The organism is Bradyrhizobium sp. (assembly GCF_027451485.1).
Taxonomy (GTDB): domain Bacteria; phylum Pseudomonadota; class Alphaproteobacteria; order Rhizobiales; family Xanthobacteraceae; genus Bradyrhizobium.
Map to the genome: position 1 here is coordinate 1 of NZ_DAIDJE010000097.1, position 56,444 is coordinate 56,444.

55 protein-coding genes and 1 tRNA gene (1 of these 56 running past the window's edge) are annotated in these 56,444 nt (G+C 61.9%); 28 read left to right on the forward strand and 28 right to left on the reverse strand.

The window, feature by feature from the left end; all coding sequences use genetic code 11:
- Together NEZ08_RS12770 and NEZ08_RS12775 are read right to left on the reverse strand one after the other, a co-directional pair.
- Positions 1-90, reverse strand: a tRNA-Ser gene (locus tag NEZ08_RS12770).
- Positions 91-471: 381 nt separating this feature from the next.
- On the reverse strand, positions 472-1,557 hold the full coding sequence (locus tag NEZ08_RS12775) for an ROK family protein (protein WP_298107320.1): 1,086 nt from the start codon (positions 1,555-1,557) through the stop codon (positions 472-474).
- 358 nt (positions 1,558-1,915) lie between these two features.
- Between NEZ08_RS12775 and rplU the strand changes: the two genes are divergently transcribed.
- The 3 genes from rplU to NEZ08_RS12790 all read left to right on the forward strand — a co-directional run bounded on the left by rplU (position 1,916) and on the right by NEZ08_RS12790 (position 3,494).
- Complete coding sequence (rplU, locus tag NEZ08_RS12780; protein ID WP_298107322.1) at positions 1,916-2,395, forward strand: 50S ribosomal protein L21; 480 nt, start codon at positions 1,916-1,918, stop codon at positions 2,393-2,395.
- Between the two features lie 84 nt (positions 2,396-2,479).
- Positions 2,480-2,749, forward strand: a complete 270-nt coding sequence (gene rpmA, locus NEZ08_RS12785) for a 50S ribosomal protein L27 (protein ID WP_298107324.1) — start codon at positions 2,480-2,482, stop codon at positions 2,747-2,749.
- Positions 2,750-2,903: 154 nt separating this feature from the next.
- Positions 2,904-3,494, forward strand: a complete 591-nt coding sequence (locus NEZ08_RS12790) for a GNAT family N-acetyltransferase (RefSeq protein ID WP_298107326.1) — start codon at positions 2,904-2,906, stop codon at positions 3,492-3,494.
- Between the two features lie 5 nt (positions 3,495-3,499).
- Here the strand turns inward: NEZ08_RS12790 and NEZ08_RS12795 are convergent, their stop codons facing one another.
- Entirely contained in the window at positions 3,500-4,417 is a 918-nt protein-coding gene (locus NEZ08_RS12795) for a DMT family transporter (protein WP_298107328.1), read from the reverse strand.
- A gap of 197 nt (positions 4,418-4,614) precedes the next feature.
- On the opposite strand from NEZ08_RS12795, the gene NEZ08_RS12800 reads away from it, so the two are divergent.
- From NEZ08_RS12800 to NEZ08_RS12855, 12 genes are all read left to right on the forward strand, one after another.
- On the forward strand, positions 4,615-5,094 hold the full coding sequence (locus NEZ08_RS12800; RefSeq protein WP_298107330.1) for a MaoC family dehydratase: 480 nt from the start codon (positions 4,615-4,617) through the stop codon (positions 5,092-5,094).
- A gap of 76 nt (positions 5,095-5,170) precedes the next feature.
- The gene (obgE, locus tag NEZ08_RS12805; RefSeq protein ID WP_298107332.1) at positions 5,171-6,235 is read left to right on the forward strand and encodes a GTPase ObgE; all 1,065 of its coding nucleotides are present in this window, start codon (positions 5,171-5,173) and stop codon (positions 6,233-6,235) included.
- A gap of 77 nt (positions 6,236-6,312) precedes the next feature.
- Positions 6,313-7,455 (forward strand): glutamate 5-kinase, encoded by a 1,143-nt coding sequence (gene proB / locus NEZ08_RS12810; RefSeq protein ID WP_298107335.1) that lies wholly within the window; start codon positions 6,313-6,315, stop codon positions 7,453-7,455.
- 131 nt (positions 7,456-7,586) lie between these two features.
- Positions 7,587-8,879, forward strand: coding sequence for a glutamate-5-semialdehyde dehydrogenase (locus NEZ08_RS12815; protein WP_298107473.1), 1,293 nt, complete (start codon positions 7,587-7,589; stop codon positions 8,877-8,879).
- A 52-nt stretch (positions 8,880-8,931) separates the two neighbouring features.
- On the forward strand, positions 8,932-9,552 hold the full coding sequence (locus NEZ08_RS12820; RefSeq protein WP_298107337.1) for a nicotinate-nucleotide adenylyltransferase: 621 nt from the start codon (positions 8,932-8,934) through the stop codon (positions 9,550-9,552).
- A 236-nt stretch (positions 9,553-9,788) separates the two neighbouring features.
- Entirely contained in the window at positions 9,789-10,145 is a 357-nt protein-coding gene (gene rsfS, locus NEZ08_RS12825) for a ribosome silencing factor (protein ID WP_298107339.1), read from the forward strand.
- A 140-nt stretch (positions 10,146-10,285) separates the two neighbouring features.
- Positions 10,286-10,768: a 23S rRNA (pseudouridine(1915)-N(3))-methyltransferase RlmH gene (gene rlmH / locus NEZ08_RS12830; RefSeq protein WP_298107340.1), complete on the forward strand. Its 483-nt coding sequence runs from the start codon at positions 10,286-10,288 to the stop codon at positions 10,766-10,768.
- Positions 10,769-10,864: 96 nt separating this feature from the next.
- Positions 10,865-12,181 (forward strand): peptidoglycan DD-metalloendopeptidase family protein, encoded by a 1,317-nt coding sequence (locus NEZ08_RS12835; RefSeq protein WP_298107474.1) that lies wholly within the window; start codon positions 10,865-10,867, stop codon positions 12,179-12,181.
- Positions 12,178-13,548 carry a S41 family peptidase gene (locus NEZ08_RS12840; protein ID WP_298107342.1) on the forward strand — a complete coding sequence of 457 codons (1,371 nt, stop codon included), beginning with the start codon at positions 12,178-12,180 and terminating at the stop codon, positions 13,546-13,548. The genes NEZ08_RS12835 and NEZ08_RS12840 overlap by 4 nt, the downstream gene beginning before the upstream one ends.
- Before the next feature lie 176 nt (positions 13,549-13,724).
- Positions 13,725-14,948, forward strand: a complete 1,224-nt coding sequence (locus NEZ08_RS12845) for a divergent polysaccharide deacetylase family protein (RefSeq protein ID WP_298107344.1) — start codon at positions 13,725-13,727, stop codon at positions 14,946-14,948.
- Between the two features lie 44 nt (positions 14,949-14,992).
- Positions 14,993-15,499: an RNA pyrophosphohydrolase gene (locus tag NEZ08_RS12850; protein ID WP_298107345.1), complete on the forward strand. Its 507-nt coding sequence runs from the start codon at positions 14,993-14,995 to the stop codon at positions 15,497-15,499.
- Positions 15,500-15,571: 72 nt separating this feature from the next.
- Positions 15,572-16,078 (forward strand): RNA pyrophosphohydrolase, encoded by a 507-nt coding sequence (locus NEZ08_RS12855; protein ID WP_298107347.1) that lies wholly within the window; start codon positions 15,572-15,574, stop codon positions 16,076-16,078.
- 9 nt (positions 16,079-16,087) lie between these two features.
- On the opposite strand, the gene NEZ08_RS12860 is transcribed toward NEZ08_RS12855, so the two are convergent.
- The 5 genes from NEZ08_RS12860 to NEZ08_RS12880 form a co-directional block, all read right to left on the reverse strand.
- The gene (locus tag NEZ08_RS12860; RefSeq protein ID WP_298107349.1) at positions 16,088-16,495 is read right to left on the reverse strand and encodes a F0F1 ATP synthase subunit epsilon; all 408 of its coding nucleotides are present in this window, start codon (positions 16,493-16,495) and stop codon (positions 16,088-16,090) included.
- Positions 16,496-16,611: 116 nt separating this feature from the next.
- Positions 16,612-18,054, reverse strand: a complete 1,443-nt coding sequence (atpD, locus tag NEZ08_RS12865; protein WP_298107351.1) for a F0F1 ATP synthase subunit beta — start codon at positions 18,052-18,054, stop codon at positions 16,612-16,614.
- Positions 18,055-18,104: 50 nt separating this feature from the next.
- On the reverse strand, positions 18,105-18,983 hold the full coding sequence (locus NEZ08_RS12870; RefSeq protein WP_298107353.1) for a F0F1 ATP synthase subunit gamma: 879 nt from the start codon (positions 18,981-18,983) through the stop codon (positions 18,105-18,107).
- Between the two features lie 98 nt (positions 18,984-19,081).
- Positions 19,082-20,611 carry a F0F1 ATP synthase subunit alpha gene (gene atpA / locus NEZ08_RS12875; protein ID WP_298107355.1) on the reverse strand — a complete coding sequence of 510 codons (1,530 nt, stop codon included), beginning with the start codon at positions 20,609-20,611 and terminating at the stop codon, positions 19,082-19,084.
- Entirely contained in the window at positions 20,611-21,168 is a 558-nt protein-coding gene (locus tag NEZ08_RS12880) for a F0F1 ATP synthase subunit delta (protein ID WP_298107357.1), read from the reverse strand. Before NEZ08_RS12880 ends, atpA begins: the two co-directional genes overlap by 1 nt.
- A gap of 655 nt (positions 21,169-21,823) precedes the next feature.
- Between NEZ08_RS12880 and NEZ08_RS12885 the strand changes: the two genes are divergently transcribed.
- The gene (locus tag NEZ08_RS12885; RefSeq protein WP_298107359.1) at positions 21,824-22,330 is read left to right on the forward strand and encodes a septal ring lytic transglycosylase RlpA family protein; all 507 of its coding nucleotides are present in this window, start codon (positions 21,824-21,826) and stop codon (positions 22,328-22,330) included.
- 203 nt (positions 22,331-22,533) lie between these two features.
- On the opposite strand, the gene NEZ08_RS12890 is transcribed toward NEZ08_RS12885, so the two are convergent.
- A complete protein-coding gene (locus NEZ08_RS12890) occupies positions 22,534-24,744 on the reverse strand; it encodes a primosomal protein N' (protein WP_298107360.1) in 2,211 nt (736 codons plus the stop codon).
- Positions 24,745-24,836: 92 nt separating this feature from the next.
- Between NEZ08_RS12890 and NEZ08_RS12895 the strand changes: the two genes are divergently transcribed.
- On the forward strand, positions 24,837-25,808 hold the full coding sequence (locus NEZ08_RS12895) for a tyrosine recombinase XerC (protein ID WP_298107361.1): 972 nt from the start codon (positions 24,837-24,839) through the stop codon (positions 25,806-25,808).
- A 75-nt stretch (positions 25,809-25,883) separates the two neighbouring features.
- Positions 25,884-26,471 carry a DUF4337 domain-containing protein gene (locus NEZ08_RS12900; protein ID WP_298107363.1) on the forward strand — a complete coding sequence of 196 codons (588 nt, stop codon included), beginning with the start codon at positions 25,884-25,886 and terminating at the stop codon, positions 26,469-26,471.
- A 17-nt stretch (positions 26,472-26,488) separates the two neighbouring features.
- On the opposite strand, the gene NEZ08_RS12905 is transcribed toward NEZ08_RS12900, so the two are convergent.
- From NEZ08_RS12905 to NEZ08_RS12960, 12 genes are all read right to left on the reverse strand, one after another.
- Positions 26,489-27,019 carry a hypothetical protein gene (locus NEZ08_RS12905; protein ID WP_298107364.1) on the reverse strand — a complete coding sequence of 177 codons (531 nt, stop codon included), beginning with the start codon at positions 27,017-27,019 and terminating at the stop codon, positions 26,489-26,491.
- 36 nt (positions 27,020-27,055) lie between these two features.
- The gene (gene lpdA / locus NEZ08_RS12910) at positions 27,056-28,459 is read right to left on the reverse strand and encodes a dihydrolipoyl dehydrogenase (RefSeq protein ID WP_298107365.1); all 1,404 of its coding nucleotides are present in this window, start codon (positions 28,457-28,459) and stop codon (positions 27,056-27,058) included.
- Between the two features lie 35 nt (positions 28,460-28,494).
- Positions 28,495-29,241, reverse strand: a complete 747-nt coding sequence (locus tag NEZ08_RS12915) for an SDR family oxidoreductase (RefSeq protein WP_298107366.1) — start codon at positions 29,239-29,241, stop codon at positions 28,495-28,497.
- Between the two features lie 52 nt (positions 29,242-29,293).
- Entirely contained in the window at positions 29,294-30,538 is a 1,245-nt protein-coding gene (gene odhB, locus NEZ08_RS12920; RefSeq protein WP_298107367.1) for a 2-oxoglutarate dehydrogenase complex dihydrolipoyllysine-residue succinyltransferase, read from the reverse strand.
- A gap of 132 nt (positions 30,539-30,670) precedes the next feature.
- Positions 30,671-33,628: a 2-oxoglutarate dehydrogenase E1 component gene (locus tag NEZ08_RS12925; RefSeq protein ID WP_298107368.1), complete on the reverse strand. Its 2,958-nt coding sequence runs from the start codon at positions 33,626-33,628 to the stop codon at positions 30,671-30,673.
- Between the two features lie 295 nt (positions 33,629-33,923).
- Positions 33,924-34,808, reverse strand: a complete 885-nt coding sequence (gene sucD, locus NEZ08_RS12930; protein WP_298107369.1) for a succinate--CoA ligase subunit alpha — start codon at positions 34,806-34,808, stop codon at positions 33,924-33,926.
- A 37-nt stretch (positions 34,809-34,845) separates the two neighbouring features.
- Positions 34,846-35,025, reverse strand: coding sequence for a hypothetical protein (locus NEZ08_RS12935; RefSeq protein WP_298107370.1), 180 nt, complete (start codon positions 35,023-35,025; stop codon positions 34,846-34,848).
- Between the two features lie 2 nt (positions 35,026-35,027).
- Entirely contained in the window at positions 35,028-36,224 is a 1,197-nt protein-coding gene (gene sucC, locus NEZ08_RS12940) for an ADP-forming succinate--CoA ligase subunit beta (RefSeq protein ID WP_298107371.1), read from the reverse strand.
- Between the two features lie 159 nt (positions 36,225-36,383).
- A complete protein-coding gene (gene mdh / locus NEZ08_RS12945; protein WP_298107372.1) occupies positions 36,384-37,352 on the reverse strand; it encodes a malate dehydrogenase in 969 nt (322 codons plus the stop codon).
- Between the two features lie 157 nt (positions 37,353-37,509).
- Positions 37,510-38,694: a cell division protein ZapE gene (gene zapE, locus NEZ08_RS12950; RefSeq protein WP_298107475.1), complete on the reverse strand. Its 1,185-nt coding sequence runs from the start codon at positions 38,692-38,694 to the stop codon at positions 37,510-37,512.
- 131 nt (positions 38,695-38,825) lie between these two features.
- On the reverse strand, positions 38,826-39,362 hold the full coding sequence (gene thpR / locus NEZ08_RS12955; RefSeq protein WP_298107373.1) for an RNA 2',3'-cyclic phosphodiesterase: 537 nt from the start codon (positions 39,360-39,362) through the stop codon (positions 38,826-38,828).
- A gap of 179 nt (positions 39,363-39,541) precedes the next feature.
- A complete protein-coding gene (locus NEZ08_RS12960) occupies positions 39,542-40,246 on the reverse strand; it encodes an arylesterase (protein ID WP_298107374.1) in 705 nt (234 codons plus the stop codon).
- On the opposite strand from NEZ08_RS12960, the gene NEZ08_RS12965 reads away from it, so the two are divergent.
- From NEZ08_RS12965 to NEZ08_RS12980, 4 genes are all read left to right on the forward strand, one after another.
- Complete coding sequence (locus tag NEZ08_RS12965; protein ID WP_298107375.1) at positions 40,245-40,976, forward strand: ABC transporter ATP-binding protein; 732 nt, start codon at positions 40,245-40,247, stop codon at positions 40,974-40,976. The two genes, NEZ08_RS12960 and NEZ08_RS12965, sit on opposite strands and share 2 nt — an antisense overlap.
- Positions 40,973-43,543 (forward strand): FtsX-like permease family protein, encoded by a 2,571-nt coding sequence (locus tag NEZ08_RS12970; RefSeq protein WP_298107376.1) that lies wholly within the window; start codon positions 40,973-40,975, stop codon positions 43,541-43,543. The genes NEZ08_RS12965 and NEZ08_RS12970 overlap by 4 nt, the downstream gene beginning before the upstream one ends.
- Before the next feature lie 238 nt (positions 43,544-43,781).
- Positions 43,782-44,573 carry a Bax inhibitor-1/YccA family protein gene (locus NEZ08_RS12975; RefSeq protein WP_298107377.1) on the forward strand — a complete coding sequence of 264 codons (792 nt, stop codon included), beginning with the start codon at positions 43,782-43,784 and terminating at the stop codon, positions 44,571-44,573.
- 83 nt (positions 44,574-44,656) lie between these two features.
- The gene (locus tag NEZ08_RS12980; RefSeq protein ID WP_298107378.1) at positions 44,657-45,190 is read left to right on the forward strand and encodes a GNAT family N-acetyltransferase; all 534 of its coding nucleotides are present in this window, start codon (positions 44,657-44,659) and stop codon (positions 45,188-45,190) included.
- Between the two features lie 15 nt (positions 45,191-45,205).
- Here NEZ08_RS12980 and NEZ08_RS12985 read toward each other — a convergent pair whose 3' ends face one another.
- The 3 genes from NEZ08_RS12985 to acnA all read right to left on the reverse strand — a co-directional run bounded on the left by NEZ08_RS12985 (position 45,206) and on the right by acnA (position 49,652).
- The gene (locus NEZ08_RS12985; RefSeq protein WP_298107379.1) at positions 45,206-45,577 is read right to left on the reverse strand and encodes a DUF2794 domain-containing protein; all 372 of its coding nucleotides are present in this window, start codon (positions 45,575-45,577) and stop codon (positions 45,206-45,208) included.
- 431 nt (positions 45,578-46,008) lie between these two features.
- Positions 46,009-46,776 (reverse strand): thioredoxin family protein, encoded by a 768-nt coding sequence (locus NEZ08_RS12990; RefSeq protein WP_298107380.1) that lies wholly within the window; start codon positions 46,774-46,776, stop codon positions 46,009-46,011.
- A gap of 155 nt (positions 46,777-46,931) precedes the next feature.
- Positions 46,932-49,652 (reverse strand): aconitate hydratase AcnA, encoded by a 2,721-nt coding sequence (acnA, locus tag NEZ08_RS12995; protein WP_298107381.1) that lies wholly within the window; start codon positions 49,650-49,652, stop codon positions 46,932-46,934.
- Positions 49,653-49,881: 229 nt separating this feature from the next.
- Between acnA and ccmA the strand changes: the two genes are divergently transcribed.
- The 5 genes from ccmA (at position 49,882) to NEZ08_RS13020 (ending at position 52,734) form a co-directional block, all read left to right on the forward strand.
- A complete protein-coding gene (ccmA, locus tag NEZ08_RS13000) occupies positions 49,882-50,484 on the forward strand; it encodes a heme ABC exporter ATP-binding protein CcmA (protein ID WP_298107382.1) in 603 nt (200 codons plus the stop codon).
- Complete coding sequence (gene ccmB, locus NEZ08_RS13005) at positions 50,481-51,149, forward strand: heme exporter protein CcmB (RefSeq protein ID WP_298107383.1); 669 nt, start codon at positions 50,481-50,483, stop codon at positions 51,147-51,149. Before ccmA ends, ccmB begins: the two co-directional genes overlap by 4 nt.
- A 70-nt stretch (positions 51,150-51,219) precedes the next feature.
- A complete protein-coding gene (locus NEZ08_RS13010) occupies positions 51,220-51,957 on the forward strand; it encodes a heme ABC transporter permease (protein ID WP_298107385.1) in 738 nt (245 codons plus the stop codon).
- Between the two features lie 4 nt (positions 51,958-51,961).
- On the forward strand, positions 51,962-52,126 hold the full coding sequence (gene ccmD / locus NEZ08_RS13015; protein ID WP_298107386.1) for a heme exporter protein CcmD: 165 nt from the start codon (positions 51,962-51,964) through the stop codon (positions 52,124-52,126).
- 11 nt (positions 52,127-52,137) lie between these two features.
- Positions 52,138-52,734: a DsbE family thiol:disulfide interchange protein gene (locus NEZ08_RS13020; RefSeq protein WP_298107388.1), complete on the forward strand. Its 597-nt coding sequence runs from the start codon at positions 52,138-52,140 to the stop codon at positions 52,732-52,734.
- A gap of 11 nt (positions 52,735-52,745) precedes the next feature.
- Here the strand turns inward: NEZ08_RS13020 and NEZ08_RS13025 are convergent, their stop codons facing one another.
- The 3 genes from NEZ08_RS13025 to ftsY form a co-directional block, all read right to left on the reverse strand.
- Positions 52,746-53,360: a Crp/Fnr family transcriptional regulator gene (locus tag NEZ08_RS13025; protein ID WP_298107389.1), complete on the reverse strand. Its 615-nt coding sequence runs from the start codon at positions 53,358-53,360 to the stop codon at positions 52,746-52,748.
- 165 nt (positions 53,361-53,525) lie between these two features.
- Entirely contained in the window at positions 53,526-54,134 is a 609-nt protein-coding gene (locus NEZ08_RS13030) for a septation protein A (protein ID WP_298107390.1), read from the reverse strand.
- Between the two features lie 9 nt (positions 54,135-54,143).
- Positions 54,144-55,082 carry a signal recognition particle-docking protein FtsY gene (ftsY, locus tag NEZ08_RS13035; protein WP_298107391.1) on the reverse strand — a complete coding sequence of 313 codons (939 nt, stop codon included), beginning with the start codon at positions 55,080-55,082 and terminating at the stop codon, positions 54,144-54,146.
- Between the two features lie 27 nt (positions 55,083-55,109).
- On the opposite strand from ftsY, the gene NEZ08_RS13040 reads away from it, so the two are divergent.
- Positions 55,110-55,829 (forward strand): RluA family pseudouridine synthase, encoded by a 720-nt coding sequence (locus NEZ08_RS13040; protein ID WP_298107392.1) that lies wholly within the window; start codon positions 55,110-55,112, stop codon positions 55,827-55,829.
- Between the two features lie 78 nt (positions 55,830-55,907).
- Here the strand turns inward: NEZ08_RS13040 and mtaB are convergent, their stop codons facing one another.
- Positions 55,908-56,444, reverse strand: the 3' end of a protein-coding gene (mtaB, locus tag NEZ08_RS13045) for a tRNA (N(6)-L-threonylcarbamoyladenosine(37)-C(2))-methylthiotransferase MtaB (protein ID WP_298107393.1). 735 nt of this gene lie beyond the right edge of the window; only the last 537 of its 1,272 coding nucleotides appear in the window; the start codon falls outside the window, past its right edge; the stop codon is at positions 55,908-55,910.

Genomic DNA, 56,444 nt, shown 5'->3' on the forward strand with positions numbered 1-56,444 from the left:
TGGCGGAGAGGGAGGGATTCGAACCCCCGATAGGCTTGCACCTATGCCGCATTTCGAGTGCGGTGCATTCAACCACTCTGCCACCTCTCCAGGCGCAAATCAGGGCAAGGAGCCCCGGCGGTCGGGGGCGAGTTCTAGAAGGTTTTCAAGCGAAGTGGAAGCCGGTTCGGGTGAAGAAAACGCGTCGAACAAAAGAGACGAGGAAGTCCGCTGAGACAAGGCAGGGAGGCTTAAAGTTTCCACCCGCATCGGGGCGGCTTCGCGACAAACGCGGAGCGCGTTGACGCAATAAGGGTGGGACCGCCAGACGCGGAAAACACCGGCGGTCCCGTGTCGTCTCATTGAAATTGCGGCCTGGAAGTGCGGCTTCGCGGGCCAGCTTGAGCGACGCGTTCGAGCCTACCGATCGCTCGGCTGCCGGCAACATGAACCCGGTTTTAACCTAACCGCTCAAGGTTACCGCGCGCACCGTCAGTCCTTCTTCTTGTCCTTCTTGTCTTCCTTGCGTCGGTTGGTGAACCGGGCGTTGCCGAGGCCCGTCCCAATGGTCAGAACGCCCCAGTGCTCGACGTCCTGCATGAAGGGAACTTCCGAGAGGCCCTGCACGACGCCGTCGTTATGCATCACGACGGCGGTGTCGTGATCGCCAATCTGCGGGATCGCCTCTACCAGGCTCGCCGGGAGGTTGAACTTGCTGCTTTCCCAGTTGCCCGGCAGGTTCTGCGCGCCCTTGGCAATCGAGCCGTCCTCGTTGATTACCCCCGGACAGGCGATGCCAATAAAGGGCGCAAGCTTCAACCCCTCCTTATCGGCTTCGGCAATCAGTTCCTTCAGCATCTTGACCATGCGCTTGACGGCGCCCTCGCGCGTCGGCTCATCATCGGCGTGCCGCCATAACTCCGCATGCCAGACCGCGGCCTTGGAGAGGTCCTGCGCCTTCTTCCAGCGGGTTTCGACCAGGCCGCAGCGAATGTTGGTGCCGCCAATATCCACCGCGAGAATGCTGTCATGGCCCTCGAAAATCCACGACGGCGCCAGGTGCAAGCAACCGATCAGGCCGGCCTCGTCGGGATCGAAACGGATCGGCAACAGATCGACCTCGAAGCCTTGCGCTTTGAGCAGAATGTCGGTACGCGCAATGGCAAGCTCGCCGACGCGGCTCTGGCGAAAGCCGCCGCCGACCACGATGCGCTGGGTATCGGTCCAGGACTTCAGCTTCAGTATCCGCGAGGTCACATAGGCAAGTTCGCTGGCAAACTCCTCGATCGCGCCATGAACTACCGCGGCTGCACCGATGTCCTCGCCCGACAGGGCTGCATCGAGTTCGCTCTTGCTGATCTTCTTGGCGGCCCTGTCGCCCAGCGGGTCGTCGCCGTTTTTCTTCAGCGGCTTGCGTAGATCGTCCAGGATCTTGCGGAAGGCGCCCTTGCAGGCGCGGTCGCCGAGAAAACCGCCGTCGTCGTCCTTTAATTCGACATTGAAGCTGTCTACGTCCACCGACGGCAGGCGGGCGGCGCCGTGCCGGGCGATTCCGGTCGTCAGAACATCGTCGGCCATTTCACCCCGGTCAGTGCTTGAGACGGAGGCTAACTGCCCGGGAACTTATTGGTTTCACGGGCCTGGTGAATATGACGGACAGCGGCTGGATCTTCCCATCGCCATCGCGATTTCGGCCAAAAATCCGCAAACCGAGGCATTTTAGGGCCCTTTTGCCTTGACTCGCGGTCTCGGGGGGCTATAACTCGGCCACCCGGCGCGGGAAGCTTCTCGCGCTGTTTATTTTTGCGCGGGACATGCTTTTTTAGTTTGGGGTCTTTGGACCCGGTCGCGCGGAAATTGAACCCATAACGACTGTAGAAAAAGCCGACCCGGGCCTTTGGCTCGAGGCCGGGATCGAACACGAAGGAATAAAACGATGTTCGCAGTCATCAAAACCGGCGGCCGGCAGTACCGCGTCGTTCCGGATGATGTGCTCGAGATTGGCAAGATCGCCGGCGACGTCGGCACGATCGTGCAACTTGGTGAAGTGCTGGTGGTCGGCGGCGATGCTCCCGTGCTCGGGACTCCGACCGTTGCCGGCGCCTCGGTTGCGGCCGAAGTGCTGGACCACAAGCGCGGGCCGAAGGTCATCGCATTCAAGAAGCGCCGGCGCAAGAACTCGCGCCGCAAGCGCGGCTATCGCGACGAGATCACGGTGCTTCGCATCACCGAGATCCTGACCGACGGAAACAAGCCGACGCTCGGACCGCGCCCGAAGCGCGAGAAGGTCGAAGCGAAGGTCGCCGGTGACTCAGACGAGGCGCCGAAGGCCGCCAAGAAGCCCGCGGCGAAACCAGCAGCGAAGAAGGCCGCTACGAAGACGCCGGCGAAGAAGGCCAAGAGCGACGCGAAGTGACACGCTTCAGAAGAGCGTGACACAAAGTGAAATGATTTCGTCAAGGATTTGATCTAGAGATCAAATAGAAATTGGAGACGAGCCATGGCTCACAAAAAAGCAGGCGGTTCATCGCGTAACGGACGCGATTCAGCGGGCAAGCGCCTTGGTATCAAGGCCTATGGCGGCGAACATGTAATTCCCGGCAACATCATTGCGCGTCAACGCGGCACCACTTGGCATCCCGGCCTTAATGTCGGCATGGGCACTGACCATACTCTCTTTGCGAAGGCAGAGGGCCGTGTCGAGTTTCAAGCCAAAGCCAACGGCCGCACTTTCGTGTCGGTGATCCCGGTAACGGAAGCGGCCGAATAAGCGGTGGAACATCCAGATTCCGCCGGTCCTGTTGAACCGGCGGAGCGGTAGAAGGCTCCCAGGGGAGGCGGGAAACCGGCCTCCCCTTTTCGTTGCGCGTCGCCATATGCGCGGAGCGCGCCGATCCAAGAGTGGTCACTCAAGGAGCCTTGACATGCTGCGAGATATCCCGCCCCGGACACTGCGCGGAGCAGGACGTTGCATCCTTCAGACCGAACGGCTGACGCTGCGCAGACCGACGCTCGCGGACGTCAACGCAATAGCGCGTCTGGCCGACGAGCGCCGCATTGCGGAGAATACCCGCCGCCTGCCGCATCCCTATTCGCACGGCGATGCCGTCGAATTCGTTCGCGGCATCCCGCGCAGCCGGGAAACGGCCTTCCTGATAGAGAAGGACTACGCGCCGGTCGGCATGGTCGGCGTCGACTGGCGCGAGATCGATGCACCCGAGCTCGGCTACTGGCTCGGCGTCGACTACTGGGGACAGGGACTTGCGACCGAAGCTGCGCGCGCGGTGATCGATTTCACTTTTGAGGAATTCGACACCGGCCAGATGCGCGCCGGCGCGCGCGTCGCGAACCCGGCCTCACGCAATGTGCTGGAGAAATGCGGCTTCCAATGGTGCGGTGTCGAACTGCACCGTTTCGAATCGCTGGGCTCGTCGACCCCCGTCGATTGCTTTCGTTTGACGCGTAGCGTCTGGGCATCGCTGAAGAACTGGGGCAATTCGACGCGGCGGCCATAATGTTCCTACGCGGGCGGATTCAGGTCGGGCTCCCTCCGTCCGAGTTTGCGCTCGCGCAGGAAAATATAAAGCCCGGCGCCGATGATGATGACGGCGCCGAGCGCCATCGGAAATGATGGCACATCCCCGAACACTATATAGCCGAAGGTCACCGCCCAGAGGATCATCGTATATTGATACGGCACGACCAGGCTCGCCGGCGCAAGCTTCAGCGAGCGGTTGACGCAGAGAAGTGCGCAAACCGAAATAGCGCCGGCGGCAAAGAACAGGCCAAAGCTGCTCCAGCTCGGTGTGACCCAGCCGACCGCCGCGATCAAAAGGCCGAACAGCAGACCACTGACGAACTGCAATGAGGCCAGCACGATGTCAGGGGTTGCGCGCAACAGGCGTGTCGTGAGGAGCGAACAGGAAAAGGAAAGGCTGCCGGCAAGCGCGATCATCGCCGGCCAGCTGATCGATTGCGTCGACGGCCGTAGGGCGACTAACACGCCAGCAAACCCGACCAGGATGGCGCTCCAGCGCCGCCAGCCGACCTGCTCGCGCAAAAAGATTGCCGACAATGCAGTCACGAAAATCGGCGTAGCCAGATAATAAGTCACGACGTCGGCAAGCGGCAGATAGACGGTTGCGAGAAAGAATGCCGCGATCTCCAACGTCGAAAAGACAACGCGAACCAATTGCAGCCACGGCCGCTCCATGCGCCGGAATTCACGGCGCTGCCGCCACATCGAGGGCGCGAGCAGCGCCAACGCCGCGCAGGCGCGCAAGAACATCAATTGTCCGACCGAATAGGTCGCCACGATATACTTGCCGAGCGTATCACCAAACGAGAACATGCAGACCGAGACCAGCATCAGAACGATGCCGGCAAGCCGCGCGGAACGATCATCAAGCGTCGTGGAGATTCTAGAAAGTATGCTCATAAGATCCAGCGCAGTTCGGTGTCGTGGCCGGGCATAGCCGTTCGAGAACAGCGTCGCTTCCGCTCGCCTATGCCCGGCCATCCACGCCTTACATTATGCTGTATGAAAGACGCGGATGCCCGGCACAAGGCCGGACGACTTGCGACAACTCATTTGCGGCACACACCGCGATCAGCAGGCCTAGCTGGGAAACATGTATGACCGATTTTGATCCCGCCGAACATCGCATGGTGCAAGAGCAGCGCTGGTTCGAGGACTTTTCAGTTGGCGAAAGGTTCGTCATTCCCAGCCGCACCATGACATCGGCCGTCTTTGCGGCTTTCCAGACTGCGAGCGGCGACACCCACCCCGTCCATTACGATCTTGAATATTGTCGTGCGCGCGGCATGCCGAACCTGCTTGCGCACGGCTTTCAAACCCTGATCCACACCGCGCCGGGTGCAGGCATGTTCCCTTTTTTGGTCGAGGAAACGTTGATCGGCTTCCTCGAGCAATCGAGCCGGTTTTTGAAGCCGGTCTATGCCGGCGACACCATCTATCCGGCGCTCGAGGTGACGGAACTGTCGCCGGGCCGAACCACCGGCGTGGTGACACTGCGCAGCACCATCTTTAACCAGCGGCGCGAACTTGTGCTGGAGGGAATTCAGAAATTTCTCATTCGCCGCCGGGCCGCGTAACAGCAACACGGTTTTCGGGCGCATTTACCAAGCTTTGTGGTTGCCGCGGCACGCCCCCTGCCCTACCTGTAGCCTTATGAAATTCCTCGACGAAGCCAAGGTCTACATCCGCTCCGGCGATGGTGGTAACGGCTGTGTGGCCTTCCGCCGCGAAAAGTACGTCGAATTCGGCGGTCCTTCCGGCGGCAATGGCGGCCGTGGCGGCGACGTCGTCGTCGAGGCGGTCGATGGGCTGAACACGCTGATCGACTATCGCTATCAGCAGCATTTCAAGGCGCAAAAGGGCACAAATGGTATGGGCAAGGACCGCCATGGCGCCAACGGCAAGTCGGTCGTGCTCAAGGTGCCGGTCGGCACTCAGATCTTCGACGAAGACAAGACGACGCTGATCCACGACTTCACTACGCTTGGCGAACGTTTCGTGCTGGCGGAAGGCGGCAATGGCGGCTTCGGCAATGCGCATTTCAAGTCCTCCACTAACCGCGCCCCGCGCAACGCCAATCCCGGCGAGGTTGGCGAAGAGCGCTGGATCTGGCTGCGGCTGAAGCTGATCGCGGATGCCGGCCTTGTCGGGCTGCCCAATGCCGGCAAGTCGACATTCCTTGCAAAGGTCAGCGCGGCAAAGCCGAAGATCGCGGACTATCCATTCACCACGCTGCATCCGCAGCTCGGGGTAGTAAATGCAGACGGCCGCGAGTTCGTGCTGGCCGACATTCCCGGCTTGATCGAAGGCGCCCATGAGGGCGTAGGCCTCGGGGACCGCTTCCTCGGCCATGTCGAGCGCTGCCGCGTTCTCCTGCACCTGGTCGATGCCACCACCGAACACGCAGGCAAGGCCTACAAGACGGTCCGTGCCGAGCTTGAGGCCTATGAAGGGCACCTCGCGGAAAAAACCGAGATCGTCGCCCTGAACAAGGTCGACGCGGTGGCGCCGGAGGAGTTGAAGAAGCAGAAGGATAGGCTGAAACGCGCCGCCAGGAAAACGCCCCTGCTGATCTCGGGCGTCACCGGCGAAGGCGTCCCCGAGGCGCTGCGGGCGCTCGCTGACGTGATCGGGGAAGCACCGGTCTCGGCCAAGGCCAAGGCTGGCGCGGACGCCGAACCCGCAAACGCCGAACCTTGGGCGCCGCAGCCCGGGTAGAGCTAATCACTTGTACTGCTGCGCAGTCTCGCTGTAACTCCCTTGTGCTCGAAGCACGCCGCAAAATCCACGATCCCATGGCCCGCCCCGCGCTGAAAAACTTCCGCCGCATCGTCGTCAAGGTCGGTTCATCGCTCTTGATCGATTCCAGCGCGGGCGAGGTGCGCGCGAACTGGCTTTCGGCGCTCGCAGGCGATCTTGCCAGGATGCATGGGGAGGGACGCGACGTGCTGGTGGTCTCATCCGGCTCGATTGCGCTCGGGCGCAGCCGCTTGAAGCTGCCGCGCGGCCCGCTGAAGCTTGAGGAAAGCCAGGCCGCGGCTGCCGTCGGGCAAATCGCGCTGGCGCGCATCTGGTCGGAGATGCTCGGCGCGCACGGCATCGGATCAGGCCAGATTCTCGTCACCCTTCAGGATACGGAGGAGCGCCGCCGTTATCTCAATGCGCGCTCGACTATCGCCAAGCTTCTGGAATGGCGTGCCGTGCCGATCATCAACGAGAATGACACGGTCGCAACCAACGAAATCCGTTATGGCGACAATGATCGCCTCGCCGCGCGCGTCGCCACCATGGCGAGCGCCGATCTTCTGGTCCTGCTCTCCGATATCGACGGTCTTTATACCGCCCCGCCCGCCGCCAATCCGAACGCCAGACTAATTCCGGTGGTGGAGTCCGTCACCTCGGAAATCGAGGCGATGGCGGGCGCTGCCGAATCCGAGCTGTCGCGCGGCGGCATGTACACCAAGATCGAGGCAGCCAAGATCGCCACTACTGCCGGCACGCATATGCTGATCGCCTCCGGCAAGATCGAGCATCCGTTGCAAGCGATCGCGGACGGTGGACGCTGCACCTGGTTCCTGACGCCGGCCAATCCGGTCACCGCGCGAAAACGGTGGATTGCGGGCTCCCTTGAACCGAAGGGCACGTTGACTATCGATGCCGGCGCAGTGAACGCGCTGCGCGCCGGCAAGAGCCTGTTGCCGGCTGGTGTGATCCGGGTCGACGGCCAATTCGCCCGCGGCGATGCGGTGATCGTTCGCGGGCCTGATACCCATGAGATTGGCCGCGGCCTCGTTGCCTACGACGCCGACGATGCCGAGAAGATCAAGGGCCGCTCGTCGCCGGACCTCATGTCGATTTTGGGTATCAGCGGCCGCGCCGAGATGATCCATCGCGACGATCTCGTGATCGGGCCGAGCGGGACTTCACCGGCGGGCTAGGCCGATGGCCGACTGCTTTTCGCCATTCGCCGCGCTGGCCTCTGACCTGCAAGCGTCGTCTGCGGCCTTCGCAAATGGCGGATTTTCATGCTAAAGCATGATCTTAACACGGGAAGCGACCCGATATGACCTTGACCGCGCCGCTAAAAGCAGTCGACGGCAACGCCGATTTGACCGAATTGATGAATGCTCTCGCCACGGGCGCGCGCGCTGCCGCTCGCGTGCTGGCGCTCGCTTCGGCGGAGCAGAAGAACAGGGCGCTGGAGGCCATCGAACGCGCCATCCGCAACCACGCGGTGGCGATCCTGGCTGCCAACGCCGAGGACGTCAGTGAAGCTCGCGCCAGCGGGGCAACACCCGCATTCATCGATCGTCTGACGCTCACGCAGGGCCGGATCGACGCCATGGCCGACGGCGTTGCCACCGTGCGCGCAATCCCGGACCCGGTCGGTGCCGTGACCGAGCGCTGGCAACGGCCGAACGGCATGACTATCGAGCGCGTTCGCGTGCCGCTGGGCGTCGTTGGGGTCATCTTCGAAAGCCGGCCCAATGTGGCCGCCGATGCCGGCGTGCTCTGCCTGAAATCCGGCAATTCCGTGATTCTGCGCGGCGGCTCGGATAGTTTCCGTTCCTGCCGGGCGATCCACGGCTGCCTCGTGGAGGGCTTGCGCGAGGCGGGGCTACCCGAGGCTGCGATCACACTCGTGCCGACGCGCGACCGCGCGGCAGTTGGCCTTATGCTGACGGGACTTTCCGGCGCGATCGACGTGATCGTGCCGCGCGGCGGCAAGAGCCTGGTCGGGCGCGTCGAAGCGGAAGCCCGCGTGCCGGTGTTTGCCCATCTCGAAGGCGTCAACCACGTCTATATTGATCACGCGGCCAATCTCGAAATGGCTAAATCGATTGTCCTGAATGCCAAGATGCGACGGCCCGGCGTCTGCGGCGCCGCCGAGACCCTGCTGGTCGACCGCAAAGGCGCAGCGACCTCGCTGAAGCCGCTGGTCGAGATGCTGCTCGATGCTGGCTGCGAAGTGCGCGGTGACGACGCCGTTCAGCACACGGACGAGCGGGTGAAACCGGCGTCCGACGAAGACTGGGACACCGAGTATGAGGACGCGATCATCGCGGCCAAAGTGGTCGACGGCATCGACGAGGCCATCGCCCATATTCACAACCATGGATCGCATCACACCGATGCGATCGTGACTGAGGATAAAGCGGCCGCCAGCAAATTCCTCAACGAAGTCGATTCGGCGATCGTGCTGCACAACGCTTCGACGCAGTTTGCAGATGGCGGCGAGTTTGGTTTCGGCGCGGAGATCGGAATTGCCACTGGCAGATTTCACGCCCGCGGCCCCGTAGGCGCCGAGCAGTTAACGAGTTTCAAGTACCGCGTTCACGGCACCGGACAGACGCGGCCGTGATTCGCATTTGTCGTCCGCAGCGGGGGAGGCGTTGAACAGGATTTCTGCGGCCTTGCCCTCCGTTGCGTCCGCCCTTCCGGCCTATTCCAATGGCATGCGCGTCGGGCTGCTGGGGGGATCGTTCGACCCGCCGCACCTTGCCCACCGCGCCATCAGCCTGTTCGCGATCAAGCGCCTGAAGCTTGACCGGGTGTGGTGGCTGGTGACGCCAGGCAATCCGCTGAAAACCGACCGAACGCCACACGATCTCGCCCAGCGCATGGAAGCGGCGAAGCGCGTCGCCCATGATCCCCGCATCGAGGTGAGTTGTCTCGAATCCGTCATCGGAACCCGCTACACTGTAGACACCATTAGATATTTGTGCCGCCGCGCTTCCGGCCTGCACTTTGTCTGGATCATGGGAGCGGACAATCTTGCGCAATTTCACCGCTGGCATGATTGGCGGCACATTGCATCCGAGGTGCCTATCGCTGTGATTGACCGTCCGCCGCAGAGCTTTCGCGCCCTTGCCTCGCCCGCCGCGCAGGCTCTTGCGCGCTACCGTGTTCCGGAAAATCAGGCTGCAAGCCTCGCCGAGCAGCGGGCGCCAGCCTGGACGTTTCTCACCGGTTTGAAATCGCACCTGTCATCGACAGTCCTTCGGAACCAGGACGGCAGCTGGAGGACGGTTTGACGCCACAAAGCCGCATGCCCAACGGGCGGGCCGGAACGAGGCTAGAACTTCGAAAACGGGGACACTGGAATATTGAAACCATTAACCCCACATGCATACAATATAGCGGGCCGCCAAAAGATTCGGCGTCCGCGATACAGTGAAAGGAATGGTCCCTGGCCACGTCTGTATTGTCCAAGTCTGTTTTACCCAAGGCAACCAAACCCGCGCGTAAAACATCGACTCGAGCTGCGGCCTTGAAGGCGCAACCAGACGCCGACAAGACCCTGAGCATGATCCTCTCCCGCCTCGAGGATATGAAGGCGGAAGACACGGTCACAATCGACCTTCGCGGCAAATCGGCGTTTTCCGACCACATGATCATCACCACGGGCAGGGTGAACCGGCACGTGGGCGCGATCGCGGAAAATCTCGTCAAAGGTCTCAAAGAGAGTGGGATCGCCAGCCCACATGTCGAAGGCTTACCCAATTGCGATTGGGTGCTGATCGACTCGGGCGACGTGATCGTTCACATCTTCAGGCCCGAGGTCCGCGAATTCTACAATCTGGAAAGATTGTGGACGCAGGGTCCGGCAACCGCGAAGGCGGTCTAGCTAGGGTCGATCGAGAGGTTTGGAGTTTGACATTGCCTCCCGGGCTTCTTGCCGGAGGATGGTGAACATCAGCACGCGCACCAGCCTTTGGATGCTGGCCTTGTAGACACGAGCCGAAATCAACGCCAGCTTGGCTGATTATGCGCCTTCTCGTCATTGCCATCGGACGGCTCAAGCAGGGGCCGGAACGCGAACTCGCCGAACGCTACCGCGCGCGCTTCGACGATATCGGCCGTCGGCTTGGATTTCGCGGCCTTGAAGTTTGTGAGTTGTCCGAGAGTCGCGCGCGCGATGCAACCGCCCGAATCGCCGAAGAAGCCGCCGCAATCGTGGCGGCAATCCCGCCAAAGTCCGTTCTGGTCGCACTGGACGAGCGTGGCGACAACATCGACAGCGGCGCATTTGCCCGCCGGCTTGCGCGCTGGCGCGACGACCAGGTCGCCAATGCTATTTTTTCAATCGGCGGCGCGGACGGACTTTCGCCCGAATTACGGCGCATGGCACAGCTCAAGATGGCGTTCGGTTCTGCGACCTGGCCGCACCAGATGGTGCGGGTCATGCTGCTTGAGCAGATCTACCGCGCGGCGACCATCCTGGCCGGCCATCCCTATCATCGCGCGTAACCGGCGCAGGACGCTCGCGTAAGGCATACGACTGGATTGATGCAACCGGCACGTAACAATCCGCAACTTCACGGCGTCGCCCGCGGCGACGCTTTCTTGTTCGCCCGCGCGTTTGCCATCTTGCTGTCGGCAGGCTTTGCGTCCGCCGGCGTATCTGCTTCGGCTCAGGCAGTCGACCCGGCGCCGCAGACGACCACAGCTTCGGCCGAGGCCATCAAGCAGCGCGAGCAGGAGCTGGAAGCGACACGGGCACAGCAGAAGAGCTCGGCGGAGCTTCAGCAGCAACTAAAGGCCGAGGTAGCGGCAATCGGCCAGGATCGCAGCAAGCTCAACGCGCAGCTGATCGACGCAGCGGCCCAAGTCCAAAGCATTGAAGCCAAGATTGGTGACGCGGAAGCCAAGCTTCGTCCGCTCGACGCGCGCGAGCAGCAAATCAGAAGCTCGCTCGATTCACGCCGCTCCGAAGTGGTGGAGGTGCTGGCGGCGTTACAGCGCGCTGGGCGCCGCACGCCCCCGGCGCTGCTGGTAAGACCCGAAGACGCGTTGCAATCGTTGCGCACTGCCATCCTGCTCGGGTCGGTCGTGCCCGAATTGCGCTCGCGCGCCCAAGCGCTTGCGAAGGATCTTGCCGAGCTCGTTGCCTTGCGCAGGGCGATCGCCGCCGAACGCGATCGGCTAGCGGGCGACCGCGACAAATTGCGGGAAGACCAAACCCGGCTTGCCGCCCTGGTCGATGAACGACAGCGCAAGCAAAATGAAGCGGAAAAGAATTTGGAGGCGGAAAGCGCCCGGGCGATTGCCCTTTCCAAGCAGGTCGACAGCCTTCAAGGCCTGATCAGCAAGATGGAACAGGACTTGAAAAGCGCGGCAAAGGCCGCGGCCGTTGCCACCCAGCAGGGAACCCCGAATAATGTCGATGGAAAGCCGAATGTGGCTCGGCTGAAAGACCCCTCTAGGTCAAGCCCCGCGATCGCCTTTGCCTCAGCCAAGGGGCTGCTCGCTTTTCCCGTTAATGGCGTCAAAATACGAGGATTTGGCGGTTCCGATGGCGCCGGCGGCGTCGAAAAAGGCATTTCTCTGGCAACCCGGCCCGGCGCGCAGGTCACAACCCCGTGTGATGGCTGGGTCGTTTACGCGGGCCCGTTTCGCAGCTACGGACAACTCTTGATCCTTAACGCTGGTGGCGGGTATCATGTGTTGATCGCCGGAATGGGGCGCATTTCGGTTAACATCGGACAGTTTGTTCTTACGGGAGAGCCCGTCGCAACTATGGGGACGAGCTCCCAGGTTGCTTCGATACTAGCAACCAATGTTAGCCAGCCCGTGCTCTATATTGAGTTCCGTAAGGACGGCACTCCCATTGATCCAGGCCCATGGTGGGCCGCAAAAGAAGGCGAAAAGGTTCGCGGATGATGCGCAAGACTTCTCTCATTCTCCTTAGCGCCGCCACTGGCGCGGCATTGACGCTCTTCGTAACCCAGCCGCGCGCGCTGACGATGGGCTCGATGGCGCGCGCCTCGACCTCCGATACGTATCGCCAGCTGAACCTGTTTGGCGACGTGTTCGAACGGGTGCGCAGCGACTATGTCGAGAAGCCTGATGACAGCAAGCTGATCGAATCCGCGATCAGCGGCATGCTCTCCGGCCTCGATCCGCATTCGAGCTACATGGACGCCAAGAGCTTCCGCGACATGCAGGTACAGACTCGCGGCGAATTCGGCGGGCTCGGCATCGAAGTCACCATGGAAGACGGTCTCATCAAGGTCGTGTCGCCGATCGACGACACCCCGGCTTCAAAGGCCGGGATTCTCGCCAACGACATCATCACCATGCTCGACGACGAGCAGGTTCAGGGCCTGACGCTTAACCAGGCGGTCGACAAGATGCGGGGCCCCGTCAACACCAAGATCAAGCTCAAGATCATCCGCAAGGGCGTGGATAATCCGATCGAGGTCACGCTGGTTCGCGATAACATTCGGGTCCGCTCGGTGCGCTCGCGCGTCGAGGACGATGATATCGCCTATATCCGCATCACCACCTTCAACGAACAGACCACCGAAGGTCTGAAGAAGAGTATAGCGGACCTGCAGAACCAGATCGGCGACAAGCTGAAGGGCTATATCATCGACCTGCGCAACAATCCCGGCGGCCTTCTGGAAGAAGCCGTGACCGTTTCCGACGCCTTCCTCGATCGCGGCGAAATCGTGTCGACTCGCGGACGCAACGCCGAGGAGACCCAGCGCCGCACGGCACGCCCGGGCGATCTGACCAAGGGCAAGCCGGTCGTCGTTCTCATCAACGGCGGATCGGCATCGGCATCCGAGATCGTCGCCGGCGCGTTGCAGGACCACAAGCGCGCCACATTGATCGGCACTCGCTCGTTCGGCAAGGGCTCGGTCCAGACCATCATCCCGCTTGGCGCGGGCAATGGCGCGCTGCGGCTGACCACGGCGCGCTACTACACGCCGTCGGGCAGATCGATCCAGGCCAAGGGCATCGTGCCTGACATCGAAGTGTTGCAGGATGTGCCGCCGGAGCTGAAGTCGCGGACCGATACCAAGGGCGAAGCTTCGCTGCGCGGCCACCTGACGAATGGCACAGACGAGAAGACCGGCTCGCAGTCCTACGTGCCGCCGGACCCCAAGAATGACAAGGCGCTGAAGATGGCGGACGACGTGCTGCACGGCGTCAAGATCAACGCGAGCGCACCGGCAGCCTCTGACGACAAGGCGACCGACAAGGCCTCGGTCGAGAAGCCGTCCAAGCAGGAAGCCAACTGATCGACGGCTAAAACATTCCCCGAAAAGGGCGGCCCCGGGTGGCCGCCCTTTTTGTTTTGGCGGCCACGGTCCCGTCGAAGGCGCGGAACCGGTTGGCCGCTGGTGAGCGCGCTCAGCCACCCTGCCGTTGCCTCATGCGGCCGTGGTATCCTGACCTGATTGATTCGGGGAGTGTGATGGCAGAGGCCGCTGACGAGCTGAGCGCTCCGCTTGGACGGGACGTTGCGCGCGGCAAGCGTCGTTTTCGGCCGCCTTTCACCGGCATGCAGGCATTGGCGGCGGGGCTAGGACTGGTTCTGGCGACATTTGCCGGCTACGCCATGTTCAACGATGACCCGCTTGGCGGTGAGCCGCGGGCGCGAGTCGCCATCATGCCTGCCCAGGTCAACGGCAAGGCCGCCGGGAAGACGGAGACGGCGTCGACCGAAAAATCGGCTGGCGCCCCACACCACGGCGAGCCGGCCGCGAGTTCGGCAAGACCAGCGGCGCCAGCCGACCAGCGCACCGTCACCATCATCGATGGCTCCAGCGGCGCGCGCCACGACGTGACGATCTCCGGAGACACGCCGGAGAAGGATCCGGCGACACCGGGCGGGATTATGCCTGGCATAGACCCGCGGCTGTTGGAAAAGGGCCGCTACGGGATGATTCCGACGACAGCCGGCGGGCTCAAGCCCGTCACGGCGTACGCCGGTGCCGTCGACCAGGCCAAAGTTGCGAAGATGCCGATCGTGTCTGTAGTCGTGGGAGGCCTAGGCGTAGGTGCCGCCAAGACGATGGACGCCATTCTGAAGCTGCCTGCCGCCGTGACGTTGGCGTTCACCCCTTACGGATCCGATCCTACCAAGCTCGTCGAACGGGCGCGTGCTCAACGTCACGAGATCCTGCTGCAGGTTCCCATGGAGCCATACGACTATCCCGACAATGACCCGGGACCCCAGACCCTGCTGACGACACTGGCGGCTGAACAGAACCTTGACCGCCTATACTGGCATCTGAGCCGATTCCAGGGTTACGCCGGTATCGCCAATTTCATGGGAGCCAGGTTCGTGGCGACCGATACGGCGATGCTGCCGATCGTGCGGGAAGCTGCCAAACGCGGGCTGGGCTATTTCGATGACGGATCAGCGCGCAGCCTTGCCCCGTCCTTGGCGGCAGCACAAGCCATGCCGTTCGCGAAGGCCGACCTGACCATCGATTCGGTACCGACATCGGGCGAGATCGACCGGGCCTTGGCCAAGCTGGAGGAATTGGCAAAGGAGCGCGGCTTTGCGGTCGGCGTCGCCTCGGCGCTGCCGATTTCCATCGAACGGATTGGCGCCTGGGCCCGGACGCTCGATAGCCATGGGGTTTTGCTGGCGCCATTGACAAGCGCGATGACGAAATCAAAATCGAGCTGACCAGTGCCTTGACGCGGCGCGAGCCTAGAGGAGATCAGAACGGAATGGCGCGTTATGAAGATTTGCCCTATCGAACTTGTGTCGGCATGATGCTGATCAATGCAGCTGGGCTCGTCTTCATCGGTCGCCGCGCCGGCGGCATCGAGCACGTCGATGAATCCCATGTCTGGCAAATGCCGCAAGGCGGCGTCGACCCCGGCGAGGACACTTGGGACGCTGCCAAGCGCGAGCTATACGAGGAAACCAACGTCCGTTCGATTGAGAAGATCGCCGAAATTGCAGACTGGCTCGTCTACGACATTCCGCGCACTATCGCAGGGCGAGCCTGGAAGGGCCGTTACCGCGGCCAGCGGCAGAAGTGGTATGCCGTACGCTTCACCGGGGAGGATCGCGAGATCAATGTCGCAAATCCCGGTGGCGGCGGCCACAAGGCTGAGTTCATCGGCTGGCGCTGGGAACCGATGAAAAATCTTCCGGATCTGATCGTTCCCTTCAAGCGCCCGGTCTACGAGCGGGTGGTCAAGGAATTTGCCGGACTAGCGGGCGGCTGAGTTCAGTTTATCACTCCGCTTGATGCGATTCCGGGGCGCGGCTTCCTGGGCACGAAGGCGAGCGTTCACCTCATGACCAAGCCTTACCGTCCCAATGTCGGCATTGCACTTTTCAACGCCGATGGGCGTGTCCTGATCGGGCGGCGGTTCAGGGACGACGGCCCGGAAATCGTACTTCCCGGGCTTGAGTGGCAAATGCCGCAAGGCGGGATCGATGCCAATGAGAATCCGCGCGAAGCTGTGATGCGCGAACTGTGGGAAGAGACCGGCGTCAGAAGCGCCGGCTATCTCGGCGAGACCGATTGGCTGACATACGAGTTCCCGACCTATTCCGGTCCCGCTTCGCATCGGCTCGCGAAATTTCGCGGCCAGCGGCAGAAATGGTTTGCGCTGCGCTTTGCGGGCTGCGAGCAGGAGATCGATCCGCTCACCTCACGCAACAGCCAGCCGCCTGAATTTGATCAATGGCGGTGGGAGCGGCTCGATTGCGTTGCCGATCTCGTGGTACCGTTTCGTCGCGACGTGTATCGGGTGGTCGCGAAACAATTCGCGAGGTTCGCAAACCAGGCGAGGCGGTGAATGCGAGGCTTAATGCAGCGCCGTCGTATTGAGCTCGTGCTCGATGCTCCTGAAATGATCGAGCCGCTCGAGTGCCCGATCGAGTTCGGAGCCTTCCTTTTCCTTGAGCTTGGTTTCCATGTCGGAAATGGTCTCGGCGAACTTCGCCCGGTCGAGTTCCTCGATTGAGGTGGCGACATCGGCCAGGACCGTCAGCCCCTTGTCCGAAACTTCGGCCAGACCGCCAAGCACGATGATCTTCTGCTTCGACCCGCCTGAAATCACCGTCAGGATACCGGGGCGCACCGCCGCCACGACCGGCGCATGTCCGGCCAGAACGCCGAAATCGCCTTCAGTTCCGGGAATGTCGACCTGATCGACCTCGCCGGAGAAGGCCATCTTTTCGGGCGAGACAAGATCGAAGTGGAAGGTAGCCATGGTCTTTCCATTCTTTTCGCTGTCACCCGCGGGCTCGACCCGCCGGTCCATCAGTCAAAAACATTTCTCGTTCGATGGACCGCCGGACCTCAGTCCGGCGATGACAACACCCAAGCTTAGGCCGCTTCCGCCGCCAGCTTCTTGCCCTTTTCGACCGCCTCTTCGATGGTACCGACCATATAGAAGGCAGCTTCCGGCAGATGATCATATTTGCCTTCGCAGAGGTCGCGGAAGCCCTTGATGGTGTCGGCGAGATCGACGAACTTGCCGGGCGAGCCCGTGAAGACTTCGGCGACGTGGAACGGCTGCGAGAGGAAGCGTTCGACCTTGCGGGCGCGCGCCACCGTGATCTTGTCTTCTTCGCTCAGTTCATCCATGCCGAGAATGGCGATGATGTCCTGCAGTGACTTGTACTTCTGCAGGATCTGCTGAACCAGGCGTGCCGTGGTGTAGTGCTCCTCGCCGACGACAAGCGGCGAGAGCATGCGCGAAGTCGAGTCCAGCGGGTCGACCGCCGGATAGATGCCCTTTTCCGAGATCGCGCGTGACAACACGGTGGTGGCGTCCAAGTGCGCGAACGAAGTCGCGGGCGCCGGGTCGGTCAAGTCGTCGGCCGGCACGTAAATCGCCTGCACCGAGGTGATAGAACCCTTGGTCGTGGTGGTGATGCGCTCCTGCAGCGCGCCCATGTCGGTGGCAAGCGTCGGCTGATAACCCACCGCCGAAGGGATACGGCCAAGCAACGCCGACACTTCCGAACCTGCCTGGGTGAAGCGGAAGATGTTGTCGACGAAGAACAGCACATCCTGACCCTGGTCGCGGAAATATTCGGCGACGGTCAGACCGGTCAGGCCGACGCGGGCGCGCGCGCCCGGCGGCTCGTTCATCTGGCCGTACACCAGCGCGCATTTCGACTTCACGCTCGGATCGGGATGCTTCGGATCGGCATTGACCTTGGATTCGATGAATTCGTGATAGAGGTCGTTGCCTTCGCGGGTACGCTCGCCGACGCCGGCGAACACGGAGTAACCGCCGTGCGCCTTGGCGACGTTGTTGATCAGTTCCTGAATCAGCACGGTCTTGCCGACGCCGGCGCCGCCGAACAGGCCGATCTTGCCGCCCTTGGCGTAAGGCGCGAGCAGGTCGACGACCTTGATACCGGTGACGAGAATTTCGGCTTCCGTCGACTGCTCGGTGTATTCGGGCGCCGGCTGGTGAATGCCACGCAGTTCGGCAGCCTTGATGGGACCGGCCTCATCAACGGGCTCGCCGACGACGTTCATGATGCGGCCCAGCGTACCGTCGCCGACCGGCACCGCGATGGGACGGCCGGTATCGGTGACTTCCTGACCGCGCACGAGGCCTTCGGTCGCGTCCATCGCGATGGTGCGCACGGTGGATTCGCCAAGATGCTGGGCGACTTCCAGCACGAGACGGTTGCCGGCGTTCTTGGTTTCCAGCGAATTCAGGATCGCCGGCAGGTGGCCTTCGAACTGGACGTCGACGACGGCGCCCATGACCTGCGTGATGCGACCGATCTGGTTGGCAGCGGTGGCCATTCAACTATCTCCTTCGATCAAAACTCTTTAATTCGGTCAGCTCGACCCCGTTACACGGCCTCAGCGCCGGAGATGATCTCGATCAGCTCCTTGGTGATCATGGCCTGGCGCGTGCGATTGTAAATCAGCGTCTGCTTGCGGATCATCTCGCCCGCGTTGCGGGTGGCGTTGTCCATCGCCGACATCTGCGCGCCGTAGAACGAGGCGTTGTTTTCGAGCAGCGCGCGGAAGACCTGGACCGCCAGATTGCGCGGCAACAGGCTGGTCAGGATCACATCCTCTTCCGGCTCGTATTCATAAGCCACCGACGCACCGCCATTGCCGGAGGTTTCCTCGACCACCAGCGGAATGATCTGCTGCGCAGTCGGCACTTGCGCGATGACCGACTTGAAGCGCGAATAGAACAGCGTGCAGACGTCGAACTCGCCGGCATCAAAGCGCGCAATCACTTTCTTGGCGATATCCTCGGCATTGCCAAACGCGAGCTGGCGGACGCTGCGCAGGTCGAGATGCTCGACAATCTGCTTTTCGAACTGGCGGCGGAGCTGCTCGTAGCCCTTGCGGCCGACGCAAAAGAATTTGACTTCCTTGCCCTCGTTCATCAGCGCCAGCGCGCGCTCGCGTGCCAGCCGGACGATCGAGGAATTGAAGGCGCCGGACAGGCCACGCTCGCCCGTGCAGACCAGCAAAAGGTGGACCTGGTCCTTGCCGGTACCGGCCAGCAAGGCCGGCGCACCGGGCGAACCCGCCGCGGCGCTCGCGATGTTGGCGATCACCGAGGCCATCTTGTCTGCATAGGGACGAGCCGCTTCGGCGGCCGACTGCGCGCGGCGCAGCTTCGACGCAGCGACCATCTGCATCGCCTTGGTGATCTTCTGCGTCGCCTTGGTCGAGGCGATGCGGACCCGCATGTCTTTCAGTGACGCCATTCTTAGCTCTCACCCCCACGATCTGATCCGGCAAGGATCAGATCGTCAGCCCATCCTTCGTCAGGCCCGGACAAACCGCCGAGCCATAAGCTTCTACGTTATGCGAAATTCTTGGCGAAGCCTTCGACAACGCCCTTCAGCTTGGCCTCGCTGTCGTTCGAGAGCTCGCGCGAATCGCGGATCGCGTTGAGGAGATCGGCGTGCTTGCTGCGCAGAAGCGACAGGAGCCCGTCTTCGAACGCGCGCACCTTGTTGACCGGCAGCGGATCGAGATAGCCGTTGGTGCCGGCCCAGATCACGCAGACCTGCTCTTCCATCTTCAGCGGCGAGAACTGCGGCTGCTTCAGAAGTTCGGTCAGCCGTGAGCCGCGGTTGAGCAAACGCTGCGTCGTGGCGTCGAGGTCGGAGCCGAACTGCGCGAAGGCCGCCATTTCGCGGTACTGCGCGAGCTCGCCCTTGATCTTGCCGGCGACCTTCTTCATCGCCTTGGTCTGCGCCGACGATCCGACGCGCGATACCGACAAACCGACGTTCACTGCGGGACGGATGCCCTGGAAGAACAGGTCGGTTTCGAGGAAGATCTGGCCGTCGGTGATCGAAATGACGTTGGTCGGAATGTAGGCAGACACGTCGTTCGCCTGCGTCTCGATCACTGGCAGCGCGGTCAACGAGCCTGCGCCGTTGTCGTCGTTGAGCTTGGCCGCGCGCTCGAGCAGGCGGGAATGCAGATAGAACACGTCACCCGGATAGGCTTCGCGGCCCGGCGGACGGCGCAGCAGCAGCGACATCTGGCGGTAGGCGACGGCCTGCTTGGACAAGTCGTCATAGATGATCACCGCATGCATGCCGTTGTCGCGGAAGTACTCGCCCATCGTGCAGCCGGTGAACGGCGCGATGTACTGCATCGGCGCCGGGTCGGAAGCGGTAGCGGCGACGACGACGGAGTATTCCAGCGCACCCTGCTCTTCCAGCACCTTGACGAACTGCGCCACGGTGGAGCGCTTCTGGCCGATGGCGACGTAGACGCAATAGAGCTTGATCTTCTCGTCGCCGGTCGCATTCAGCGGCTTCTGGTTCAGAATGGCGTCGAGCGCGATCGCGGTCTTGCCGGTTTGGCGGTCGCCGATGATGAGCTCGCGCTGGCCGCGGCCGATCGGGATCAAGGCGTCGATCGCCTTCAGGCCGGTTGCCATCGGCTCGTGCACTGACTTGCGCGGAATGATGCCTGGGGCCTTGACGTCAACGCGCATGCGCTTGTCAGCCTTGATCGGGCCCTTGCCGTCGATCGGATTGCCGAGCGCATCGACGACGCGGCCGAGCAATCCCTTGCCGACCGGCGTATCGACGATGGCGCGGGTGCGCTTGACGGTCTGGCCTTCCTTGATCTCGCGGTCGGCCCCGAAGATCACGATACCGACGTTGTCGGTTTCGAGATTCAGCGCCATGCCGCGGGTGCCGTTCTCGAACTCGACCATCTCACCGGCCTGAACGTTGTCGAGACCGTAGACGCGGGCGATGCCGTCGCCGACGGACAACACCTGTCCGACTTCGGAGACCTCGGCCTCTTGGCCGAAATTCTTGATCTGGTCCTTGAGGATCGCGGAAATTTCCGCGGCGCGGATGTCCATCAGCCTGCCTCTTTCATCGCGTGCTTGATCGAATTGAGTTTGGTGCGAAGCGAGCTGTCGACCATCCGGCTGCCAAGCTTGACGACCAGGCCACCGATGATCGACGGATCGATTTTCACGTTGAGGGAAACGTCCTTGCCCGTGACCGACTTAAGCGCGGCCTTGAGGGCATCGAGATTCTTGTCGCTGAGCGCTTCGGCCACTGTTACTTCGGCGATAGCCTCGCCCTTGAACTTGGCGACCAGCGCATCGAATGCGCGGATCACCTGATCAACGGCGAACAGCCGCCGATTGGCCGTGAGAACTTTCAGGAAATTGGCGGAAATGCCGGAAATGCCGGCCTTTTCGAGCACAGCCGACAGCGCCTTGAGCTGCGCATCGGAGGAAAACACCGGACTGCGAACAAGACGCTTCAGATCGGCACTGTCCGACAGCATCGCGTCGAATTTATCGAGATCGGCCTTGACGGCATCGATTGATCGTGCGTCGCGGGCCAGTTCGAACAAGGCCGTCGCATAACGACCAGACACTCCCGAAACGGACGGATTCTCAGCCACAAGCGCGCTCTTTTTTTGCTGTCAAACCCGCAAGGGAAAAACCGTCGCCAAAATGCGGCGCCTAGCGATCCAAGCCCTTGGAGTTCAAGCGGGACTTCGATTTTCGACCGGCACAGGCAGCGCCGGGACCGTTAAAATCGCGGCTTTGCTAACATAGCAAGACCGCAGGTGCAACATGACGGCGGGCGCCGCGGTGCCGTGTCGCAATCGATTTGCGGGAAAGTGCGCCTGACCGGCTGCACCCCACTGGCCGGGACTGGATGCGGTGTTCCGGAACCGCTCCCACGCCACCCGAAATTGTTCCAGCTTCTACTGCATGGCTGCATGCACGCAGCGGGACGAAGCGCGGGAACCCGCCGGCCCGGCCCTTTGCTCGCATTACTTGCCGAAATCTCGGCGAAGGGGGCCAGGACTTCTGACATCAGTAATCACAAGTATACTTTATGTATAGAATTGATAGTCTGACCAATAGAATTCCAAGTTACGGAACATGCTCCGATATTCTGTTCCACCTCACAAGATGTTTCAGGATGAGATAAACCAATTCTACTGCCCCTTTTACGCCTCATTGCGGAATCAAACGGCGCTCGTTCAGAACGGAGCGGGGGTTCCAAGTGCCACAGATGTGGCATTACTACATTGAGGGACTGATATAATGCTGAAACTCAACAAGCAGGTACTGGGGAAAGTTACCCAGCCGCGTACGGCGCTCATCCTTTTTGCCGCGGCTGCTTTCACAGGAGGCACCGCCTCTGAAGCCTCGGCGAGGTCTTACGGTCACCACCACTATCACCGCCACCATTACGCCCACGCTGCGCGGGCCGAGTTCGCGCCCTGGCGGGACGCCAATGCGTCGATCGCACCGTCCTTTGGCGCCGGGCGCAGCTTCAGCGGCATGGCTTCGTTTTATGGCAATGAGTCCGGCCGCAGGACCGCATCTGGCCAGCGCTTCAACCAGGAAGCCATGACGGCGGCCCACCGGAGCTTGCCATTCGGCACCAAGCTTCGGGTTACCCATGGCGGCCGCAGCGTCATCGTCACCATCAACGACCGCGGCCCCTTCGTCCGCGGCCGGGTGCTCGACCTGTCGACGGGCGCCGCCCGGGCGATCGGCCTGACGAGCGCCGGGGTCGGCCGCATCACGGCCGAGGTCATCTCGTAACGCGCAGTTCCACGCGCAATTTTCGACCAGATCAGCGTTTGCGTACCGTCTATCCTTCACCTGGATGACGGAGCCGATTTTGCGCTGACAGCACGAAGCCCGCCGTAGCCAATGACGGCGGGCTTTTGTTGCTTCTATCGAACCCGGAACCTGGAAATTGCGTGCCTGACGCTGTTTCCCGGAATGACACATGAGGACGGGGATTACAAAAAGCTCTGCGGATCGACGTCAACCTCAAGCTTGAGATTGCCTTTGGTCTTGGGGCCTCCGGCCAGCCAATCCCGCAAGTACTCCGAGACGTCGACGTTGCGTTGCGCCTTCATCAAAAGGCGGAAACGGTAGCGGCCCTTGATCACCGCCAGCGGCGCTTCGGCGGGGCCGAGCACTTTGATGCGATCGTCGATCGGAGCGGTCGCGGCAAGCTTGCGCGCGAAACCTTCCGCCGTTGGACGATCGCCGGCGGACACGATCAGGCCTGCCAGCCGCCCGAACGGCGGATAACCGCTTCTCTCCCGCATCTCGATTTCGCTGGCATAGAACGCCTCGCGGTCACAGGCGACCAGCGCCTTCATCACGGGATGCTCGGGTTGGTGGGTCTGCAAGTAGCCGACTCCCCTGCCCTGATCGCGCCCCGCTCGCCCGATGACCTGGTTAAGCAACTGCCAGGTGCGCTCGGCGGCGCGCGGATCGCCGTTGCTCAAGCCCAAATCGGCGTCCACCACGCCGACCAGATTGAGCCGCGGGAAATGATGGCCTTTAGCGACCAGCTGCGTGCCGATGATGATGTCGACACGCCCCTCCGCAATTTCGTTCAGTTCGCTACGCATGGTCTCGATCGAGGTGATCAGATCACTCGACAGCACCATGGTCCGCGAGTCGGGGAAAAGCGCCGCCGCCTCCTCCTGCAAGCGCTCGACGCCAGGCCCGACCGCGACCAGCGATTCCTCAGCCGCGCAATTGGGACAGACGTGAGGCCGCGGCATCGAGAAGCCGCAATGGTGACAGACCAGCCGCTGGCGAAAACGGTGATCGACTAGCCACGCATCGCAAATCGTGCAGGCAAAGCGATGCCCACAGGTACGGCACAAGGTCAGTGGCGCATAACCGCGGCGATTGAGAAACAGCAGCGCCTGTTCGCGCCGTTCGACCGCGAGCCGGATTTGCTCGGCGAGCCGAGGCGAGATGAAGCGGCCGCGCGGCGGAGCCTCGCGCCTCAGATCGATCGCTTCGATAAGCGGCATGTGCTGGCCGCCGAACCGTGATGGCAGCGCGATACGCTGGTAGCGCCCCCTGCGCGCATTGACTTCGGTTTCGACCGACGGCGTCGCCGACGCCAGCACAATCGGGATCTTGGCGATATGCGCGCGCACGACCGCCATATCGCGCGCGTGATAATGCACGCCGTCGTCCTGCTTGTAGGCCTGATCGTGCTCCTCATCCACGACGATGAGGCCGAGATCGGCGTAGGGCATGAACAGCGCAGAGCGCGCGCCCACGATGACCGGCGCTTCGCCGCTGGCAATCGCAGCCCAGTTGCGTTGGCGCGTGCGCGGGGTCAATTCGGAATGCCATTCCAGCGGCCGCACGCCGAAACGCCGCGCGAAGCGGTCGAGGAATTGACCGGTGAGCGCGATCTCCGGCATGAGAATCAGGGACTGCTTGCCGCGGCGAATGGTCTCGGCCACCGCCTCGAAATAGACCTCGGTCTTTCCGGAACCCGTGACGCCGTCGAGCAGGGCGACATGGAATGTGCCATTGGCGGCGAGCGCGCGCATGCCGTCCACCGCGCTGCGCTGCTGCCGGCTGAATTCGGGAACCGCGAAGGTTGGATCCGGCGCCGGTAGCGCCGGCGGGCGCGGCATCGCTTCCACAGTGAGCGTGCCTTCATCGACGAGGCCATCGACGACGCCACCGCTGACGCCGGCCTCCTTCGCGGCCTCGGATTTGCCGTGCAACAATCCATCAGACAACAGTTCGAGCAAGCGCCGTCGCGCCGGCGTCATGCGCTGGGGCGGTGGCCCAACCAGGCGCACGCCCATCCGTACCCGCTCGGGACCGAGGTCTTCACCCATGCGCAGACACATCCGCAGCACCATGCCGCGCGCCGACAGCGTGTATTTGGAAACCCAGTCGACAAGCGTGCGCAGTTCGCCCTTGAGCGGAGGGACATCGAGCTTCTCGGAAACGTCCTTCAACCGGTTGTGCAACCGCGGCTCGGGCCTGGCGTTCTCGGCCCATACGACGCCGACGACCTCGCGCGGTCCAAGCGGCACGCAGACCACATCGCCGGCCTTGAGCTCGATGCCGCGCGGGACGCGATAGGAATAGGTGTGATCGAGCGCGACAGGCACCAGTACATCGACGATCCCGGTCTGGGATGTCGGCGATGATGTGACGCGTGGAGAATCATCCATCTTGAGCCAAAGGCCTGTCGGTCGCGAATTAGCGAAGGGTAAACCAGGAGGGTGCGATATAATCACAAGGAATCATGGTGCCGAAAGCAGATATGACAAAGTCCGCGACCGCGTCACCGCCGATTGAACTTGACTGCGCCGACGAATCGATCGCCATGCAGATGACGCGATGGCTCACCTACCTGCGTTCCGAGCGGCGCCTGTCGCCGAAGACCTCTGAGGCCTATACCCGGGATGTCCGGCAGTTCCTCGAATTCCTCGCCGAACACCTCGGCGAGCGGGTAACGCTGAAGGTCTTTTCCGCCGTTGAGGCCAGCGATATCAGGGCGTTCATGGCGCTGCGGCGCGCAGACGAAATCGCAGGTCGCTCGTTGATGCGCGCGTTGGCCGGTTTGCGTTCCTTCGGACGATTCCTCGAACGCGAAGGCCACGGCAAGGTCGGTGCACTGTCCGCCGTCCGCGCTCCCAAGATCGGTAAAAGCCTGCCGAAGCCCTTGCCGGTGGCGGCGGCTAAACGCCTTGCCGACGCCGACGAACGCGCGGGCGAGGAGCGCGAGCCCTGGATCTGGGCGCGCGATGCTGCCGTCATGGCCCTGCTCTACGGCTCAGGCCTGCGCATTTCCGAAGCGCTCGGACTGAAACGCCGCGATGTGCCGGCGCCCGGCGCAGGCGACGTGTTGATTATCACCGGCAAGGGCAACAAGACACGGATGGTGCCGGTCCTGCAAAATGTTCTGACGCTGATCCAGGACTATGCGGCGATCTGTCCACATCACTTGCCGCCGGAAGGGCCGATGTTCGTCGGCGCCCGCGGCGGGCCTCTCGCGCCTCGCATCATCCAGCTCACCATGGCGCGGCTGCGGGGCGCCTTGGGCTTGCCGGACAGCGCGACGCCGCATGCGTTGCGGCATTCATTCGCCACCCATCTTTTATCGCGCGGCGGCGACCTGCGGGCCATCCAGGAATTGCTCGGCCACGCTTCGCTCTCGACGACCCAGATCTACACTGGCATTGACAGCGAGCGGCTCCTCGAAGTCTACCGCACCACGCATCCCCGCGCCTGAAGCATTCGGACCTGAACACTTGCGCTCGCCAACTTGTTCGGTCATCGTCCCCTCTGCCTGCGAGGGGGAGAAATCATGAGCGCACATGAGAGCATGGAGCATGCCGAACACGCCGAGCATGCCTCCGGGGAGAACAAGAAGATCGCGCTTCTGATCGCGGTCATCGCGCTGTGCCTGGCGCTCTCGGAGACGCTCGGCAAGGGCGCGCAGACCGAGACCATTGCCAAGAATGTCGAGGCTTCCAACCTGTGGGCGTTCTTCCAAGCCAAAAGCATCCGCCGCACCGTGGTGCAGACGGCCGCCGAGCAGGTCAAGCTTTCCCTACCGAACGATGATGCAGCAAAAGCCGCCGCGCAAAAGCAGATCGACGAATGGCAGAAGACGGCAGCGCGCTACCGGTCCGAGCCTGAGACCGGCGAAGGCACCGAGCAACTCGCCGAGCGCGCCAAGCGCGCCGAAGAAGAACGTGAGCTGGCCACGGCGAAATATCACCATTTCGAACTTGCTTCCGCGGCCTTTCAGATCGGCATCGTGCTGGCATCAGCGACCATCATCACCGGCATGATTGCGCTCGCCTGGATATCTGGCCTGCTCACGCTCACCGGGATCGCGATCACCCTGTTCGGTGTGTTCGCCCCGCACGCGCTTCACCTGTCATTGTGAGGGGGGCGCGGCTATAATTAACGCGCCTCGTGCACGCTCTTGCGGAAGCGCTGGATCAGCCGCAGCATTCGCGACGACCAGCGATCACCATTGCCGCGCAGGACTTCCAGGATGCGCCGCTTGACCGGATCGACCAGAGCCTTTGCCTTGGCGCGCATCGTCAGGATGAATTCGTAGAGCTTCTCGAACCATCCCATTTCCAGAAGTTTTGGCCGCGTGACGTCGAAGACAAAGGCGGTTACACCGACACCGAGAAGCTTGGCGAACAGAATCGTGAAAACGGCGCTGAACCAGTATTCGTGCATGAACAGCCATACGCCGATCATCTTCAGCGGAAACAGCGGTATCACCGGCACGACGAACACGATCAGCGTCATAGCTGGCGAGAGCGTATCGACGCGCTCGGCCAGCCAGTGCTTGAACGCCTGCAGCGGGATTTTCGCGACGACCCAGGCGACAAGAGGTTCGAGATGATCCCACAGCCACGCCTCGACCAAAAAGATGACCGCGAGCAGCACCCAGATCGGTTGAAGAAGGCGGCGTAGCATCGAGACCATCCTGGTCCGACTCGCGTCGGACAAGAATCACATATGGATGGCGCGTTTGCCAACTGCAAGCGCCGCTTCCTTCACCGCCTCGGAGCGGGTCGGGTGGGCGTGACAGGTCCGCGCCAAATCCTCGGCGGACCCGCCAAATTCCATCAAAACGGCGGCTTCGTGGATCATTTCCCCCGCTTCGCGGCCAACGATATGGACACCGAGCACGCGGTCAGTCTTCGCATCTGCGAGAATCTTCACGAAGCCGTCGGTGGTCTGGTTCACCTTAGAGCGGCCATTGGCGGTGAAGGGGAATTTACCGCTGGTATAGGCCACGCCAGCCTGTTTCAGTTCTTCTTCGGTCTTGCCGACAGAGGAGACTTCCGGAGTTGTATACACAACGCCGGGAATGACGTCGTAATTCACGTGGCCGGCCTGGCCTGCCAGAATTTCGGCAACCGCAACGCCCTCGTCTTCGGCCTTGTGCGCCAGCATTGGACCGGCAACGACATCACCGATCGCATAGACGCCCTTCAGGCTGGTGGCGAAATGCGCATCGATCTGGACCCGGCCGCGATTGTCGACCGCAACGCCCGCTTCTTTCAGCCCAAGACCCTCAGTGTAGGGAACGCGGCCAATGCAAACCAAGACCACATCCGCCTCGATCTTTTCAGCCGCGCCGCCCGCCGCCGGCTCGACCTGCGCCGTCACCGTCTTGCCTGATGTATCGACGCTCGTGACCTTTGCCCCGAGCTTGAACGCAAAGCCCTGCTTCTCGAGTATGCGCTGGAACTGCCTGGCGACCTCGCCATCCATCCCGGGCAGGATACGATCGAGGAATTCGACCACGGTGACTTGCGCGCCGAGCCGATGCCACACCGAACCGAGTTCGAGCCCGATGACGCCGGCGCCAATGATCAGAAGCTTGCCCGGCACCTTGTCGAGCGACAGCGCGCCGGTCGACGAGACGATGCGCTTCTCATCGATCTCGACGCCTTTGAGGCGCGCGATATCCGAACCGGTGGCAATGACGATGTTCTTGGTCTCGACAACCTGCGTCTTGCCGTCCTTGCCGGCGACTTCGATTCGACCTGCGCCGAGAATTTTTCCCTTGCCCGAGATCACGTCGATCTTGTTCTTCTTCATCAGGAACTCGACGCCCTTGACGTTGCCGTCAATGCCCTGCTGCTTGAAATTCATCATTGCGGGCAGGTCGAGCTTCGGCGGCGAAACGCTAACGCCCATCTTGGCGAACGAATGCGCGGCTTCCTCGAACATTTCCGAGGCGTAGAGCAGCGCTTTTGAAGGCATGCATCCGACGTTGAGGCAAGTGCCGCCGAGCGTGGCGTTTTTCTCGACCACGGCGACCTTCATGCCGAGCTGCGCGGCACGAATGGCGCAGACATAGCCGCCAGGGCCGGTGCCGATGACAACAAGATCGTAAGTAGCCATGATCATTCCCGTAACTGAGGTTTGCGAGGATGGCTTTAGCGGCCGCCCGACACATCAAGAATCGCGCCGGTCACGTAGGAGGCCTCGTCCGAGATCAGCCAGAGAATCGCGTTCGCAATCTCACCTGCGGTGCCTATGCGCTTCATCGGCACCGTGGGCGCCAGCCGGTGTGCACGGTCAGGCTCGCCGCCCGAGGCGTGGATTTCCGTATCGATCAGGCCCGGACGAATGGCTGCGACGCGAATGCCTTCGGCGGCAACTTCCTGCCCTAGTCCGACGGTAAAAGAGTCGATCGCTCCTTTGGATGCCGCATAGTCGACATAGGTATTGGGCGAGCCGAGCTTTGCCGCGACCGACGAAATGTTGACGATGACCCCGCCCATGCCGCCATGCCTGGTCGACATCCGCTTCACCGCCTCGCGTGCGCACAGAATGCTGCCGGTGATATTGACGGTCATGATGCGCTGGATGCGCTCGGCCGACATCTGATCGACCCTGGCGGTCGCGCCGACGATGCCGGCATTGTTGACAAGCGCACCCAGCGTGCCGAACGCGTCCGCCGCCTTGAACAGAGCCATAATGTCGGCTTCGATACCGACATCGCATCTCACCGCGATGGCCTTGCCGTTCTTTGCCTGGATCTGGCCTACGACTTCGTCGGCCGCCTTCTGGTTGCTGGCATAGCCGACCACGACACGAAACCCACGTGCCGCGGCAGCAAGCGCGGCGGCGCGGCCAATGCCGCGGCTGCCGCCGGTGATGATGACAACTTTGTCGGTCACGAGAGGGCCCTCAGAAGAATTAAGGATTTGACAGCGTCACTGCGAGCCTTGCTCAGAGATCCAGCACCAGCCGCGCCGGATCTTCCAGGCTCTCCTTGACGCGCACCAGGAAGGTCACCGCTTCTTTGCCGTCGATGACGCGGTGGTCGTAGGACAGTGCCAGATACATCATCGGCCGGATTTCGATCTCGCCTCCGACCGCCATCGGACGCTCCTGGATCTTGTGCATGCCAAGGATCCCCGATTGCGGCGCATTGAGGATCGGCGTCGACATCAACGAGCCGTAGATGCCGCCATTGGTGATGGTGAAGGTGCCGCCTTGCATCTCGTCGATCTTGAGCTGGCCGTCGCGGGCGCGGCGGCCATAATCGGCGATGCTCTTTTCGATCTCCGCAATCGACTTGTGGTCGCAGTCGCGCACGACCGGCACGACAAGGCCCTTGTCGGTTCCGACCGCCACGCCAATGTGATAGTAATTCTTGTAGATCAGATCAGTGCCGTCGATCTCGGCGTTGACCGCCGGAATGTCCTTCAGCGCCTGCACGCAGGCTTTGGTGAAGAAGCCCATGAAGCCGAGCTTGCTGCCGTGCTTCTTCTCGAACACGTCCTTGTAGTGCGCGCGCAACGCCATCACGTTGGTCATGTCGACCTCGTTGAAGGTCGTGAGCATCGCCGCCGTGTTCTGTACGTCCTTCAGCCGCCGCGCAATGGTCTGGCGCAGCCGCGTCATCTTCACCCGCTCTTCGCGCGCCGCATCGTCGGCCGGCGATGGCGCGCGGACCTGCACCGCCGCCGCCGGCTGATTGACCGGCGTTGGCGCCGAAGCGGCCTTCTCGATCGCGGCCAGCATGTCGCCCTTGGTGACGCGACCGTCCTTGCCCGAACCGGGAACGGTCGAGGCATCGACACCGCTTTCGGCGGACAGCTTGCGCACCGACGGCGCGAGCGGGGCGTCTGATGGAGGCACCTTGGCGGCAGGCGCCGGTGCGGCCGCCGCAGGAGGCGGTGGCGGTGGGGCGGCTCTGGCGGGAGCGGCGGCAGGCTTGGCGGCGGCGGCAGCCGCGCCGTCCGTGATCTGCCCGAGCAGCGCGCCGACGGCAACCGTCTCGCCATCCTTGGCACTGATCTCGCCGAGCACGCCGGCGGACGGCGCCGGGACCTCAATGGTCACCTTGTCGGTTTCGAGCTCGACCAGCGGCTCGTCGACCGCGACGATGTCACCGGCCTTCTTGAACCAGCGGCCGATGGTCGCCTCAGTCACGGATTCGCCGAGCGTCGGCACGCGAATTTCAGTCATGGTCTTTCTTCCCCAATCGCTACTGCCGTCATCATCCGCGAAGGCGGACGATCCAATGGTCCGCGTCGTGAACTAAGACGGGCGGCGCGGTGTGCTGGATGCCCCCTTCGCGGGGCATGACGAAATGAAAATTCAGTTCAGCGCCTCATCGAGCAGCGCTTTGAGCTGCGCCAGATGTTTCGACATCAATCCGGTCGCGGTAGCCGCAGCGGCCGCGCGGCCCGCATAGCGCGGGCGCCTGTAGGTGGCGCTGATCTGGTTAAGCACCCATTCCAAATAGGGCTCGATGAAATGCCAGGCACCCATGTTGCGGGGCTCTTCCTGGCACCAGACCACCTCGGCGGTCTTGAACCTTGAAAGCTCCACCACCAGCGCCTTCAACGGCACCGGATAGAGCTGCTCGACGCGCATCAGGTAGATGTCATCGATGCCGCGCTTTTCGCGCTCTTCATAGAGATCATAGTAGACCTTGCCCGAGCACAGCACGATTCGTTTGACCTTCTCGTCCGGCGCGAGCTTGATCTTCTCATCGGCGAGCATCTGGGCGTCATCGTAGAGAATGCGATGGAAGGTGGTTCCCTCGCCGAGTTCGTCGAGCCGCGACACCGCGCGCTTGTGACGCAACAGCGACTTCGGCGTCATCAGGATCAGCGGTTTGCGGATCTCGCGATGCAGCTGCCGCCGCAGCACATGGAAGTAATTGGCGGGCGTCGTGGGATAAACGACCTGCATGTTGTCTTCGGCGCAGAGTTGCAGGTAGCGCTCGAGCCGCGCCGAGGAATGCTCGGGACCCTGTCCTTCATATCCATGCGGCAAGAGGCAAACGAGGCCCGACATGCGCAGCCACTTGCGCTCGCCCGAGGAGATGAACTGGTCGAACACGACCTGGGCGCCATTGGCGAAATCGCCGAACTGCGCCTCCCAGATCGCGAGCGCGTTCGGCTCGGCGAGCGAGTAGCCGTATTCGAAGCCGAGCACGGCTTCTTCCGACAGCAGCGAGTTGATGACCTCGTAATGCCCCTGATCGCCGCCGAGATGGTTGAACGGCGTGTATCGGCTTTCGTCTTCCTGGTCGATCAGGACCGAATGGCGCTGCGAGAACGTGCCGCGCTCGGAATCCTGACCCGAGAGCCGCACGTGATGACCTTCCTGCAACAGCGAGCAGAATGCCAGCGCCTCTCCCGTCGCCCAGTCGATGCCGATACCGCTGTCGAGCGCCTTGGCACGGTTGTCGAGGAAGCGCTGAATGGTGCGGTGAACGCGGAAACCGTCCGGCACCTTGGTGATTTTGCGGCCGATGTCCTTCAGGACGGCGGTATTGACCCCGGTCACGCCGCGGCGCGCATCCTCTTCCTGGTCAGCGATCTTGAAGCCGGCCCACTTGCCGTCGAGCCAGTCGGCTTTGTTGGGCTTGTAGCCGACGCCCGCCTCGAATTCAGCATCGAGCCGCGCGCGCCAGTCGGCCTTGGCCTTCTCGACCTCGCCTTCGGTCATCACGCCTTCGGCGATCAGCCGCTTCGCATAGATCTCGAGCGTCGTCGGGTGCGAGCCGATCCTCTTGTACATCACCGGCTGGGTAAATGCCGGCTCATCGCCCTCGTTGTGGCCATGGCGGCGATAACAGAACATATCGATGACGACCGGCTTGTGGAATTTCTGCCGGAATTCGATCGCGACCTTCGCGGCGAAAACCACCGCTTCCGGATCGTCGCCATTCACGTGGAAGATCGGCGCATCGATCATCTTCGCGACGTCCGACGGATAAGGCGACGAGCGCGAATAACGCGGATAGGTGGTGAAGCCGATCTGGTTGTTGACGATGAAATGCACCGAGCCGCCGGTGCGGTAGCCCTTCAGGTCGGACAGGCTGAAGCATTCAGCTACCACGCCCTGGCCGGCGAAAGCAGCGTCGCCATGCATCAGCAGCGGCAGCACTGAAATCCGCATGTCCGGCGGATCGCCATGCTGGTCCTGCTTGGCACGCACCTTGCCGAGCACCACCGGGTCGACGATTTCCAGATGCGACGGGTTTGCCGTCAGCGACAGATGGATCTTGTTGTTGTCGAATTCGCGGTCCGAAGAGGCACCGAGGTGATATTTGACGTCGCCCGAACCCTCGACCACGTCGGGATTGGCCGACCCGCCCTTGAATTCGTGGAACAGCGCGCGATGAGGCTTACCCATCACCTGTGTGAGCACGTTGAGGCGGCCGCGATGCGGCATGCCGAGCACGATTTCCTTTACGCCGAGATTGCCGCCGCGCTTGATGATCTGCTCCAGCGCCGGAATCAGTGATTCGCCACCATCGAGACCAAAGCGCTTGGTGCCGGTGAACTTGAGATCGCAGAATTTTTCGAAACCTTCGGCCTCGACAAGCTTGTTGAGGATCGCGCGGCGGCCTTCGCGGGTGAAGGAAATTTCTTTATCCGGCCCCTCGATCCGCTCCTGGATCCAGGCTTTCTGCGCGGCGTTGGAGATGTGCATGAACTCGACGCCCAGCGTCTGGCAGTAGGTACGCTCGCAGATCGCGACGATTTCGCGCAAGGTGCCGTATTCGAGCCCCAGCACGTGATCGAGGAAAATCTTCCGGTCGAAATCGGCTTCCGTGAAGCCGTAGGAGCGTGGATCGAGTTCTTCGCGGTCGCGCGGCGCTTCGATGCCGAGCGGGTCGAGCTTGGCATGGAAATGTCCGCGCATCCGATAGGCGCGAATCAGCATCAGTGCGCGAACCGAATCGCGGGTCGCCTGGTGCACATCGTCCGAGGAGAGTTCGCTGGCTGCGGCCTGGGCCTTGGCGGCGAGCTTAGTGGAAACCGCCGTTTCGACTTCCGCCCAGTTGCCATCCAGTGCCGAGATCAGATCGTCGCGCGGCGTGACCGGCCAGTTCCCTTTGCTCCACGACGGCCCCTCGGCGTTCTTGTGAACGTCGGCGGGGGTGTCCTTCAGGCTTTTGAAGAACTCCTGCCACTCGGCGTCGACCGAGGTGGGGTCGCTTTCGTAGCGGGCATATATTTCGTCGATATAGGTGGCGTTGGTGCCCTGCAAAAAAGACGAGAGGGCAAAAGCGGCGTTCGCATCTTGGCGAGACATGGGGCGTCCTGATGATTTTCTTCATCGCGCGTAACAGACGGCGCGCTAGGGCGGCGGATTTGACATTCGCTCGGTATCGCCGCGAGTTCTCAGGCGAATGTCAAATCCGAGGCCGCACTAGAATTTTGATCCTCTAGCGCCCCTTGGATTGTGGCACTCGCAAACGAACCCTCCGCGACAGGATGCGAATGTCAGAATCGGGGCACTAGCCGGTCTGCGATAAGCAGATCGGCTAGTGCAGAACCTGTACCCCATTTAGGAAGAAACTTCGCCCGGAAAACAACTAAGGAGTGAATTAAGCTTTCAATTTTTCGACAAGCGTCTTCCCGAGCCGCGCCGGCGAAGGGGAGACGCTAATTCCCGCCGATTCCATGGCTGCGGACTTTGATCCGGCGTCACCCTTGCCGCCAGATATGATGGCACCGGCATGGCCCATGCGCCGTCCGGGGGGGGCCGTGACGCCGGCAATGAACCCGACCATTGGCTTTTTGCGGCCCCGCTTCGCCTCATCCTTGAGGAACTGGGCCGCATCCTCCTCGGCGGTGCCGCCGATTTCTCCAATCATAATAATCGAGGTGGTCTTGGGATCCGCCAGAAACATCTCCAGCACGTCGATAAATTCGGTGCCCTTGACGGGGTCGCCGCCGATACCAACGGCGGTGGTCTGGCCGAGGCCTTCCTGGCTGGTCTGGAACACCGCCTCATAGGTCAGCGTGCCCGAACGCGAGACGATGCCGACATTGCCGGGCCGGAAGATGTTGGCCGGCATGATGCCTATCTTACACTCGCCCGCGGTCATCACGCCCGGGCAATTCGGCCCAATCAGCCGCGACTTCGAACCCGAGAGCGAGCGCTTCACCCGCACCATGTCGAGTACCGGAATGCCTTCGGTGATGCAGACGATCAGCGGAATCTCCGCATCGATCGCCTCGCAGATCGCGTCGGCTGCGCCCGGCGGCGGCACATAGATCACGCTCGCATCCGCACCGGTCTTCTCACGCGCTTCCGCCACCGTGTCGAACACCGGCAGACCGAGGTGCTTCGATCCGCCTTTGCCTGGCGAGGTGCCGCCGACCATCTTGGTGCCGTAAGCGATCGCGGCTTCGGAATGGAACGTGCCGTTCTTGCCGGTGAAGCCCTGGCAGATGACTTTGGTATTCTTGTCGATCAGGATGGACATGGATGAGATGCCTTCGCGAAATAATCGGAAAAGGGGGTCAGTGGATTCGCCGGTAGAAGCCGGTGAGATCGATGCGGGCATTCACCCCGGAGATTGCGTCCGCGCCTTCGGTGCAGCGCGAGGGATAGACCGTCTCCTGGCCGGCCCATTCGCCCGCGGACGCCGCGAGATTGCGGCAATCTTCGAGCGGCATCGGCGCAACGAGATGATCGGCCATCGTCAGGCTCCCTTGACGGCCTTGACGATCTTCTGCGCGGCGTCATCGAGATCATCCGCGGGCAGCACGTTGAGACCGGATTCGCGGATGATTTTCTTGCCGGCATCGACGTTCGTGCCCTCGAGGCGCACCACCAGCGGCACCTTGAGACCGACTTCCTTCACCGCCGCGACCACTCCTTCGGCGATGACGTCGCATTTCATAATGCCGCCGAAGATGTTGACCAGAATGCCCCTCACATTGGGATCGGCTGTGATGATCTTGAAGGCGGCCGCGACCTTTTCCTTGCTGGCGCTGCCGCCGACATCGAGGAAGTTCGCCGGCGACATGCCGTAGAGCTTGATGATGTCCATCGTCGCCATGGCAAGTCCGGCGCCATTGACCATGCAGCCTATGGTGCCGTCGAGCGCGACATAGTTGAGATCGTATTTCGACGCCTCGATTTCCTTGGCGTCTTCTTCGGTCTCGTCACGCAGCACGACGATTTCGGGATGGCGGAACAAGGCGTTGTCGTCGAACGACACCTTGGCGTCTAGGACGCGGAGCTGGCCCTGCTTGGTAACGACCAACGGATTGATTTCCAGCATTGCCATGTCCTTGGCCGTGAAGGCGGCATAGAGCTGGGCCGCCAGCTTTTCCGCCTGCTTGGCAAGGTCGCCGGTGAGATTCAGCGCCTTCGCCACGGTGCGACCGTGATGGCCCATGATTCCGGTGGCTGGATCGACGGAGAAGCTGACGATCTTCTCCGGGGTCTTGTGTGCGACTTCCTCGATGTTGACCCCGCCTTCGGTCGAGACCACGAATGATACTTTGGAGGTTTCGCGGTTCACCAGGATCGAGAGATAGAACTCCTTGTCTATGTCGGAGCCCTCTTCGATGTAGAGGCGGTTGACCTGCTTGCCTTGCGCGCCGGTCTGCACGGTCACCAGCGTTGCGCCCAGCATCTGCTTGGCGAATTCGTTGACTTCGGCGACCGACTTGGCGATGCGGACCCCGCCTTTGCCGCCGGCGGAGGCTTCCTTGAACGTGCCCTTGCCGCGGCCACCAGCATGAATCTGGCTTTTCACCACCCAGACCGGACCGGGAAGGCTCTTCGCGGCCGCATCGGAATCGGTAGCCTTCAGCACCGGCACGCCTTTGGAAATGGCGACACCGAACTCGCTGAGCAGGGCTTTGGCCTGATATTCATGAATGTTCATTTGAACGCTCCCCGAACCTTAGGTCGCCGTGGTTCTTGGCAAGTTCCCAGCGACTCTGCCACGTGGCATACCACATACCAAAAGAACTGCAACCCAACCTGGGCCGAAAAGTGAGATGCCGAAGATCGAGGCTCGATCTTCGGCAAAAGCTTCCGAAAATCAGCGGCCCAGCAGGTCCGGCGCGATCTTTTTGCAGGCCTCGACCAATCCCTGGACCGCGGCGACCGATTTGTCGAAGGCCTCGCGATCCTTGCCCGCGAGTTCGATCTCAACAACGCGCTCAACGCCTTTGCCGCCGATCACGACGGGCACGCCGACATACATGTCCTTCACGCCGTATTCACCGTTGAGATAGGCAGCGCAGGGCAGTACGCGCTTCTTGTCCTTCAGGTAACTCTCGGCCATGGCAATCGCGGACGCTGCCGGCGCATAGAACGCCGAACCGGTCTTCAGCAGGTTGACGATCTCGGCGCCCCCGTTGCGGGTACGGTCAACAATCGCGTCGAGACGGGACTGCGAGGTCCAACCCATCTTGACCAGATCGGGAAGCGGAATACCGGCCACCGTGGAGTAGCGCACCAGCGGCACCATGGTGTCGCCGTGCCCGCCGAGGACGAAAGCGGTGACGTCCTCGACCGAAACGTTGAATTCGTCGGCCAGGAAATAACGGAAGCGCGATGAATCCAGCACGCCCGCCATGCCGACCACCTTCTTGTGCGGCAGGCCGGATGCCTTTTGCAGCGCCCAGACCATGGCGTCGAGCGGGTTGGTGATGCAGATGACGAAAGCGTTGGGGGCATATTTCTTGATGCCGGCGCCGACCTGCTCCATCACCTTGAGATTGATGGAAAGAAGATCGTCGCGGCTCATGCCGGGCTTGCGCGGCACGCCGGCAGTGACGATGCACACGTCCGCGCCGTCGAGCGCTTCGTAGGAATTGGCGCCCGTGAGGTTTGCATCAAAGCCATCGACCGGTGAGGATTGCGCAATATCGAGCGATTTGCCCTGCGGCACGCCCTCAGCAATGTCGAACATGACAACGTCGCCGAGTTCCTTGAGGCCGATGAGATGGGCCAGCGTTCCGCCGATCTGGCCTGAGCCAATCAGAGCAATCTTGTCGCGCGCCATGGGGAGTTTTCCTTTGAAGCGATTGAGGTGGATGAAAGGCGTTTGAGGCTGGTTATCCCTTTCGCCTGCCCCGTTCAAGCCGCGCCTGCTCAATTGTCGGGCCGACCGGGTACAGGCCGAACGGCGTCCCGGAACGACTGCAAATAACGCCAGCAAATTACGTCTCGACCAGTCCGGTGGTCGAACCACTGGCCGCCGAATCCTTGTGACCGTGCGGCCGGCCCAAGTAGGATTGCGAGCCCATCTCGATCAGGCGCGAGGAGGTCCGCTTGAATTCGCTGGCCTCAATGCCGTCGCTCGCGAGGTAAAGCGACAACGGATCGGCTGCTGCCGAGGCCATCAGCTTCACGCCATTGTCGTAGAGGGTGTCTATGAGGGTGATGAACCGCTTGGCCGCGTTGCGCTCGGGGTAATCCATCACCGGAATGCGATCGATCATAAGCGTGTGATAGTCGCGAGCGAGTCGAAGGTAGTCGGATGCAGCAAGCGGCTGCTCGCAAAGATCGGCGAAGGAAAAACGCGCCACGCCATTGGCCGAACAAGGCACATGCAGGTTGCGGCCCTTGATCGAGATGTCGCGCGGGCGGCGGGGCGCGTTTCCGGTCATCTTTGCCCAGGCCTTGTCGAGCGCGGCGGCAGCCGCCGCATCGGCGGGCACCAGCCACATTTTGACGCCGGCAAGCTTTTCCAGCCGGAAATCGGTGCGTGCCTCGAGCCGCAGCACTCTCATGTGCTCTTCGATCTGCGCAATGAACGGCAAAAACAACGATCGGTTCAGCCCGCCTTTATAGAGATCTTCAGGCGCGACGTTGGAGGTTGCCACAACTACAGTGCCGAGTTCGAAGAGACGCGCGAACAGCCGCCCCAAGATCATGGCGTCGGCAATATCCGTCACGTGGAATTCGTCGAAGCATAACAGCCACGCCTGCTCGAAGATCGCGTTTGCTGTGAGCGCGATCACATCGGCATCGGGGATTTCGCCGCGCGAGACCTGCTGGCGAAAGCCATAAATGCGCTCGTGCACCTCGGTCATGAATTCGTGGAAATGCGCGCGGCGCTTATGATCGATCGGACATTGCTGAAAGAACAGGTCCATCAGCATGGTCTTACCCCGCCCGACCTCGCCATGAACGTAGAGACCGTGCGGCGCGCCATTGTCCTTGTCGGCGAACAGCCTGCCGAGCAGGCCCTGCTTGCGCGGCGGCTTGTAATGCGAAAGCCTTTGGTCGAGATCGCCGAAGGCGTCCGCGACCTCGCGCTGCGCAGCATCCGGCTCGATCGCGCTGGAAGCAACCAGCAATTCGTAAGCTTTCAGGAAAGAAGCAGGCGGCGGGGACAACATCATCCCACTTTACGGCCCAACCCTGAACAAATTGCAAGTCGTGAATCGGCATTGGCACCCTGCACCCTGCCTAAGCAAGCACGCGATGCGGTTTCGAGGGGCGCCGTCTGTAGCCGAAATTAAATTCTGCTTTATGCGCTCAGCGCGTAGGAGTCCTCGACCACGTAAGGTCCGCCGCCGGTCGAGGCACGCGAGGAAAACAGCACAAAGCGGGAAGCCGTGAACACCTTGGCAGGGAAATAACCCCGAACCGAAAGATAGTCGGCGACATCCTGTGTGGAGGCGTCGCGCAGCCGCGCCAGCGTGACATGCGGAGTGAATTTTCGTCCCTCCGGATCGAGCCCGATCCGCTGCATCAAACGTTCGAGTTCGGCTTGCAGTTCGATCAGCGGCCGGCTCGGGGCGACGTTGGCGACCACCGCGCGCGGCTTCTTGCCGCCAAAGCTGGAGAGGCCCTGGACCGCGACCTCGAACGGCTTGCGGTTCACCCGAAACAGCATTGAGGCGATCTCGTTGGCGGAGACGCCGTCGATATCGCCGATAAAGCGCAAGGTGACGTGATAATTTTCAGGATCGATCCAGCGCGCGCCCGGCAGTCCGCCACGCAAAGAGGAGAGGGTTTGACCGATTTCGGGGGGAATTTCCAGTCCGGTAAACAGACGCGGCATCGCATGACTCCCGATGCTGGAACATGATTCGAAAGCAGGAATATCAGCTTCCCTGGAGATCATGTTCACTGGCGGATACCGGCGACGAATCACCGGCAACAATTTTTAGCGTAGTTATGTGACTCTGCGAAGCATCTCCCGTTAACTGTTCAGTAAAGGTCCGCCGCCGGCCTCGCTCTTCAGCTCGCGTGTCTGGATATCGAGCCGAGAAATGCCTCAACGCTGGGCAGGATATTCTTGACGATGATGTCAACTCCCTCCGCGGTTGGATGCATGCCGTCAGCTTGATTGAGTTTCGGATCGGCCGCCACCCCCTCAAGGAAAAAGGCATAGAGCGGCACGTCGTAGGCTTTGGCGAGATCAGGATAGATCGAATTGAAGCGGGCGGCAAAGTCGGCTCCATCGTTCGGCGGCGCGAGCATGCCGCACAACATCACCGCGATGCCGCGCGCCTTCAGCCGTTTCACGATGTCGGCCAAGGCCGCGCGGGTGATCGCCGGATCGATCCCGCGAAGCGCGTCGTTGGCGCCAAGCTCAACGATGACGGCCTGGGTTCCCTGCGGCACTGACCAGTCGAGACGATCACGGCCGCCGGATGCGGTGTCGCCGGAAACGCCGGCGTTGGTCACATCGACGTCTATGCCTCTGGCTTTCAATGCTTTTTGCAGCTTGGCCGGAAATGCATCCGCGCCTGACAATCCAAATCCCGCGCTCAAGGAGTCGCCGAGCACGACCATCTTTATCGGGGCGACAATGGAAGCCGCCGGAGCCTGCGCAAGAGCCGGTTCCGCCGCAATTAACAGCAAACTCCACACGAGCATTTGCTTGAGCAGCGAACCAAACCTCTCGACCCCGCAGGAGGAACTACCATATGAGCTAGCCATGGATACTCTCACAAAGCCTTCATCCGTGTCCGGCCTTGCACCGGACAGCATTTTCATCTCCCACGTCAATCTCTCGCTCGGCAGCGGCGCGGCGCGCGTCCATATCCTCAAGGACATCAGCCTGCGCGTCGGGTCTGGCGAAGCGCTTGGCCTGATCGGTCCGTCAGGCTCGGGAAAGTCCACGCTCCTCATGGTGATGGCGGGACTGGAGCGTCCCGACAGTGGAGAGGTGGTGGTGGGAGGAACTACCTTCAATGGCCTCAGCGAGGACGCATTGGCCAGGTTTCGCGGCCGTCAGGTCGGCATTGTCTTCCAGTCCTTTCATCTGATTCCCACCATGACGGCGCTGGAAAATGTCGCGGTGCCGCTGGAACTCGCCGGAAATGCCGAAGCCTCGGCGCGCGCCGCGCACGAGCTCGCATCGGTTGGATTGGGTGACCGGCTGCATCACTATCCCGCGCAGCTTTCAGGCGGCGAGCAACAGCGCGTCGCGCTCGCCCGAGCGCTGGCGCCCGATCCGGCGATCCTGGTGGCCGACGAACCCACGGGCAATCTCGATGAAACCACCGGCAAACAAATCGTCGATCTCCTGTTCACCAAGCATGCCGAGCGCGGCATGACGCTGGTGCTGGTGACCCACGACGCCTCACTGGCGCATCGCTGCGACCGCGTGGTGCGGCTGCGCTCGGGCCGCATCGAAGAGCGGGCCGAGGATAGCGCTGCTTCATGACAGTTGTCGCTGAACCCGTGAGCGCCAGGCGGCGAGCCTCCGTCCCACTGCGCTATGCCTTGCGCGAACTGCGCGGCGGCCTGCGCGGCTTCTATGTCTTCATCGCCTGCATCGGGCTCGGCGTGATGACGATTTCCGGCGTCGGTTCGGTCGCTGCCAGCCTCGGCGACGGATTGGCGCGCGAGGGCCGCACGCTGCTCGGCGGCGATGCCGCCTTCTCGCTGATGCAGCGCGAAGCAAATCCCGAAGAACTCGCCTTCCTGCGCACACATGGTGAGGTGGCCGTTACGGCTTCGCTTCGCACTATGGCGCGCGCCGCCGACGGCCGCCTGGCCCTGGTAGAGATGAAGGCGGTAGATCGCAACTACCCGATGCTGGGCCAACTTTCACTTGGCCCCGATATGCCGATCGCTGAGCTGCTCGCCGAACACGACGGCGTGTACGGGGCCGCAGCCGATCAGACGCTGCTGGCCCGGCTTGACCTGAAGCTTGGCGATCGCGTCCATGTCGGCCAGGCGACCTTCCAGATTCGCAGCATCGTCGAGGCCGAACCGGACAAGCTCGCAGGCGGCCTCGGATTCGCTCCGCGGTTCCTGGTCAGCGTCGCCAGTTTGCGTGCCACGCAACTGCTCCAGCCCGGCAGTCTGGTGCGCTGGACCTATCGGGTCAAACTGCCCGACGACAAGAGTGATGACCGCGCCACAACCCAGTTCGTCTATGATGCCCGGCAGGCGCTGCCCCATGCCGGCTGGCAAATCCGGTCGCGCGACAACGCGTCGCCCCAGCTTGAACGCACGATCAACCGTTTCACCCAATTCCTGACGCTGGTCGGATTGGCCGCCCTGCTCGTCGGCGGTGTCGGCGTTGCCAATGCGGTCAAGAGCCATATCGATCGGCGACGCGATGTCATCGCGACATTCAAGGCGGTCGGCGCAACCGGTCGCGACGTGTTTTCGATTTACCTAACCCAGGTGATCGTGCTCGCCCTGGCTGGATCGGTCATCGGGCTTTTGGCAGGCGGCGCCCTGCCATTCATCATCGTGGAGGTGTTCGGCAAGCTTTTGCCGCTGCCGATCGAGCCTGCGCTGCATCGCAATGAACTGGCGCTGTCGCTCGCCTATGGACTGTTGACCGCGCTTGCTTTCGGCCTCTGGCCGCTCGGCCGCGTACATCACGTTCCAGTGGCGGCGCTGTTTCGCGACACTGTATCCAACGTCCGGCATCGGCCGCGCTGGAGCTATCTGTTGGCGACGGCGGCCGTGATCGCGGTTCTGGTCGCCGTCATCATCGGCGCCGCCTACGACAAGCGCGTTGCCACCATTTTCGTTGTCGCCTCGATCGCTGTTTTCGCCCTGTTACGCGGCATCGCCGCCGCGCTGATGGCGCTGGCGCGCCGCCTGCCGCGATCGCCGGCGACCATGCTGCGGCTCGCGGTCACCAATATCCATCGTCCCGGCGCGCTGACGCCCTCGGTGGTGATGTCGCTCGGTCTTGGCCTTGCCGTTCTGGTTACGATCACCCAGATCGACGGCAACCTGCGCCGGCAGTTCCTGGCGGCCCTACCGGAACGCGCGCCGTCCTTTTATTTCATCGACATTCCTTCGACGGAGGCCGACCGCTTCGGCGCATTTCTCAAACAGGCCGCGCCGGGATCGACCGTGGAGGAGGTCTCGATGTTACGGGGACGTATTGTCTCGGCGCGCGGTGTCAAGGCGGAAGAACTCAACCCCTCGACCGACAGCGAATGGGTGTTGCAAAGCGACCGTGGCCTGACCGCAACCGGCGAAATCCCGAAGGGCTCCAAAATCGTGCAAGGCAAATGGTGGGGCGCCGATTACAATGGCCCGCCACTGGTATCGATCGAGAAGAAAATTGCCGACGGTCTCCACCTCAAACTCGGCGATGAGATCGTGGTCAATGTCCTCGGCCGCGATATCTCGGCCAGGATCGGGAACATGCGCAGCATCGACTGGCAGGGTCTCGGCATCAATTTTGTGCTGGTGTTCTCGCCGAATACGTTCCGGGGGGCGCCTCATACACATATAGCAACATTGACCGAGGCGCATCCGGATCCGGCCGACGATGCCGCGATCGTCAAGAGGGTCGCAAACGCCTTTCCGATGGTGACCAGCGTGCGGGTCCGCGAAGCGCTGGAGACGATCGGCGGCGTGGTCACCAACCTGGTGCTGGCTATCCGCGGCGCCAGCGCCGTCACGCTGATTTCGGCCATCCTCGTGCTCGGCGGAGCGCTTGCCGCCGGCCACCGGCACCGGGTCTTTGACGCGGTCATTCTCAAGACGTTGGGGGCAACCAGAGCACGTTTGCTCAGCGCCTATGCCCTCGAGTATCTCTTGATCGGCCTCGCGACGGCGATTTTTGGCGTCATCTCCGGCTCAGTCGCCGCTTGGCTGATCGTAACCCGGCTGATGACCTTGAGCTTCGTCTGGCAGGCAGGCAGCGCGGCCGGCGTGGTGGTATCCGCGCTTCTCGTTACGGTCGGATTGGGACTGGCCGGGACATTGGTGGCCCTGAACCAGAAGCCGGCTGCGGTGCTAAGAAACCTGTGAAGGCGCAAACATAAAACTTATTTTAAAGTTTCTGGCTGGACCAGCCCGCAGGCGCGAAACCTAGCGACATTCGGCCGCGCATGAATGCTTGTGGCGATCGTGTTAGTTTCCCAAATATCAAGGCGAAGACCAGACGCCGTTTCATGAAGCAAAATTAATCTCGGCATGCGCCGGTGTCTGGGATAATTCTAGCAGGCGAGATCCCTTTGCCTGTCAGGCAACAAACAGGAATTCGACCATGTCGGACCTAGACCGCAACTACGCTTCTCCCTTCGGCCGGGCCGCCGGGCGCGTTGACGCCGCTACCGTCGACGCCGGTTTGCGCGCCTACATGCTGCGCATCTACAACTACATGAGCATTGGCCTGGCCATCACCGGCTTCGCCGCGCTTGGAATCTATATGGCCGCCGTAACCACTGAGCCCTCCGGCGCCGCTGCCAAGATCGGCAGCGCATTCCTGACGCCCTTTGGATACGCGATGTTCGTCAGCCCGCTGAAGTGGCTGTTCATCCTGGCGCCGCTGGCGATGGTTTTCGCGATCTCGGCCGGCATCAACCGCCTCGCCCCTTCAACCGCTCAAATGCTGTTCTGGGTATTCTCGGCCTTGATGGGCGTTTCACTCTCCTCGATCTTCCTGGTGTATACGCATACCTCGATCGTGCGGGTGTTCTTCATCACCGCGGCCACCTTTGGTGCGCTGAGCCTCTATGGCTATACAACGCGGCGTGATCTGACCGGGATGGGCTCGTTCCTGTTCATGGGTCTGATCGGCATCATTATCGCGAGCCTGGTCAACATCTTCCTTGGCAGCTCGATGCTCCAGTTCGTGGTTTCAGTGATCGGCGTCATGGTGTTCGCAGGTCTCACCGCGTGGGATACACAGCGGCTGAAGAACGATTACATCTATGGCTATGCGGGCGCCGGCGGTGACGTGGCCGAGCGCGCCTCGATCATCGGAGCCCTGTCGCTGTACCTGAACTTCATCAACCTGTTCACGCTGCTGTTGCAACTGCTCGGCCAGCGCGACTGAGGCGCACCGTCCGTCCAGATCGGAAAGCCCCGGCCGAAAGGCCGGGGCTTTCCTTTTTCGCCGGGCGAAAATAATCTTCGCGAATGTTGTCGCTTGAAATCAGACCGGCCAGCGCCGCCGATCTTCCCGCTATCACCGATATCTACGCGGAGGCGGTCCGCTTCGGAACCGCAACCTTCGAGCTTATTCCACCTGATCTGGCTGAGATGACGCGGCGCTTTCGGACGCTGACCGACGGCGGCTTTCCATACTTGGCGGCAGTGCTGGGAGGGCGCGTGACCGGATATGCCTATGCGGGTCCCTATCGGCCACGTCCGGCCTATCGTTTCACCGTCGAGAACTCAGTGTATCTGGCAACCGCGATTCACCGCCGCGGCATCGGCCGGCAATTGCTGGAACGTTTGATTGCTGACTGCGAGACGCGCGGCTTCCGACAGATGATCGCGGTGATCGGCGATTCGGCCAATGCCGCCTCGATCGGCGTCCACACGGCTTGCGGCTTCCAGATGATCGGGACTCACCCGAGTGTCGGACTGAAGTTTGGCCGCTGGCTCGACACGGTAATGATGCAGCGAAGGCTTGGCGAGGGAGCCACCACGGTGCCGCCTGCTACTTGATGCGGCCTCCTTTGGTTAAACCACGGCCAGCTTGCGGTCGATCACCAGCAATACGCGATCGAGCTCATGGCCGCGGCGCAGGATCAAGCCGCTGGCCGAAATCACGCTATACATGCCCTGCTTGCGTGCCAGCCGCGGATCCTTCTCGATCCGGTAAAGCGGAACTTCCGAGGCGCGGCGGAAGATCGAGAACACCGCGCGATCGCGCAGAAAATCGATGGCGTAGTCGCGCCACTCTCCGTCGGACACCATGCGTCCGTACAAATTCAAGATGCGATTGAGTTCGAGACGATTGAACGTCACCCGGTTGGGCAAAGCGGCCGCAGCGGTCTGGCGCGCCGCGGCGCGTGCCTCGCTTGGATCGGTATCCTCCGAGATCAAACTCACGGCGCAACTCCTATCCTTGTCATTTAACTGATATGATCGCGCCGACTGAACCGCTCCGCAAGGGGCGGTGTTATCGCACCCTCGCTTTCAAGCGGGAAACTTCACCTGGAACTGCGATTTCCGATCCGTCACGGGATCGTTAGTTCAATCATAATACCGCCCCACTTCCGCCCAGCGCGTGCCCTGCTACATTGCGATAAGAATCACCTGCGTTGGCCCGGTCCTTTCGATACCGGATTCCTCAGCCCCCAGCCCCCCGGGGTCGTCGGGACCGGGTCTATCGCAGATTGATCCGTGACTGGACCAACGCGAGTTGGTCCTTTTTCTTTTTCTCGCAGCGTTCAACTCGCGAGTTTCAACGACGGATCGAGACGCGCCGCGGTCTTCCTACACGTCAATCCCATGCCAACGGTGTCTCTGGAGGGTGTCGCTTAATGGAGCGACGTATATGCCGCGCCCAGCATGGCGCCCGGCCGATCCCGGCTTCCATCCTGGACGAAAACGGCCGCGGCATCGACGCCTTCATGCGAAATGTTCTCAAGCGGGACCGTCCAGCTGCCGGCCGTGCCGTTCCAATCGCCGACCTTCAATACGTTGCGAACGACGTTGTAGTACGTCAGTTCACGCCCGTGATTCTCACCACGGGCAATCGAGATCGGCACCGCCTTTGAGATCGAGTAAATCCAGACTTCCCCGTGGGTCGCAGCACTCGTCTTGCCGGCATCGGCGACCGATACCATGATGTGCCCGCCCGAGAGCTTCATCGAAACCGGCACCGACATGACGCCGTCGTTTTTCCTGGTCGCGCCGATCGCCCGCTCGATCCCGGCGCGATCGCTGCCGACCACGTGGACCTCGCCGTTGATAATCGCTTGCGGCGTGTAGACGTCGCGGTCGCCGCGCATCCGCGAATAGGCCTTCTGGCGGGCGGAGAAGCGCGCATCCGCCAGCGTATCTTTCCAGCCGAGATAATCCCAATAATCGATCGGCATGCTCAGCGCGATCACCGAAGGATCCTTGGCCAGTTCACCGATGATCTTGTCGGCAGGCGGGCAGGACGAACAGCCCTGCGAGGTGAAGAGTTCGACGACGGCACGGGGCTCGGTCGCGGCGGCGGGACGGACAACGGCGACGATGGCGCAGACGCCCAAGGCTCCCGACCATCGTGAAATCGAATTCCAAGCCATCATGACCGTCATACTTAAGACCGGGAAATTGCGGTTTGCCAATTCTCGCCGCTAGCACCTGACAGAGCACCAAGCCATTAAGGCTTTCAAAACAGGGTAAAGCAGCCGTTTTTTAAGCTGCCTTCTCCTGCCTCGCTACTCACTTCGCGGTGAGGCTCCGATCACAATCACGCGGCCAGCTTGCGCAACACGTAATGCAGGATGCCGCCGTTCCGGTAGTAATCCAGTTCGTCGAGCGTATCGATTCGGCACAGCAGGGAAATACGCTGCAAGGCACCGTCGCTCGACACGATTTCTGCGGTCAGTTTCTGACGCGGCTTCAGATCACCCTGCAATCCGCGTATGGTTACTTTCTCGTCGCCCTTCAATCCGATCGATTGCCACGACGTCCCGTCCTCGAAGGTCAGCGGCAGCACGCCCATGCCGACCAGGTTGGAGCGATGGATGCGCTCAAAGCTCTGGCAGATCACGGCGCGCACACCAAGCAAACGGGTTCCCTTTGCGGCCCAGTCTCGCGAGGAGCCGTTGCCGTATTCGGCGCCTGCAAACACCACCAGCGGCACACCCTCTTCCTGATACTTCATCGCAGCGTCGTAGATCGACATCTGCTCACCATCGGGCCAGTGCTTGGTCATGCCGCCCTCCGGAATGTTGCCATCGGCGCCCTTCAGCATGAAATTCTTGATGCGGATGTTGGCGAAGGTGCCACGCATCATCACTTCATGGTTACCGCGACGTGTACCGTACTGGTTAAAGTCGGCCGGGCGCACCTGATGCTCGCTCAGGAATTTGCCGGCTGGCGAGGTCAGCTTGATCGAGCCGGCCGGCGAGATGTGATCGGTGGTGATCTTGTCGCCGAACATCGCCAGGATCCGCGCATCGACGACATCCGCGATCGGATCTGGCTGCTTCTTCATGCCTTCGAAGTAGGGCGGGTTCTGCACATAGGTCGAACTCATATTCCAGCGGAAAGTCTCGCTGTCAGTGGTCTTGATCTTGCGCCAGTTGGTGTCGCCCTTGAAGACGTCGGCATATTTCTTCTTGAAGATTGGTGCGGTGACGTACTTCTTGACGAAAGCATTGACCTCTTTTGCGGTCGGCCAGATGTCCTTCAGGTACACCGGCTTGCCGTCCTTGCCATTGCCGATCGGCTCGACGGCAAGGTTCTTCCTGACCGTGCCGGCGAGCGCGTGGGCGACGACGAGCGGCGGCGAAGCCAGATAATTCGCCTGCACGTCCGGCGAAACGCGGCCTTCGAAGTTGCGGTTACCCGAGAGTACGGCAGCCGCCACGATGCCGTTGTCGTTGATCGATTTCGAGATCTCTTCCGGCAGCGGACCGGAATTGCCGATGCAGGTGGTGCAGCCGAAACCGACCAGGTTGAAACCCACCTTGTCAAGATCGGCCTGAAGGCCGGAGTTGCCGAGATATTCGGCAACCACCTGGCTGCCCGGAGCCAGCGATGTCTTCACCCAAGGTTTTGCTTTCAGCCCCTTGGCGACGGCGTTGCGGGCGAGCAATCCCGCGGCGATCAGAACGCTGGGATTGGAGGTGTTGGTGCAGGATGTGATCGCCGCAATCACGACGTCGCCATGACCGAGATCGAAGTCGCGGTTTTCGACCGGATATCGCGCGGCCGCATCTTCGGTCCGCTTGTACTCGCTGGCCAGTGCTGTGGCGAAGCCTTCGGCAACCGCCGGCAGGGCGATGCGGCCCTCGGGACGCTTGGGACCTGCCATCGACGGCACGACGTCCTTGAGATCGAGCGTCAGCGTGGTGGTGAAAACCGGATCGCTCGATTTGGCGCTCCGGAACAGGCCCTGCGCCTTTGCGTAAGCCGCGACCAGCGCGACGCGGTCGTTCTTGCGGCCCGATGTCTTGAGATAGTCGATGGTCGCCGCATCGACCGGGAAGAACCCGCAGGTTGCGCCATATTCGGGCGCCATGTTGCCGATGGTTGCCTTGTCGGCGACCGACAGGTTGTCGAGACCGGGACCGAAAAACTCGACGAATTTTCCGACTACGCCCTGCTTGCGCAGCATCTGCGTGACCGTGAGCACGAGATCGGTAGCCGTGACGCCTTCCTTGAGTTGCCCCTTCAACTTGAAGCCGACGACTTCCGGGAGCAGCATCGACAGCGGCTGACCAAGCATGCAGGCCTCTGCCTCGATGCCGCCAACACCCCAGCCGAGAACGGCAAGGCCGTTGACCATTGTGGTGTGAGAGTCAGTGCCGACCAGCGAGTCCGGATAGGCGACTTCGAAGGTGCCCTTCTTCTTGCCGACCGTCATCTTCTCCTTCCTGGTCCACACCGTCTGCGCGAGGTATTCGAGATTGACCTGATGGCAGATGCCGGTGCCGGGCGGCACGACGGAGAAGTTCGAAAACGCTTTCTGACCCCACTTCAGGAATTCGTAGCGTTCCTGGTTCTGCTTGTACTCCTCGACCACGTTCTTGCCGAACGCCTTGTTGTCCCCGAAGAAGTTTACGATCACCGAATGGTCGATCACGAGATCAACCGGCACCAGCGGGTTGATCTTCTCGGCGTCGCCGCCAAGATTCTGCATCGCGTTGCGCATCGCGGCCAGATCGACCACCGCCGGCACGCCGGTAAAGTCCTGCATCAGGACGCGCGCCGGTCGAAACGCGATCTCATGCTCGAGCGCACGCTTCTTCAGCCATTTCGAAACAGCGACGATGTCGTCCTTCTTGACGGTGCGGCCGTCTTCATTACGCAGCAGGTTCTCCAGCAGCACCTTCATCGAATAGGGAAGCCTCGATATTCCCTTCAGACCGTTCTTCTCGGCGGCGGGCAGGCTGTAATAGACGTAGGTCTTGCCACCGACCTTGAGGGTCTTCTGGCATTTGAAGCTGTCGAGAGAGGTCATGTGAGGCAATCCCAGATTGTCAGTTTATTCCCGAGAATGGTATTATTACACCGGCTGCGGGGTTTCGCCGGCAAGGCCGAAGACGCCGATTGTGTCTCGCGTCAAGTTCCGGCTTATAGAATCTTTCAACAATCGCCGCCACACCGGTGAGCGGTTCGCAGCAATGCGCCATCCATAAAATTCTGATGCGCTACCCCTCCATTGGAGTGGGGCTCGCGATAAGGGCAAGATGCGGCTTTCAGGACGCGAAGTCGATTGTGTGCGGGGCGGCCGCGAGGTCTTCTCCAACCTCAATTTCGAGGTCGTCTCCGGCGAGGCGGTAGCGGTGGTAGGCCCCAACGGATCTGGCAAGACGTCGCTCTTGCGTCTGATTGCCGGGCTGCTCGTTCCGGCACGCGGATCGATAACCCTCGAAGGCGGCGAGGCTGAGCTAACGCTGGCCGAACAAGCGCACTACCTCGGTCATCGCGACGCGCTGAAACCGGCCTTGAGCGTCTCGGAAAACCTCAGCTTCTGGCGCGATTTTCTCGGCGGTGCGGCGTCGGACCCGGCCGAGAGTCTCGCCACGGTCGAGCTCGATCATGCGGCCCACCTGCCGGCGGCGTATCTGTCCGCAGGACAGCGGCGGAGGCTTTCGATTGCGCGGTTGCTGACGGTTTACCGGCCGGTCTGGCTGCTCGACGAACCCACCAACGCGCTGGATACCGCCGGACAGAAGCTGTTTGCCTCCCTGATCGGCGATCATCTGGCGCGAGGAGGGCTCATCATGGCCGCGACCCACACGCCGCTCGGAATCACCGCGCGGACGCTGCGCGTCGGAGACGTCTCGTGACCGCGCTGTCCGCGCTGATCCGCCGGGACATCCGGATCGCGCTGCGCGTCGGCGGCGGCGCCTTGATCGGCGTCCTGTTCTTTCTCACCGTCGTGGTCCTGATGCCGTTCGCCATCGGGCCGGACCTTGCGCTGCTCGCACGATTGGGACCTGCGATCCTTTGGCTCGGCGCGCTGCTGGCGAGTCTCTTGACGCTGGATCGCCTGTTCACGGCGGATCATGACGACGGCTCGCTCGATCTGATCACGATGAGCAGAACGCCGCTGGAACTGTCCTGCGCTGTCAAGGCTGTGGCCCACTGGCTCGCCGCCGGATTGCCGCTCATCATCGCAACGCCAATCCTTGGCTTGCTGCTCAATCTCGACGTCGGCGCAACCGCGGCCGTGGCGCTGACACTGCTCGCCGGCACACCGGCGCTGACCTTCACCGGCATGATCGGCGCGGCACTGGCCGTGACGCTGCACCGCGGCGGCTTGTTGCTGGCGGTTCTGGTGTTGCCGCTGTCGATTCCCGTGCTGATCTTTGGCGTGGCGGCGTCAGAAGCCGCGATCACCGGGCCGTCGTCATTCGGGGCGCCGTTTTCGATCCTGTGCGCTCTGTCGCTGTTCGGCCTTGTGGTCGGCCCCTATGCAGCGGCAGCGAGCCTGCGCCAAGGGCTGGATTGATGCTCATCAACTCTCGCTGAAAGCATTTATGCTGATTGCCTGTAACGCCTTCGGCCATTAACAGAGTGCCATGACGCTGATCGATCTCGCCAATCCCACCCGGTTCCTTGCCTTGACGGCGCGTCTTCTGCCGTGGCTGGTGGTCGCGACCGGGATCCTGCTTGCGGTCGGTCTTTACCAGTCGGCGACGGCGCCCGACGACTATCAGCAGGGCGCCACCGTGAAGATCATGTTCATTCACGTTCCCAACGCCTGGCTGTCGATGTTCGTCTGGGCGGTCATGAGTCTGGCCGCGCTTGGCACACTGGTGTGGCGTCACCCGCTCGCCGATGTTGCAGCAAAGGCCGCCGCGCCGATCGGTGCCGCGTTTACCTTCCTCGCGCTGGTGACGGGCTCGCTTTGGGGCCGGCCGATGTGGGGGACCTACTGGGAGTGGGACGCCCGGCTGACATCCGTGTTGATCCTGTTCCTGATGTATCTCGGCCTGATCGCGCTGTGGCGCGCCGTCGAGGATCCCTCGCGCGCCGCACGCGCCGCTGCGGTGCTGACGCTGGTCGGCGCCCTCAATCTGCCAATCATCAAGTTTTCTGTCGACTGGTGGAACACGCTGCATCAGCCGGCTTCGGTGATGCGAATGGGCGGACCGACGCTGGACCGCGCGTTCCTGATTCCGCTTCTGGTTATGGCGCTGGCGTTTTCGCTGTTGTTCGTCACCTTACACCTGGCGGCGATGCGCAATGAAATCCTGCGCCGCCGCGTCCGAGCGATGCAGATGCTTCAGGCGCAAGCCGGCAAGCCGCGGGCGTGAGGCGATGTCGCTTGGACCCTATACAACCTTTATCGTGGCCTCCTATCTGGCGGTCCTGATTGTGGTCGTGTTGCTGATCGCCTGGATTGCGATCGATTATCGCCGCCAGAAGCAGCGCTTGAGCGACCTTGAATCCAAAGGTTTGGTCCGCCGCTCCGGACGCAAATGACGGACAAAGGCATGAGCACGCCCACAACCTCCAACGACGCTCCGCGAAGCTCGCGCTGGCTGATGGCGCTGCCGCTCGTCGTCTTTGCGGCACTTGCCGCAATCTTCTGGTTCCGGCTCGGCGATGGTGATCCGTCGCGCCTTCCGTCAGCATTGATCGGTCATCCCGCGCCACAAACCCGGCTGCCACCGCTGGAGGGGCTTGCCAATGGCGGCGCACCGGTCCCCGGCCTCGATCCGTCCGTTTTCAAGGGCAAGGTCAGCCTCGTCAATGTCTGGGCTTCATGGTGCGTGCCGTGTCACGACGAAGCGCCGCTCCTGACCGAACTCGGCCACGACAAGCGGCTGCAAGTCGTCGGCATCAACTACAAAGACTCGGCCGAGAACGCCCGGCGCTTTCTCGGCCGCTACGGCAATCCGTTCGGCGTTGTCGGCGTCGATGCCAATGGCCGCGCCTCGATCGAATGGGGCGTTTATGGCGTCCCCGAAACCTTCATCGTGGGGCGCGAAGGCACCATCCTTTACAAGCTCGTCGGCCCGGTAACGCCGGACAACATCAATACGACGCTGCGGGCCGAGATTGACAAGGCGCTGAAGGCGGGCTCCTGAATTGATCGAGCTTAGCCTGGCTGGCCGTGCTGCGCTTCCATTGACAGGTTATGGAACAGCCGCTTGCTCACGAGATGCAGGAAATAAAAACTGAATTTGGGATCCTGCAAACAGAGCTGCTTGACCTGATCGTAGGTGATCCGCAGCAGTTCACCGCTTGCCAAACACTCCACGGTCGCCGTCCGCGCCTGACCGGAATTAAGCAACCCGAGTTCGCCGAACACGTCGCCGGTTTGGAGGTCGACGTTTCGCTCTTTGACGCGAAAGCGGCCCGAAACGATGAAAAACATTTCATCCGCGGACTCCCCGCGGCGGAAGACAGTCTCGCCGACAGCGATTGCCTTCGTCGAACTGAACGGTTTGACCCAGTTCAGGTTCACATCGCCCTTCGTTGCATCCTCGATCTGTTTGATCAGCCGCAGCATCTGCCGCAGTCGCACGACGTTGAGCGGCAGCAGGACGAGGTGCAGAATCAAGACCGGATAGGCGTCGACGGCATAGCCGTAACCGATGAAAAGGAAATTGCTGACGATGCCGGCGACCCGAAGCGGCACCATGGTTTTCATATAGAACGTGACGAAAACGCAAGCGGCGGCCGCGTAACCGAGAAATTCGGCATGACTCATGGCTAGCCTCCCTGGGCAGCCCATTAATAATTGAAATCGGGGCGAGCTTGCCGGGGATTTTCGAAAATGCAAGTCGAGAGGGTCGGCTTGAACGAACGGCAGAGGTCTGGACCGGCCAATGCGCTCGCGCTGCAGCGGACGCCTGGTTTTACGCGCGCCCTTAGGTCAGCGCGCATTCTTTCTGACATCGCCTTCCGCCGCATCGCTCGCTTGCAGCGAAACCGGGTCGAGGTGATGGCGCTTGATCAGCGGCATCTGGGTGATCGCGAACGCCATGGTCAGCGGGATCACGCCAAACGCTTTGAAGCCGACCCAGAAATCGGTGCTCTGCGTGCGCCAGATGATTTCGTTCAGGATCGCCATGGCGAAAAAGAACAGAGCCCAGCGCAGCGTCAGAATTCGCCAGCCCTGAGGCGTGAGGTTGAAAACCTGGTCGAACAGGACGGCAATGAAGGAGCGGCCGAACAAAAGGCCGCCGCCGAGAACGAGTGCGAACAGCCCGTAGATAATGGTCGGCTTGACCTTGATGAAGGTCTCGTCGTGCAGAACGAGCGTCAGCGTGCCGAACACGAGCACGACGACGCCGGTGACCAACGCCATCAGCGGCACATGCCGCGTCACGACATAGGAAGCCGCCATCGCTGCGACGATGGCCACCATGAACGCGCCGGTCGCGACGAACAGGTGGAACTTGGCGTTCGCGCCGAAGAACACGAGCAGCGGCCCCAGCTCGGTAGCGAGCTTGAACAGCGGATGCGGCTGGGTCTTGTCCATTGCTAAAGCCTATACCTCAATTCCCGCGATCGCCTTCGCAAAGTCGTGAGCTGTGAACGGCGCAAGATCGTCGATTCCCTCGCCGACCCCGATGAAGTGCACGGGCAGCTTGTATTTCTCCGAAAGCGCCACGAGGATTCCACCCCGCGCGGTGCCATCGAGCTTGGTCATCACGAGGCCGGTAACGCCAGCGGTACGATGAAAGGCGTCGACTTGCGAGAGCGCGTTTTGTCCCACCGTCGCGTCCAGCACCAGCAGAACGGCATGCGGTGCGGTGTCGTCAACTTTCCGGATCACGCGAACCACCTTTTCGAGCTCGTTCATCAGCTCCGCTTTGTTTTGCAGCCGCCCGGCCGTATCGATCAGGAGCACGTCGCGCTTTTCGTCGCGGGCCGCCGAGAGCGCATTAAAGGCAAGGCTCGCCGAGTCCGAGCCTTGTGCCCCGGCAATCACAGGCGACTTCGTCCGTTCGCCCCAAACCTTCAGCTGTTCGATCGCGGCGGCGCGGAATGTATCGCCGGCGGCGAGCATCACCTTCCGGCCTTCGGCGGAAAATTTCGCAGCCAGCTTGCCGATGGTGGTGGTCTTGCCGGAACCGTTGACCCCGACGACGAGAACGACAAACGGCTTCTTTGCCGCCTCGATGATGAGGGGTTTCGCCACCGGCGCAAGCACCTTTTCGACCTCGGTTGCGACCACCGCTTTGACCTCGTCGGCCGAGATCGACTTGTCGTAGCGGCCATGGCCGACGGCCTGCGAGATTCGTGCCGCCACTTCGGTTCCGAGATCGGCACGGAGCAGCACATCCTCGATATCCTCGAGCATTGCGCGGTCGAGCTTGCGCTTGGTCACGAGATCGGCAACGGCCGTGCCGAGCGAACTCGAGGTCCGCTTCAATCCGCTGGATAGCCGGCGCCACCAGCTCTGTTTCGGTGCTTCCTCATTCATGGCGGGGTGTGTTAGCCCTTTCAAGCGATGAGTGAAAGTCTTGATCGGACCGAAGTTCCTGTACTGACCGCGGAGGAAATCCTCTCCCGCGTGCTCCATCGCGACGGCTTGATGCTGGTGATCGACAAGCCGGCAGGCCTGCCGGTTCACCGCGGACCGAAGGGCGGTCCCAACCTGGAAGCCTCCTTCGATGCGCTCAGGTTCGGCCTGCCGCGGCCGCCGGTGCTGGCGCATCGGCTGGACAAGGACACTTCCGGCTGCCTGGTGCTCGGACGCCATCGCAAGGCCACCGCCTCGCTCGGGCTGTTGTTCAAGCACGGCAGGATTTCAAAGACCTACTGGGCCGTCGTCGAAGGAGGTCCGCCCGTCGAAGAAGGCACCATCGACATGCCGCTTGGCCGGCTCAATCCTGAGCGCGGCTGGTGGCAGAAGGTCGATCCCGACGGACAACCGGCGATCACGAATTGGAAAGTAATGGGTCGCGGCGACGGCCTGACCTGGTTGGCGCTTGAGCCGGTCACCGGCCGCACCCATCAATTACGCGTGCATGCCTCGGCTCAGGGCTGGCCGATCGTCGGCGACAACATCTATGGCAACGGACCGCGGTTCGGCGAGCCGCGCCTGCATCTGCATTCCCGCGAAATCGGCATCCCGATTTCGAAGAACAAGGAACCGGTGCGCGCGGTGGCGCCTGCGCCGGAACATATGCGCGAGCGTTTGCGCATCTGCGGATGGAAGGAGGAGTAGCGCCAAGCGCTGCCGCGCCGATGGGATGGTCCAAGGCGTACTGGATCACCCGGTCAAGGCGGGCGACAGCCGGCTGGGTTAGACGATTAACCTGGCACCATCGCTTCCTCTGATCGCGAATCGCCGTACTTCTCCGGGCATCTCACCGTGGACTGCAACCGGCAGAAAATGTTCGGTGCGGCCCTGGGTGGCGCTTTCGACCAGAACCTGGCGCGTCGCGCCGATTTCCGATTCAAGGCGCCGCCGCAGCGCGGCTTCGCCCGCGTCGCGCAACCGCCTGGCGCGCTCCTTGATCATGCGACTCTCGACCTGCGGCATGCGCGAGGCCGGCGTACCCGGCCGTGGCGAATACGGAAAGACATGCAGGAAGGTCAGGCGGCACGCATCAATGAGATCCATCGAGCGGGCGAACATCGCTTCGGTTTCGGTTGGAAAGCCGGCAATGATATCGGCGCCGAGCGCCATATCCGGCCGCAGCCGTTGCACCTCAGCGCAAAACTCGATCGCCTGCTGACGGGAGTGACGGCGCTTCATGCGCTTTAAGATCAAGTCGTCGCCGGACTGCAGCGACAAATGCAGATGCGGCATTAGCCGTTCCTCCGTGGCGATGGCATC

What these genes read in the sequence shown, in the direction of transcription:
- NEZ08_RS12775 (WP_298107320.1), bottom strand. Translation starts at nt 1,557, where the DNA reads ATGGCCGACGATGTTCTGACGACCGGAATCGCCCGGCACGGCGCCGCC.
- rplU (WP_298107322.1), top strand. Translation starts at nt 1,916, where the DNA reads ATGTTCGCAGTCATCAAAACCGGCGGCCGGCAGTACCGCGTCGTTCCG.
- rpmA (WP_298107324.1), top strand. Translation starts at nt 2,480, where the DNA reads ATGGCTCACAAAAAAGCAGGCGGTTCATCGCGTAACGGACGCGATTCA.
- NEZ08_RS12790 (WP_298107326.1), top strand. Translation starts at nt 2,904, where the DNA reads ATGCTGCGAGATATCCCGCCCCGGACACTGCGCGGAGCAGGACGTTGC.
- NEZ08_RS12795 (WP_298107328.1), bottom strand. Translation starts at nt 4,417, where the DNA reads ATGAGCATACTTTCTAGAATCTCCACGACGCTTGATGATCGTTCCGCG.
- NEZ08_RS12800 (WP_298107330.1), top strand. Translation starts at nt 4,615, where the DNA reads ATGACCGATTTTGATCCCGCCGAACATCGCATGGTGCAAGAGCAGCGC.
- obgE (WP_298107332.1), top strand. Translation starts at nt 5,171, where the DNA reads ATGAAATTCCTCGACGAAGCCAAGGTCTACATCCGCTCCGGCGATGGT.
- proB (WP_298107335.1), top strand. Translation starts at nt 6,313, where the DNA reads ATGGCCCGCCCCGCGCTGAAAAACTTCCGCCGCATCGTCGTCAAGGTC.
- rlmH (WP_298107340.1), top strand. Translation starts at nt 10,286, where the DNA reads ATGCGCCTTCTCGTCATTGCCATCGGACGGCTCAAGCAGGGGCCGGAA.
- NEZ08_RS12840 (WP_298107342.1), top strand. Translation starts at nt 12,178, where the DNA reads ATGATGCGCAAGACTTCTCTCATTCTCCTTAGCGCCGCCACTGGCGCG.
- NEZ08_RS12845 (WP_298107344.1), top strand. Translation starts at nt 13,725, where the DNA reads ATGGCAGAGGCCGCTGACGAGCTGAGCGCTCCGCTTGGACGGGACGTT.
- NEZ08_RS12850 (WP_298107345.1), top strand. Translation starts at nt 14,993, where the DNA reads ATGGCGCGTTATGAAGATTTGCCCTATCGAACTTGTGTCGGCATGATG.
- NEZ08_RS12855 (WP_298107347.1), top strand. Translation starts at nt 15,572, where the DNA reads ATGACCAAGCCTTACCGTCCCAATGTCGGCATTGCACTTTTCAACGCC.
- NEZ08_RS12860 (WP_298107349.1), bottom strand. Translation starts at nt 16,495, where the DNA reads ATGGCTACCTTCCACTTCGATCTTGTCTCGCCCGAAAAGATGGCCTTC.
- atpD (WP_298107351.1), bottom strand. Translation starts at nt 18,054, where the DNA reads ATGGCCACCGCTGCCAACCAGATCGGTCGCATCACGCAGGTCATGGGC.
- NEZ08_RS12870 (WP_298107353.1), bottom strand. Translation starts at nt 18,983, where the DNA reads ATGGCGTCACTGAAAGACATGCGGGTCCGCATCGCCTCGACCAAGGCG.
- atpA (WP_298107355.1), bottom strand. Translation starts at nt 20,611, where the DNA reads ATGGACATCCGCGCCGCGGAAATTTCCGCGATCCTCAAGGACCAGATC.
- NEZ08_RS12885 (WP_298107359.1), top strand. Translation starts at nt 21,824, where the DNA reads ATGCTGAAACTCAACAAGCAGGTACTGGGGAAAGTTACCCAGCCGCGT.
- NEZ08_RS12890 (WP_298107360.1), bottom strand. Translation starts at nt 24,744, where the DNA reads ATGGATGATTCTCCACGCGTCACATCATCGCCGACATCCCAGACCGGG.
- NEZ08_RS12895 (WP_298107361.1), top strand. Translation starts at nt 24,837, where the DNA reads ATGACAAAGTCCGCGACCGCGTCACCGCCGATTGAACTTGACTGCGCC.
- NEZ08_RS12900 (WP_298107363.1), top strand. Translation starts at nt 25,884, where the DNA reads ATGAGCGCACATGAGAGCATGGAGCATGCCGAACACGCCGAGCATGCC.
- NEZ08_RS12905 (WP_298107364.1), bottom strand. Translation starts at nt 27,019, where the DNA reads ATGCTACGCCGCCTTCTTCAACCGATCTGGGTGCTGCTCGCGGTCATC.
- lpdA (WP_298107365.1), bottom strand. Translation starts at nt 28,459, where the DNA reads ATGGCTACTTACGATCTTGTTGTCATCGGCACCGGCCCTGGCGGCTAT.
- odhB (WP_298107367.1), bottom strand. Translation starts at nt 30,538, where the DNA reads ATGACTGAAATTCGCGTGCCGACGCTCGGCGAATCCGTGACTGAGGCG.
- NEZ08_RS12925 (WP_298107368.1), bottom strand. Translation starts at nt 33,628, where the DNA reads ATGTCTCGCCAAGATGCGAACGCCGCTTTTGCCCTCTCGTCTTTTTTG.
- sucD (WP_298107369.1), bottom strand. Translation starts at nt 34,808, where the DNA reads ATGTCCATCCTGATCGACAAGAATACCAAAGTCATCTGCCAGGGCTTC.
- NEZ08_RS12935 (WP_298107370.1), bottom strand. Translation starts at nt 35,025, where the DNA reads ATGGCCGATCATCTCGTTGCGCCGATGCCGCTCGAAGATTGCCGCAAT.
- sucC (WP_298107371.1), bottom strand. Translation starts at nt 36,224, where the DNA reads ATGAACATTCATGAATATCAGGCCAAAGCCCTGCTCAGCGAGTTCGGT.
- mdh (WP_298107372.1), bottom strand. Translation starts at nt 37,352, where the DNA reads ATGGCGCGCGACAAGATTGCTCTGATTGGCTCAGGCCAGATCGGCGGA.
- zapE (WP_298107475.1), bottom strand. Translation starts at nt 38,694, where the DNA reads ATGTTGTCCCCGCCGCCTGCTTCTTTCCTGAAAGCTTACGAATTGCTG.
- thpR (WP_298107373.1), bottom strand. Translation starts at nt 39,362, where the DNA reads ATGCCGCGTCTGTTTACCGGACTGGAAATTCCCCCCGAAATCGGTCAA.
- NEZ08_RS12965 (WP_298107375.1), top strand. Translation starts at nt 40,245, where the DNA reads ATGGATACTCTCACAAAGCCTTCATCCGTGTCCGGCCTTGCACCGGAC.
- NEZ08_RS12960 (WP_298107374.1), bottom strand. Translation starts at nt 40,246, where the DNA reads ATGGCTAGCTCATATGGTAGTTCCTCCTGCGGGGTCGAGAGGTTTGGT.
- NEZ08_RS12970 (WP_298107376.1), top strand. Translation starts at nt 40,973, where the DNA reads ATGACAGTTGTCGCTGAACCCGTGAGCGCCAGGCGGCGAGCCTCCGTC.
- NEZ08_RS12975 (WP_298107377.1), top strand. Translation starts at nt 43,782, where the DNA reads ATGTCGGACCTAGACCGCAACTACGCTTCTCCCTTCGGCCGGGCCGCC.
- NEZ08_RS12980 (WP_298107378.1), top strand. Translation starts at nt 44,657, where the DNA reads ATGTTGTCGCTTGAAATCAGACCGGCCAGCGCCGCCGATCTTCCCGCT.
- NEZ08_RS12990 (WP_298107380.1), bottom strand. Translation starts at nt 46,776, where the DNA reads ATGACGGTCATGATGGCTTGGAATTCGATTTCACGATGGTCGGGAGCC.
- acnA (WP_298107381.1), bottom strand. Translation starts at nt 49,652, where the DNA reads ATGACCTCTCTCGACAGCTTCAAATGCCAGAAGACCCTCAAGGTCGGT.
- ccmA (WP_298107382.1), top strand. Translation starts at nt 49,882, where the DNA reads ATGCGGCTTTCAGGACGCGAAGTCGATTGTGTGCGGGGCGGCCGCGAG.
- NEZ08_RS13010 (WP_298107385.1), top strand. Translation starts at nt 51,220, where the DNA reads ATGACGCTGATCGATCTCGCCAATCCCACCCGGTTCCTTGCCTTGACG.
- ccmD (WP_298107386.1), top strand. Translation starts at nt 51,962, where the DNA reads ATGTCGCTTGGACCCTATACAACCTTTATCGTGGCCTCCTATCTGGCG.
- NEZ08_RS13020 (WP_298107388.1), top strand. Translation starts at nt 52,138, where the DNA reads ATGAGCACGCCCACAACCTCCAACGACGCTCCGCGAAGCTCGCGCTGG.
- NEZ08_RS13025 (WP_298107389.1), bottom strand. Translation starts at nt 53,360, where the DNA reads ATGAGTCATGCCGAATTTCTCGGTTACGCGGCCGCCGCTTGCGTTTTC.
- NEZ08_RS13030 (WP_298107390.1), bottom strand. Translation starts at nt 54,134, where the DNA reads ATGGACAAGACCCAGCCGCATCCGCTGTTCAAGCTCGCTACCGAGCTG.
- ftsY (WP_298107391.1), bottom strand. Translation starts at nt 55,082, where the DNA reads ATGAATGAGGAAGCACCGAAACAGAGCTGGTGGCGCCGGCTATCCAGC.
- NEZ08_RS13040 (WP_298107392.1), top strand. Translation starts at nt 55,110, where the DNA reads ATGAGTGAAAGTCTTGATCGGACCGAAGTTCCTGTACTGACCGCGGAG.